Source organism: Loktanella gaetbuli (assembly GCF_020531945.1).
Lineage (GTDB): Bacteria > Pseudomonadota > Alphaproteobacteria > Rhodobacterales > Rhodobacteraceae > Loktanella > Loktanella gaetbuli.
In genome coordinates, this window is record NZ_JAJATZ010000012.1 from 1 (window position 1) to 54,743 (window position 54,743).

Annotated in this window: 47 protein-coding genes and 1 riboswitch; of the genes, 14 read left to right on the forward strand and 33 right to left on the reverse strand. The window is 61.8% G+C overall.

The annotated features are described in order from the left end of the window. Positions 1-525 precede the first annotated feature (525 nt). From ccoS to fnrL, 9 genes are all read right to left on the reverse strand, one after another. Entirely contained in the window at positions 526-666 is a 141-nt protein-coding gene (gene ccoS, locus LGQ03_RS16180; protein ID WP_056037410.1) for a cbb3-type cytochrome oxidase assembly protein CcoS, read from the reverse strand. After that, positions 663-2,780 (reverse strand): heavy metal translocating P-type ATPase, encoded by a 2,118-nt coding sequence (locus LGQ03_RS16185; RefSeq protein WP_226749243.1) that lies wholly within the window; start codon positions 2,778-2,780, stop codon positions 663-665. The genes ccoS and LGQ03_RS16185 overlap by 4 nt, the downstream gene beginning before the upstream one ends. Further along, complete coding sequence (locus LGQ03_RS16190) at positions 2,777-3,226, reverse strand: FixH family protein (RefSeq protein ID WP_226749244.1); 450 nt, start codon at positions 3,224-3,226, stop codon at positions 2,777-2,779. The genes LGQ03_RS16185 and LGQ03_RS16190 overlap by 4 nt, the downstream gene beginning before the upstream one ends. Beyond that, positions 3,223-4,632: a cytochrome c oxidase accessory protein CcoG gene (gene ccoG / locus LGQ03_RS16195; RefSeq protein WP_226749245.1), complete on the reverse strand. Its 1,410-nt coding sequence runs from the start codon at positions 4,630-4,632 to the stop codon at positions 3,223-3,225. The genes LGQ03_RS16190 and ccoG overlap by 4 nt, the downstream gene beginning before the upstream one ends. A 152-nt stretch (positions 4,633-4,784) precedes the next feature. Continuing rightward, positions 4,785-5,648 (reverse strand): cytochrome-c oxidase, cbb3-type subunit III, encoded by an 864-nt coding sequence (gene ccoP, locus LGQ03_RS16200; protein ID WP_226749246.1) that lies wholly within the window; start codon positions 5,646-5,648, stop codon positions 4,785-4,787. Then, positions 5,641-5,868, reverse strand: coding sequence for a CcoQ/FixQ family Cbb3-type cytochrome c oxidase assembly chaperone (locus LGQ03_RS16205; RefSeq protein ID WP_090159956.1), 228 nt, complete (start codon positions 5,866-5,868; stop codon positions 5,641-5,643). The genes ccoP and LGQ03_RS16205 overlap by 8 nt, the downstream gene beginning before the upstream one ends. 9 nt (positions 5,869-5,877) lie before the next feature. Continuing rightward, complete coding sequence (gene ccoO, locus LGQ03_RS16210; protein ID WP_056037392.1) at positions 5,878-6,603, reverse strand: cytochrome-c oxidase, cbb3-type subunit II; 726 nt, start codon at positions 6,601-6,603, stop codon at positions 5,878-5,880. Between the two features lie 10 nt (positions 6,604-6,613). After that, positions 6,614-8,215 carry a cytochrome-c oxidase, cbb3-type subunit I gene (gene ccoN / locus LGQ03_RS16215; protein ID WP_226749247.1) on the reverse strand — a complete coding sequence of 534 codons (1,602 nt, stop codon included), beginning with the start codon at positions 8,213-8,215 and terminating at the stop codon, positions 6,614-6,616. 111 nt (positions 8,216-8,326) lie between these two features. Continuing rightward, positions 8,327-9,061 (reverse strand): transcriptional regulator FnrL, encoded by a 735-nt coding sequence (gene fnrL / locus LGQ03_RS16220; protein ID WP_090160027.1) that lies wholly within the window; start codon positions 9,059-9,061, stop codon positions 8,327-8,329. Between the two features lie 53 nt (positions 9,062-9,114). Here fnrL and hemN point away from each other — a divergent pair, with 53 nt between their 5' ends. Beyond that, a complete protein-coding gene (gene hemN, locus LGQ03_RS16225; RefSeq protein ID WP_226749248.1) occupies positions 9,115-10,470 on the forward strand; it encodes an oxygen-independent coproporphyrinogen III oxidase in 1,356 nt (451 codons plus the stop codon). 57 nt (positions 10,471-10,527) lie between these two features. Beyond that, on the forward strand, positions 10,528-11,298 hold the full coding sequence (locus tag LGQ03_RS16230) for a DUF2189 domain-containing protein (protein WP_226749249.1): 771 nt from the start codon (positions 10,528-10,530) through the stop codon (positions 11,296-11,298). Here LGQ03_RS16230 and LGQ03_RS16235 read toward each other — a convergent pair. Both LGQ03_RS16235 and pobA read right to left on the reverse strand, forming a co-directional pair. Next, positions 11,295-11,627, reverse strand: coding sequence for an Hpt domain-containing protein (locus LGQ03_RS16235; RefSeq protein WP_226749250.1), 333 nt, complete (start codon positions 11,625-11,627; stop codon positions 11,295-11,297). The genes LGQ03_RS16230 and LGQ03_RS16235 overlap by 4 nt on opposite strands. 87 nt (positions 11,628-11,714) lie before the next feature. Then, on the reverse strand, positions 11,715-12,884 hold the full coding sequence (pobA, locus tag LGQ03_RS16240; RefSeq protein WP_226749251.1) for a 4-hydroxybenzoate 3-monooxygenase: 1,170 nt from the start codon (positions 12,882-12,884) through the stop codon (positions 11,715-11,717). 75 nt (positions 12,885-12,959) lie between these two features. On the opposite strand from pobA, the gene LGQ03_RS16245 reads away from it, so the two are divergent. Next, the gene (locus LGQ03_RS16245) at positions 12,960-13,775 is read left to right on the forward strand and encodes a helix-turn-helix domain-containing protein (protein ID WP_226749252.1); all 816 of its coding nucleotides are present in this window, start codon (positions 12,960-12,962) and stop codon (positions 13,773-13,775) included. 6 nt (positions 13,776-13,781) lie between these two features. Here the strand turns inward: LGQ03_RS16245 and LGQ03_RS16250 are convergent, their stop codons facing one another. Genes LGQ03_RS16250 through glgB form a run of 5 tightly spaced genes read right to left on the reverse strand, consistent with a single transcriptional unit; the run spans position 13,782 to position 22,506 of the window. Beyond that, positions 13,782-15,407, reverse strand: coding sequence for an alpha-D-glucose phosphate-specific phosphoglucomutase (locus LGQ03_RS16250; RefSeq protein WP_226749253.1), 1,626 nt, complete (start codon positions 15,405-15,407; stop codon positions 13,782-13,784). Positions 15,408-15,436: 29 nt separating this feature from the next. After that, positions 15,437-17,563: a glycogen debranching protein GlgX gene (gene glgX, locus LGQ03_RS16255; protein ID WP_226749254.1), complete on the reverse strand. Its 2,127-nt coding sequence runs from the start codon at positions 17,561-17,563 to the stop codon at positions 15,437-15,439. Beyond that, entirely contained in the window at positions 17,560-18,996 is a 1,437-nt protein-coding gene (gene glgA / locus LGQ03_RS16260) for a glycogen synthase GlgA (protein ID WP_226749255.1), read from the reverse strand. The genes glgX and glgA overlap by 4 nt, the downstream gene beginning before the upstream one ends. 4 nt (positions 18,997-19,000) lie before the next feature. After that, the gene (gene glgC, locus LGQ03_RS16265; protein WP_226749256.1) at positions 19,001-20,272 is read right to left on the reverse strand and encodes a glucose-1-phosphate adenylyltransferase; all 1,272 of its coding nucleotides are present in this window, start codon (positions 20,270-20,272) and stop codon (positions 19,001-19,003) included. Between the two features lie 29 nt (positions 20,273-20,301). Beyond that, positions 20,302-22,506 carry a 1,4-alpha-glucan branching protein GlgB gene (gene glgB / locus LGQ03_RS16270; protein ID WP_226749257.1) on the reverse strand — a complete coding sequence of 735 codons (2,205 nt, stop codon included), beginning with the start codon at positions 22,504-22,506 and terminating at the stop codon, positions 20,302-20,304. Between the two features lie 234 nt (positions 22,507-22,740). Between glgB and LGQ03_RS16275 the strand changes: the two genes are divergently transcribed. Beyond that, positions 22,741-23,649, forward strand: coding sequence for a lipid A-modifier LpxR family protein (locus LGQ03_RS16275; protein ID WP_226749258.1), 909 nt, complete (start codon positions 22,741-22,743; stop codon positions 23,647-23,649). 117 nt (positions 23,650-23,766) lie between these two features. Continuing rightward, a complete protein-coding gene (locus tag LGQ03_RS16280; RefSeq protein WP_226749259.1) occupies positions 23,767-24,828 on the forward strand; it encodes a Hint domain-containing protein in 1,062 nt (353 codons plus the stop codon). Positions 24,829-24,831: 3 nt separating this feature from the next. Here the strand turns inward: LGQ03_RS16280 and LGQ03_RS16285 are convergent, their stop codons facing one another. After that, positions 24,832-26,028 (reverse strand): ROK family transcriptional regulator, encoded by a 1,197-nt coding sequence (locus LGQ03_RS16285; RefSeq protein WP_226749260.1) that lies wholly within the window; start codon positions 26,026-26,028, stop codon positions 24,832-24,834. Positions 26,029-26,188: 160 nt separating this feature from the next. Between LGQ03_RS16285 and LGQ03_RS16290 the strand changes: the two genes are divergently transcribed. From LGQ03_RS16290 to LGQ03_RS16300, 3 genes are all read left to right on the forward strand, one after another. After that, complete coding sequence (locus tag LGQ03_RS16290; RefSeq protein WP_226749261.1) at positions 26,189-27,211, forward strand: sugar ABC transporter substrate-binding protein; 1,023 nt, start codon at positions 26,189-26,191, stop codon at positions 27,209-27,211. Between the two features lie 69 nt (positions 27,212-27,280). Continuing rightward, a complete protein-coding gene (locus tag LGQ03_RS16295) occupies positions 27,281-28,348 on the forward strand; it encodes an ABC transporter permease (protein WP_226749262.1) in 1,068 nt (355 codons plus the stop codon). Continuing rightward, complete coding sequence (locus LGQ03_RS16300; RefSeq protein WP_056037545.1) at positions 28,345-29,136, forward strand: ATP-binding cassette domain-containing protein; 792 nt, start codon at positions 28,345-28,347, stop codon at positions 29,134-29,136. The genes LGQ03_RS16295 and LGQ03_RS16300 overlap by 4 nt, the downstream gene beginning before the upstream one ends. A 60-nt stretch (positions 29,137-29,196) precedes the next feature. Here the strand turns inward: LGQ03_RS16300 and gcvP are convergent, their stop codons facing one another. From gcvP to LGQ03_RS16335, 7 genes are all read right to left on the reverse strand, one after another. Further along, the gene (gcvP, locus tag LGQ03_RS16305; protein ID WP_226749263.1) at positions 29,197-32,037 is read right to left on the reverse strand and encodes an aminomethyl-transferring glycine dehydrogenase; all 2,841 of its coding nucleotides are present in this window, start codon (positions 32,035-32,037) and stop codon (positions 29,197-29,199) included. Between the two features lie 9 nt (positions 32,038-32,046). Continuing rightward, on the reverse strand, positions 32,047-32,406 hold the full coding sequence (gene gcvH / locus LGQ03_RS16310; protein ID WP_226749280.1) for a glycine cleavage system protein GcvH: 360 nt from the start codon (positions 32,404-32,406) through the stop codon (positions 32,047-32,049). Positions 32,407-32,424: 18 nt separating this feature from the next. Continuing rightward, positions 32,425-33,546 (reverse strand): glycine cleavage system aminomethyltransferase GcvT, encoded by a 1,122-nt coding sequence (gcvT, locus tag LGQ03_RS16315; protein WP_226749264.1) that lies wholly within the window; start codon positions 33,544-33,546, stop codon positions 32,425-32,427. Between the two features lie 128 nt (positions 33,547-33,674). After that, positions 33,675-33,761: riboswitch (glycine riboswitch) on the reverse strand. A gap of 15 nt (positions 33,762-33,776) precedes the next feature. Continuing rightward, entirely contained in the window at positions 33,777-35,168 is a 1,392-nt protein-coding gene (locus LGQ03_RS16320) for an aspartate aminotransferase family protein (protein ID WP_226749265.1), read from the reverse strand. Between the two features lie 68 nt (positions 35,169-35,236). Next, positions 35,237-35,347: a DUF2474 family protein gene (locus LGQ03_RS16325; RefSeq protein ID WP_083484436.1), complete on the reverse strand. Its 111-nt coding sequence runs from the start codon at positions 35,345-35,347 to the stop codon at positions 35,237-35,239. Then, positions 35,347-36,360, reverse strand: coding sequence for a cytochrome d ubiquinol oxidase subunit II (gene cydB / locus LGQ03_RS16330; protein ID WP_226749266.1), 1,014 nt, complete (start codon positions 36,358-36,360; stop codon positions 35,347-35,349). The genes LGQ03_RS16325 and cydB overlap by 1 nt, the downstream gene beginning before the upstream one ends. 3 nt (positions 36,361-36,363) lie before the next feature. Next, positions 36,364-37,776 (reverse strand): cytochrome ubiquinol oxidase subunit I, encoded by a 1,413-nt coding sequence (locus LGQ03_RS16335; protein WP_226749267.1) that lies wholly within the window; start codon positions 37,774-37,776, stop codon positions 36,364-36,366. Positions 37,777-37,995: 219 nt separating this feature from the next. Between LGQ03_RS16335 and LGQ03_RS16340 the strand changes: the two genes are divergently transcribed. The 3 genes from LGQ03_RS16340 to LGQ03_RS16350 all read left to right on the forward strand — a co-directional run bounded on the left by LGQ03_RS16340 (position 37,996) and on the right by LGQ03_RS16350 (position 41,189). After that, positions 37,996-39,042 (forward strand): TRAP transporter substrate-binding protein, encoded by a 1,047-nt coding sequence (locus LGQ03_RS16340; RefSeq protein WP_090159978.1) that lies wholly within the window; start codon positions 37,996-37,998, stop codon positions 39,040-39,042. Positions 39,043-39,111: 69 nt separating this feature from the next. Beyond that, on the forward strand, positions 39,112-39,696 hold the full coding sequence (locus LGQ03_RS16345; RefSeq protein ID WP_226749268.1) for a TRAP transporter small permease: 585 nt from the start codon (positions 39,112-39,114) through the stop codon (positions 39,694-39,696). Then, positions 39,693-41,189: a TRAP transporter large permease gene (locus LGQ03_RS16350; protein WP_226749269.1), complete on the forward strand. Its 1,497-nt coding sequence runs from the start codon at positions 39,693-39,695 to the stop codon at positions 41,187-41,189. The genes LGQ03_RS16345 and LGQ03_RS16350 overlap by 4 nt, the downstream gene beginning before the upstream one ends. On the opposite strand, the gene LGQ03_RS16355 is transcribed toward LGQ03_RS16350, so the two are convergent. Next, complete coding sequence (locus tag LGQ03_RS16355; protein WP_226749270.1) at positions 41,186-42,085, reverse strand: hydrogen peroxide-inducible genes activator; 900 nt, start codon at positions 42,083-42,085, stop codon at positions 41,186-41,188. The two genes, LGQ03_RS16350 and LGQ03_RS16355, sit on opposite strands and share 4 nt — an antisense overlap. A gap of 96 nt (positions 42,086-42,181) precedes the next feature. Here LGQ03_RS16355 and katG point away from each other — a divergent pair, with 96 nt between their 5' ends. Continuing rightward, positions 42,182-44,398, forward strand: coding sequence for a catalase/peroxidase HPI (gene katG, locus LGQ03_RS16360; RefSeq protein ID WP_226749271.1), 2,217 nt, complete (start codon positions 42,182-42,184; stop codon positions 44,396-44,398). A gap of 64 nt (positions 44,399-44,462) precedes the next feature. On the opposite strand, the gene LGQ03_RS16365 is transcribed toward katG, so the two are convergent. Further along, positions 44,463-44,948 (reverse strand): ureidoglycolate lyase, encoded by a 486-nt coding sequence (locus LGQ03_RS16365; RefSeq protein ID WP_226749272.1) that lies wholly within the window; start codon positions 44,946-44,948, stop codon positions 44,463-44,465. A 113-nt stretch (positions 44,949-45,061) separates the two neighbouring features. Between LGQ03_RS16365 and LGQ03_RS16370 the strand changes: the two genes are divergently transcribed. Next, positions 45,062-45,730, forward strand: a complete 669-nt coding sequence (locus tag LGQ03_RS16370) for a hypothetical protein (RefSeq protein WP_226749273.1) — start codon at positions 45,062-45,064, stop codon at positions 45,728-45,730. Here LGQ03_RS16370 and LGQ03_RS16375 read toward each other — a convergent pair. From LGQ03_RS16375 to LGQ03_RS16385, 3 genes are read right to left on the reverse strand one after another with little or no spacing between them, the layout of a single operon-like run. Beyond that, entirely contained in the window at positions 45,722-46,954 is a 1,233-nt protein-coding gene (locus tag LGQ03_RS16375) for a vWA domain-containing protein (protein WP_226749274.1), read from the reverse strand. The two genes, LGQ03_RS16370 and LGQ03_RS16375, sit on opposite strands and share 9 nt — an antisense overlap. Then, entirely contained in the window at positions 46,951-48,054 is a 1,104-nt protein-coding gene (locus LGQ03_RS16380; RefSeq protein WP_226749275.1) for an AAA family ATPase, read from the reverse strand. Before LGQ03_RS16380 ends, LGQ03_RS16375 begins: the two co-directional genes overlap by 4 nt. Positions 48,055-48,092: 38 nt before the next feature. After that, on the reverse strand, positions 48,093-49,412 hold the full coding sequence (locus LGQ03_RS16385; RefSeq protein WP_226749276.1) for an ATP-binding protein: 1,320 nt from the start codon (positions 49,410-49,412) through the stop codon (positions 48,093-48,095). A 39-nt stretch (positions 49,413-49,451) separates the two neighbouring features. Here LGQ03_RS16385 and LGQ03_RS16390 point away from each other — a divergent pair, with 39 nt between their 5' ends. Further along, positions 49,452-50,351: an MBL fold metallo-hydrolase gene (locus LGQ03_RS16390; protein ID WP_226749277.1), complete on the forward strand. Its 900-nt coding sequence runs from the start codon at positions 49,452-49,454 to the stop codon at positions 50,349-50,351. Between the two features lie 35 nt (positions 50,352-50,386). On the opposite strand, the gene LGQ03_RS16395 is transcribed toward LGQ03_RS16390, so the two are convergent. The 4 genes from LGQ03_RS16395 to LGQ03_RS16410 form a co-directional block, all read right to left on the reverse strand. Next, entirely contained in the window at positions 50,387-50,995 is a 609-nt protein-coding gene (locus LGQ03_RS16395) for an Isoquinoline 1-oxidoreductase subunit (RefSeq protein ID WP_226749281.1), read from the reverse strand. Positions 50,996-51,001: 6 nt separating this feature from the next. Further along, positions 51,002-53,167, reverse strand: a complete 2,166-nt coding sequence (locus tag LGQ03_RS16400; RefSeq protein WP_226749278.1) for a xanthine dehydrogenase family protein molybdopterin-binding subunit — start codon at positions 53,165-53,167, stop codon at positions 51,002-51,004. Between the two features lie 2 nt (positions 53,168-53,169). Then, a complete protein-coding gene (locus tag LGQ03_RS16405; RefSeq protein WP_056037298.1) occupies positions 53,170-53,628 on the reverse strand; it encodes a (2Fe-2S)-binding protein in 459 nt (152 codons plus the stop codon). An 82-nt stretch (positions 53,629-53,710) separates the two neighbouring features. After that, a complete protein-coding gene (locus tag LGQ03_RS16410) occupies positions 53,711-54,592 on the reverse strand; it encodes an endonuclease/exonuclease/phosphatase family protein (RefSeq protein WP_226749279.1) in 882 nt (293 codons plus the stop codon). Positions 54,593-54,743 lie beyond the last annotated feature (151 nt).

Below are 54,743 nucleotides of genomic sequence, written 5' to 3' on the forward strand. Positions count from 1 at the left end.
ATGAAACAGCAGAAAATGAACGAGGCAGGCGTCTAGAAAACTAGGGGCACCTCAGGTATTGATTGTTTGCTCGTGTGTTAGTGTCGGCATCAGAACCACCTCTCAACAATACAATTTCGCACCAAGATTCTATTCGGGCACGCTATTCATTCAGCCACAAATAGTGGTGTTTGGTGTGGTGGAGCAAGCAAGATGTAGCCTGTCAGGTTGACCTCAGAGGAAAACGCGGAACGATGCCAGTTGCAGCTCGAGCTTAGCCGTCCAGAAGTTTCGCATTTGCATCAGCAGCGAAAGTCCGGAATCCGCCCATCAGGCGTGGGTTGACGGCACAGGTACCGTCCGTGCTGCAGTCATTAGAGTACTAGGGTGCCGTCACAGAGTACGTCCGGTTTCGGCTTACACTCACGCAATTCAAGGTCCACATTCTGGTCCACAGTCCTGATTTCGCGAAAGGTAATCTCTTGAATTTTCGCGATTTTATATGAGGGGTTGTTCCGGCCGGGGGCACCACGATCTGACACCGGATCAGTCGTCATCCAGCAGAATGCGTGCGGCGTTGCCCTGCGCGTCGTCGTATTGATCGGTTCGGATCGTCCACAGGAACGCGGCCAAGCCGCAGGCCCCGAGGATCAGCGAGACAGGGATCAGGATCACAAGGACATTCATTTCACGAACCGCATGCGCTGGGCGTTCAACAGAACGGTGATGGATGACACGCTCATCGCCAGTGCGGCGGCCAGCGGCGTGGCATAGCCCAAGAGCGCCACAGGCACTGCGATCCAGTTGTATAGCGCCGCAATCGCGAAATTCTGCTGCGACAGGTGGCGGGTCATGCGGGCGACCCGGATCAGCAGGGGCAGATCGGCAAAGCTTTCCTTGAGGATGACGACATCAGCCGCGTTGCGCGATGCATCAAGGGCCGTGGATGGCGCAAGCGAGGCATGTGCCGAGGCCAGTGCCGCGGTGTCGTTCAACCCGTCACCCACCATCAGAACGTGTCGGCCTTGCTGATCCAGTTGGCGCAGTCGATCCAGCTTGTCCTGCGGTCTGGCATCGGCCGTGAAACCGATTCCCAGCCGATCCGCCATGTCACGCGCCGGGGCAGGGCCATCGCCAGTCAGCATTTCACAGTTCAGGTCCATCCCCGCGATGGCAGCGGCGACCCCGTCGCGCAGCCGTTCGGTCGTTTGCAGGCAGATGGCAGGGGCCGTTCCGATCCGGAGCCCAAGTCCGCGGAACGGCGCATTCAGCCATGATCCGCGTCCCAGTGCGACAGGCACACCGTCGTGGAAAGCCAGCACGCCGTTGCCCACGTCCTCGGTCACATCATCCAGGGATGCCGCCCGGACATCGTCCAGTTCCGACAGCACGGCGCGAGACCAGGTGTGGCTGGAGACCTGTGCCAGTCCTGCGACGATGGCACGCTGATTGGCGTCCAGCCCTGTCAGGTCGACATGCGCAGGCAGGGTCAGCGTGCCGGTCTTGTCGAACACCACGTGGTCCACCTCTGCCAGACGTTCGAGGGCCGTGGCGTGTTTGACCAGAAACCCCTTGCTGTAGAGCCTGCTGATGGCGCTCGTGCTGACGGCGGGCACGGCAAGGCCCAGCGCACAGGGGCAGGTGATGATCAGCACGGCGATGGCGACATTCAGCGCGTGACGCAGGTCGCCATCGTAGGCCACCCAGCCGATGAAGGCGAACAACGCCAGCAAATGCACGGCGGGTGCATAAATCCGTGCCGCACGGTCGGCCAGACTGGTATAGCGGTTGCGTCCGTTTTCAGCGGTTTCAACCAGTGCCGCCATGCGGCGCAGGCTGGTGTCGGTGCCATCGACCGTGGCCACCAGATGGAATGGCGCGGCAAGGTTCACCTCTCCGGCTTGCAGGTGATCGCCCCTTGCGGTTTCTGCCGCTTCGCTCTCGCCGGTCAGCAACGACCGGTCCAGCAGGGCCGTTTCGCTGGATAATGTGCCATCCACGGGGACACGTTCGCCGGTCGGCACGACCAGGATATCGCCCGCCCTGATGTCCGCCACCGGGGTCGTCATGGTCAGGCCGTCGATCAGCACCTGTGCGGTATGCACCTCGAGTGCGGTCAGTTCCTTGGCAGCGGATCGCGCGGCGGTCCGGGTCTGGTGATCCAGATAACGCCCGATCAGCAAAAAGAACGTCAAGGATATCGCTGCATCGAAATAGGCGTGCCTGCCGCCATTGAGAACCTCGAACAGGGACATGCCTGCGGCCAGCAGGATGGCCAGCGAGATGGGCACATCCATGTTCAACCGACCAACCCGCAAGGCGGACATGGCATTGATGAAAAACGGTTGTCCCGCATAGGCGACAGTCGGCAGTGCGATCAGGGCCGAGATCAGGTGAAACAGGTCGCGGGTGGCATCCTGTGCACCCGACCAGACCGCGACCGACAGCAGCATGACATTCATCATGGCAAAGCCCGAGACCGCAAGCCGGATCAAGAGCGCGCGGCCCACGTTGTCCTGTGCTGCAGCCAGTGCCTGAAGATCGAGCGGATAAGCCTCGAATCCGAGTGATTTCAGCGCGTCCAGCGCACGGCCAGGATCGACGGGTCCCGTGATCGACACCCGTTTCAGCGACAGGTTCACCCGGACATCGGCGACGCCGTTCAGGGTGGCCAGTCCGCGCTCGATCTTGCCGATACAGGCGGCGCAATGGATCGTCGGCACCGAAAACATCAGCGCGGGTCCGGTGGCGGCGGCGCTGGCCGCGGGAATACCGGCGCAGGCGGGGCAGGCGGCGGTCATGACTGCACCTGCACGATGACCCGCTGCTGGAACAATGTCCCGTCAGCGGCTCGCGCCTGCAGCCGCAGGTTCCAGTTGCCGGCCCCTGCATCGACGTGCGCCCGGAACACGTCACCGTCAAAGACGAAAACGGGCGTCTGGTCGGCGGCCACCATCGTGGCACGGCCAAAGATGGCGGATTCGATCGTGGGTGCCACGGCCTGTCCGTCACGGTGGATGGCAAGGATAAGTTCGTCCCCCTCCAGTCGGGCGGCAACATCCCATCTTAGTGCCTGTTGCGCCGTGCGGTCGGCGTCGAACGACTGGCTGGCGACATAGGAATTCTTGACCTCCAGCCCCGGGAACGTCCGCACCGCGTTGAACGCCAGCGTCAGATTGACCGAGATGATGACCCCGAATGCGAGAACAAAGATGCCGAGGACATGCCATCCTTTGACTTCGGTCATTGGCTTTCCTTTCCATTGAATGTCGTGGCTTGGCTGGTGCGTTCGCCGCTGCTCAGGTCTTCGACCCAGAACCGCAGGTCCGTGACGGCGCGACCGGCGGCAGGGGCCTGCGGGTCGGCCGTGACATAGACCCGTTGCAGGACCGTTGTGTCGGCGGGAACCGTGACGGTATCGGTGTCGTCCTGACCTTGGAGGGTGATCTGCAATGTGGCGTCGCTGGTCAGGCTGAGCTGAAGTTGCGCATCCTCGCCCTGCTTGTTGCGCAGGCGCACGTCATAGATGTTGCGGATCGCGCCATCGGACTGGACGACATAGGTCGGATTGCGGACGGCAGCGACGGTCAGTTCGATATCGGACCGGATGAACAGCGCATAGACCAGTCCGATCCCCATGCTGGCCCAGACCGCCGTATACAGCAGCGTGCGCGGACGCAGGACATGCCGCCAGACCGATTTGACCGGCTGGCCCGCCCGTTCGGCCGCTTCGTCGGTCAGTGCCATATAGCCGATCAGACCGCGCGGTTTGCCGATCCGGTCCATCACGTCGTCGCAGGCATCGATGCACAGCGCGCAGGTGATGCATTCCATCTGCTGCCCGTTGCGAATGTCGATCCCGGCAGGGCAGACGTTCACGCAGGCCATGCAGTCGATGCAATCGCCCGTGTCAGCGTCACGTTTCTTGCCGCGCGGTTCGCCGCGCCAGTCGCGATAGGCCACAGTGATCGTATCGGGGTCCATCATCGCAGCCTGGATGCGGGGCCAGGGACACATGTAGTTGCAGACCTGTTCGCGCATGAACCCACCGAACACAAAGGTGGTCGCCGTCAGGATCGCGATCGTGACATAGGCCACGGGATTTGCTGTGAACTGCACCAGATCGCGGGCCAGTGTGGGCGCATCGGTGAAATAGAACACCCATGCCCCGCCCGTCGCGAGACCGATCAGCAGCCAGACCGTCCATTTCGTCAGGCGCAGACGCCATTTGTGCAGATCCCACCTGGCCCGGTGCAGGCGGACGCGCGCGTTGCGGTCGCCCTCGATCCAGCGTTCCACGAGGATGAACAGATCGGTCCAGACGGTCTGGGGGCAGGTATAGCCGCACCAGACCCGGCCCAGCGCCGATGTGAACAGAAAAAGGCCCAACCCGGCCATGATCAGCAGCCCTGCCACGAAATAGAACTCGTGAGGCCAGATCTCGATCCAGAAAAGATAGAACCGGCGGTTCGCCATATCCACCAGCACCGCCTGATCGGGCATGTTCGGGCCACGATCCCATCTGATCCAGGGGGTCAGGTAGTAGATGCCCAGCGTCACGGCCATGATCCACCATTTCAGTTGGCGGAACCTGCCGGAGACGCGGCGCGGAAAGATCGGTTCGCGCGGGGCGTATAATTGTGTTTCGGACATCGTGGGTCTCCTGTTCGCGAGACCTGTCTAGGATGTCGGTGCAGGCTGTGCCTTGATCTGTGTCAAACACCATCTGCAAATGCCCCAAGGCGGCATGTATTGCGAACAGGGCCGCCTTGGGATTGCGGGCCGGGATGTGGCCCGCGCTCTGCCTACTCTCCGCCTCCCAGCGCATGTACGTAGACAGCAACTGCGCGCACGTCTTCCTCGCTCAGGCGCTGGCCCCAGGCGGGCATGACGCCGAAACGTGCGTTGGTGACGGTTTCGGTCAGTGCCGCGCGGTCCCCACCATAAAGCCAGATCGCATCCGCAAGGTTGGGCGCACCCAGATCGCGGTTTCCGCCTGCGTCGTTGCCATGGCAAGCGGCGCAATTGTCCATGAACAGACCTTCACCTGCCTGCGCGAGCGATGCGTCGAAATCGGTGTTGCCAAGGCTGGTGACGTATTCGACCACCGCGGCAATTTCGCCGTCATCGAATATCTCGCCATAGGCGGGCATCTGCGAATAGCGCGCATCCCAGTCGGTGTCGTTGCGGATACCGTGACGGATGGAATAGGCGATCGCCTCTTGGTCGCCTCCCCACAGCCAGTCGTTGTCCAGCAGGTTGGGGAATCCGGTCGTGCCGGCCGCACCCTGTCCGTGACACTGACTGCACTGGGCCCGGAACACGGCCCCGCCGCGTGCGACCGCATAGCGGTGCAGGTCGTCCGTCGGGGGCAGGTCGGTCAGGTCAGCGGCATTCAGGGCGGCGACCAGATCGGCGTTTTCAGCCTCGTGGGCTGCGATGTCCTGCGCCACCTCGGTGCGGGTGGCGAAACCCAGAACACCTGACGTCGCACCTGAAATCATCGGCCATGCGGGATAGGCGATCGTATATCCGATCCCCCAGACGATACAGGCGTAGAACGTCCACAGCCACCATCGCGGCAGCGGGTTGTTCAGTTCCTTGATCCCGTCCCATTCGTGGCCGGTCGTCCCGACGCCGGTTTCATGGTCGATCTGTTCGTCAGACATTGAATTTGTCCTTCCATTCGTCGCCGCATTTGCAGGCTGCGCAATCATTGGTGCAGGATTTTTCCGCCGTATCGTTGCGAAAGGGGATCATGCTGGCGTCCTCGCGGGCGTGGCTGAGGCCGGGCCAAAAGGCCCAGACGGCCGCGCCTGCAAAAAAGGCAAACATGGCCAGCAGCACCCAGCTGTCCGCCAGTTCGCGCAAGAAAGAATAAGTGTCCATCGCGGCCTCCTATCGGCTGGCATCGGGGGTGAAGGTCGAAAAATCGACCAATGTGCCCAGCATTTGCAGATACGCGATCAGCGCATCCATTTCGGTCAGGGCGGACTGTCCGTCAAAGTTCGACACGACCGCACCGGGATAGCGTTCGACCAGCGCGTCCCAGTCACCGTCAGGATCGGCCTGCACGCGGAAATCCGCGCTGGCATGGGCGATCTGGTCGTCGGTATAGGGCACGCCCACGAAACGGTGGGTACGCAGCAAATCCTCGATGTATTCACCGCTGATCGCAGTTTCCGACAGGAACGCGTATTTGGGCATGACGCTTTCGGGGACGACGGATTGCGGGTCCTTCAGGTGGGCCACGTGCCAGTCATCCGAATAGCGCCCGCCGACACGGGCGAGGTCCGGTCCGGTGCGCTTCGACCCCCATTGGAACGGGTGGTCGTACATCGATTCCGCGGCCAGCGAATAATGGCCGTAGCGTTCGACCTCGTCACGCATCGGGCGGATCATCTGGCTGTGGCAGACATAGCATCCCTCGCGGATGTAGATGTCGCGGCCCGCCAGTTCGAGCGGCGCATAGGGACGCATCCCCTCGACCTCTTCGATGGTGTTTTCCAGCCAGAACAGCGGTGCGATTTCCACGATGCCGCCGACGGTGACCACAAGCAGCGAACTGACCAGCAGCAGCGTCGGGCTGCGTTCAAGGATGGCGTGTTTGTCCAGGATTCCCATGTTCTTTTCCTTATTCCGCTGGGGTTGCTTGGGGCAGGGCGGCCCGTGCCGGTGCGGCCCCGCGGATGGTCATCCACATGTTCCAGCACATGATCAGTGCCCCTGCGAGGAACATCACACCGCCCAGTCCACGCACCACATACATTGGGAATTTTGCGGAAACCGTGTCGGCAAAGCTGTTGACCAGGAACCCTTGGTCGTCGACCTCGCGCCACATCAGGCCTTCCATGATGCCAGAGATCCACATGGATGCGGCGTAGAGAACGATTCCCAGCGTCGCGAGCCAGAAGTGCCAGTTGATCGCGGACATCGAATGCATTTCCTTGCGGCCCCACAGGCGCGGTGTGAGGAAATAGATGCAGGCAAAGGTGATCATGCCGTTCCAGCCCAGCGCACCGGAATGCACGTGGCCGATGGTCCAGTCGGTGTAGTGCGACAGGCTGTTGACCGCGCGGATCGACATCATCGGACCCTCGAAGGTGGACATCCCGTAAAACCCAAGGCTCAGGACGAACATCCGCAGGATCGGGTCTGTGCGCAGCTTGTCCCAGGCCCCTTGCAGGGTCATCAGGCCGTTGATCATGCCGCCCCAGCTGGGCATCCACAAAACGATCGAGAACACCATGCCCAGCGTCGACGCCCAGTCAGGAAGCGCCGTATAGTGCAGGTGGTGCGGGCCGGCCCAGATATAGAGAAAGATCAGCGCCCAGAAGTGGATGATCGACAGCTTGTAGCTATAGATTGGGCGGTTCGCCTGCTTTGGCACAAAATAGTACATCATCCCCAGGAAACCGGCCGTCAAAAAGAACCCGACGGCGTTGTGGCCATACCACCACTGGGTCATCGCATCCTGCACACCACTGAAGATCTGCACGGATTTGCTGCCCCAGATGCTGACCGGGACGGACAGGTTGTTCACCACATGCAGCATGGCGACCGTGATGATGAAGGCGAGAAAGAACCAGTTCGCCACGTAGATGTGGCGTTCCTTGCGGCGAAAGATCGTGCCGAGGAACACGGCCAGGTATGTCAGCCAGACGAGGGTCAACCAGATGTCCACGTACCATTCGGGTTCTGCGTATTCCTTGGATTGCGTGGCCCCCAGCAGATAGCCGGTTGCGGCCAGAACGATGAACAGCTGATAGCCCCAGAAAACGAACCAATGCGCCTTGCCGCCCCACAGGCGTGCGCCGCTGGTGCGCTGCACGACGTAGAACGATGTGGCGATCAGGGCGTTGCCGCCGAACGCGAAAATCACCGCACTGGTGTGCAGCGGACGCAGGCGGCCAAAGTTCGTGAAGGGCTGGCCCCAGTCAAAATTCAGTGCCGGAAAGGCAAGCTGGAACGCGATGAATGTTCCGACCAGAAAACCGGCAATCCCCCAAAAGGCCGTCGCGATGACCCCCGCACGGATGACGCCATCGGCGTAGCGGTGGGTATCGACGGCGGGTTTTGGCTCGTCCGCCTGGCGCAAGATCCAGATGAACAGGCCCGCGGCAATGACCATGATCAGGACGGCGTGGACCTGATAGGCTAGGTCGTGCGCCCAGTTCGCGCCGATTGCGGCGATCAGCGTGATCAACGCAAGTATGATAAGTTTGACGTAGTCCATTGTGTTCCCTTGCAATCATGCGAGCACGCAAGAGCTGCTCGTTTTCGCAAGGTCGGTATGGACAAGGTGGTGGCGGGTTTCCTTGATCTGGATCAAAACCCGCAAAAAGCTTTAGTCGATCATGCCGCCGTCTGCATCGTCGCCGGTTGCATTGTGCAGGGCCGCCATGTCGACGACCGTGAACGTCTTGCGATCACCAAAAGAGATCACGCCTTCTTTTTTCAGGCTGTTGAACTGGCGGCTGACCGTTTCCAGCGTCAGGCCGAGGTAATTGGCAATCTGGTCACGGGTCATCGGCATGTTGAACTGGTCGGGCCCCGCAGCCTGTTCATCCGTATGGGTGCGCCGGACGAACATCTGGATAAAGGTCGCAATTTTTTCACGTGCGGTCTTGCGCCCCAGCAGCAACATCCAGTCCCGTGCGGCATCCAGCTCGTCCAGCGCGAGTTCCATCAGGCGATGGGCCACATGCGGTGTGTCATCGACCAGTTTTTCAAACGGCTTGCGATCAAAACAGCACAGGGTCACATCGGTGGTCGCGGTTACATCGAAATCGATCTGTCCGCGGCCGGGGCGCCCGATGAAATCAGACGGCAGGAGCAGGCCGACCATCTGTGTGCGCCCGTCCTCCAGCGTCTTGGACAATGCGGCGACGCCCTGAACAACCGAGGCGACAAAAACCAGATCGTCACCGCGCCACAGGATCGGTTGCCCGGCCTTGAACGTCTTGTAGGTTTTCATGCCCTCCAGCAGCGACAGCTCGTCGTCGTCGCAACGCGCGCAGACGGCACGATGACGGATGGGGCATTCGGCGCAGCGTACCGCGGCGGTCAGGGCGATTTGCATGAGGTTGATCTGGATCAAAGAATTTGGCTGTGACCACCCTATGACATTCAACCATGGAAAATCTAGACCTACTCACCCGTTACGGTTTGTTCGACGCCAAGGTGCCGCGCTACACCAGCTATCCGCCGGCAAATCATTTTCAAACTGATGTGGGATTGCAGGCCCAGCGGGGCTGGCTGGCCGCCGTGCCCGATGGCAGCGAAATCTCGGTCTATATCCACATTCCGTTTTGCAGGCGATTGTGCTGGTTCTGCGCCTGCCGCACCCAGGGCACCAAGACGCTGGACCCGGTTGCGGGCTATATCACGCAGCTGGTCAAGGAAATCGGGACCGTTGCTGCCGCCTTGCCGGGCGGCGTGCGCATGTCGCGGCTGCATCTGGGGGGCGGGACGCCAACGATCCTGTCGCCGCACCTGATGAAACGGCTGCTGGCGGCGGTGTTCGGAGAATTCACCCCTACCGCCGATTTCGAGTTTTCGGTCGAGATCGACCCGACCGATGCAGCACCCGATCTGCTGGCCGTGTTGTCGGATCATGGGTTGAACCGTGCAAGCATCGGGGTGCAGGATTTTGACCCGGTGGTGCAGGGGGCCATCGGGCGACAGCAATCCTTTGCCCAGACGCGCGATGTGGTCCACTGGTTGCGCGATGCCGGTGTGCCCAGCCTGAACCTGGACCTGCTGTACGGCTTGCCGCACCAGACCGCCGTGACATTTGGCGAAACGATCACCCGTGTTCTGTCGCTGGAGCCTGACAGACTTGCGATCTATGGCTATGCTCATGTGCCGTGGATGTCCAAGCGGCAGGTGATGATCCGTGCGGCTGATCTGCCGGACCCATTGATGCGCCTGTCGCTGTCAGAACAGGCCAGAACCCGGTTTGAAGAGATGGGATTCCAGTCCATCGGTATCGACCACTTTGCACGGCCAGATGATTCGCTGGCGACGGCCGATGCGGCAGGGGTGCTGCGGCGCAATTTTCAGGGCTATACCGATGATGCCAGCCCCACGCTGATCGGGTTCGGTGCCTCTGCGATTTCGCGGTTTGCGCAGGGCTATGTGCAGAATGCGGTTGCCACCTCGGCCTATCACGGGCGGATCGAGGACACGGGGTTCGCAGGCAGCAAGGGTTTCGCGTTGACGCCCAGGGACCGTTTGATCGCCACGATGATCGAGGACCTGATGTGTCGGTTCAGGATCGATCTGCAAAGGCTGCACGCCAGTTTCCCCGACAGATGGTCGCAGATCGAAACCTATATTGCCGGGCTTATGAAACGGTTTCCAGATGTGCTGGAGCGTCGTTGCAACGTCGTCACGCTGCGGCCAGAGGCACGGATGCTGGTGCGCATCATCGCCCACGACATCGACGGTTTCCGCGCCGATCTGGTCGCGCATTCCGTCGCCGTCTGACCGGGGGCACGATGACATCCCGTCTTTCGTCATCGCACCAGCAGGGGACAGACCCGCATGACGCAGAATGCCACGCCACCGCCCACCATCCGACCGGTCGTCTGGTCCGATTTCACGGCCAGTCTGGCGCTGGGCGTCCGAGACTTTCGGGCAGCCTTGTGGATCGACCTTTGCCTGGCCTGCGTCTTTGTCCTGGCCGGGCTGGGCATGGCGGCCGTTACGGTAATGACCGGACAGACGTTCTGGCTGGTGCTCGCGGTGCTGGGGTTTCCCATGGTGGGCACATTGGCTGCCGTCGGATTTTACGAGGTCAGCAGACAGCGCAGCCGCGACCTGCGCCCCGGACTGCGCCAGGTTGCCAGCCTGATCTGGGCGGCCCGGAACGGTCAGATACCGTGGCTCGCCGCGATCGTGGTGGTGATCTTCTTGTTCTGGTTTTTCATCGGGCACATGATCTTTGCCCTGTTTCTGGGACTTGCGCCGATGACGAACATTTCGACGTCACTCGCCGTTTTTCTGACGCCCTCGGGTTTGACCATGATCGCCGTCGGCACGGTGGTGGGGGCGATGTTTTCCGGGCTTGTCCTTGCGTTGAGCGTACACGCAATGCCGATGCTGCTGGACCGTGATGTGGATTTCATAACCGCGATGCTGCGGTCGCTGTCTGCCGTTCTGGAACAGCCGATGGCCTATCTGGTCTGGGGCGCGTTCATCGGTGTCGTGACCCTGCTGTCGGCGCTGCCGGTCTTTCTGGGCCTGTTCGTGACGATGCCCATTCTGGGGCACGCGTCGTGGCACCTCTACCAGCGGCTTGTATCCGACCCTTAGGCTGTCGCGAGGAACCGTTCGGTCGGGTTGCAGAATTCCATCGACACATCGAGGTAGGCGTTCAGCGCCGTGTGCATCAGCCGGTCCGAGGGTTCGGCCGTGTTCAGTTCGGTGGTCAGAAAATCACGCACCAGTGCGGCTGCCTGGCCCAATGCCGTCAGCCCCAGCGCCTCGGCAGAGCCGTGAACGTCGGACAGGATCGCCAGCGCGTCACGGTAGGCCTTGGCCTCGAACAGCACTTCGAGGGCATCGTGTCGCGCGTAGTAGTTCTGGATAAAGCGTTGCTGCATCCGACCCATGTAAACGGGGTTCACTGTCGTCTGTGTCATTGCGCAATCCTCATTCTGTCGGCGGCTGAGGATATGTCTGGTCGGTGACTGGGGCGACAGTGTGATCCGATACGGGCAATTCAGAGGTTAATAAGGCATCCCGACATAGTTCTCGGAAAACACGGTTTGCGCATTGACCGAAGTTTGCAGGTTGCGCAATTCGCTGTCCTGGATCGCCTGGTCAAAGGGTTCCTGCCCGGGAAAACGGTGCATGGTCGTCGTGAACCACCAGCTGAACCGGATCGCGTTCCACACCCGTTTGAGCGCGGTCTGGGAATAGGTCTCGATCCCGTGGTCATCGCCGTCCCGGTAGTGACTGGTCAGCGCCTCGAACAGATAGTGCACGTCGGAAACGGCCAGATTCAGACCCTTGGCCCCCGTGGGCGGCACAATATGGGCTGCGTCCCCCACCAGAAACAGACGCCCCCATTTCATCGGGTCAGCCACATAGGACCGCAGCGGCGCGATGGATTTTTCGATGGTCGGCCCAGTAATAAGCGCCTCGGCGGAATCGTGCGGCAGTCGCCTGCGGAATTCATCCCAGAACGCATCGTCGGTCCATTTGTCCAAGGGATCATCGACCGGTGCCTGAATATAGTAGCGGCTGCGCGTCGGGCTGCGCATCGAGGCCAGCGCAAAGCCACGCGGATGGTTGGCATAGATCAGTTCGTGGCTGACAGGGGGCAGATCGGCCATGACGCCCAGCCAGCCAAAGGGATAGACCCGTTCATATTCGGTCAGAACATCCTTTGGAATGGCCTGCCGCGAAGGTCCGTGAAACCCGTCGCATCCCGCAACATAGTCGCAATCGATCCGGTGTGTCGTGCCGTCCTTGACGTAGGTGACGTGGGGCGCGTCGGTATCAAGATCATGCAATTCGACCCCGTCGAGCTCATGCACCACGATTCCATCCGCCTTTTCGCGGGCATCATAGAGGTCGCGGGTCACTTCGGTCTGGCCATAGACCAGCACCTGTTTGCCGATCAGCGCGTCGAAATCGATGCGAAATCCGGTATTCTGCACGGCAAGGTAAGTGCCGGTGTGGGGTAACCCTTCAGCGTGGGCGCGGGTGGCGATCCCGGCCTTTTCCAACATGCCAACGGTGCCGGATTCCAGCACGCCGGCGCGGATGCGTGACAGCACATAGTCACGGCTGCGGCGTTCCAGCACGACCGTATCGATCCCGGCCCGGTCCAGCAGTTGCGACAACAGCAGACCGGACGGCCCGCCACCAATGATACAAACCTGCGTGCGCATGATAGACACCTCCCCTGACTGGCTGGCACAATACATTCAGACATAGGCCATATCTGGCAGAATCGGGGCTTATACTTGACCAATGCAATCAAACTGCCGGACTACGCACTGTTTGGCGAACGTGCGATTTTTCCTGACGTTCTGCATGTCGAGGCCATCGTGGACCGCGCCGCGCAGCATGGTTGGCGCATTGCCAGCCACCGGCATCCCGGTCTTTTGCAGGTGCTCTACGTCCAGCAAGGGGAGGCAACACTGCATCTGGCGCATGGATCGGAAACGCTGACGCCACCGGTCGTGATCGTGCTGCCGCCGAATGCCGTGCACGGCTTTACCTTTGCTGCCGGGACCGTCGGGGTCGTCGTGTCCATTCCTACGACGCTACTGGACGACAGCGCCTTGCAGGTGGACCGCGTCCAGCAACGTGCGGCGACCGCGCGGATCACGGGGCTGATTGCGATCCTGCAGGACCGGCACGCGGACGCGGATGGTCCCCGTGATCCCAGTTTGCGCGCCCTCGCCGCGGCACTGATCTGGGAATGCGCCGAAGCAACACCAGCAGCGGGCAACACCGCGGACCTGTTCACGCGTTTCGAGGTAGCCTTGCGCAATCACGCTACCCAAGGGTGGAGTGTCGGCGATTACGCCCGCAGTTTGGGCGCGTCGGCCTCCAGTCTCAACAGGGTCGTGCGCGCCCGCGCCCAGATGTCCGTCATGGGGGCTGTGATGGCCTACCGGCTGGAACTGGCGTGCAAACGGCTGGCCTATACGCGCCAGCCGATCACCGTCATCGCCTATGACCTGGGGTTTTCGGACCCCACACATTTTGCCCGGGCGTTCCGCAAGGGGATCGGCTGCACCCCGCGCGCCTATCGCAAGCGGTTCGAAGGTTAGCCTTGGTCAGGTCGTGACATCTGGTCCAGATTTGCCGGTGCGCGCGCGGATTCCGGCGATGTCCTCGGCCGCCAGGATGATCCAGCGCAATGCGTCCTGCGGGTCCTGATCGAAATTCGCAGGATCGGTTTCCAGCGATTCCAGATACAGCCGGATCGTGGCCCCGGATGTGCCGGTGCCTGACAACCGGATCACGAAACGCGCGCCACCGTCGAACAGGACACGGATACCCTGCTGTGCGCTGACCGATCCATCTACCGGATCGTGATAGGCATAATCGTCGGCCTCGCTGACGCGGTGACCCTGAATGGTCTGGCCGACCAGACCGTCCAACTTGCTGCGCAGATCGTCCATCATCGTGTTGGCGATGTCGCTGTCCACGGCCTCGTAATCGTGGCGGGAATAGTAGTTGCGCCCGTAGCTCTGCCAGTGGTCGCGCATGATTTCGGCAACGCTCATCTGGCGTTTCGCCAGTATGTTGAGCCACATCAGGATCGCCCATAGACCATCCTTCTCGCGCACATGGTCGGACCCGGTGCCAAACGATTCCTCGCCACACAGCGACACCCGGCCATCATCCATCAGGTTGCCAAAGAATTTCCAGCCCGTCGGGGTTTCAAAGCAGGCCAACCCCATTTTTTCTGCGACACGGTCCACGGCGGCAGAGGTCGGCATGGACCGCGCGACCCCCTTGAGACCCGCGGCATAGCCCTTGGCCAGATGCGCGTTGGCCGCCAGAACCGCCAGGCTGTCGGATGGGCTGACGTAGATGTTGGGGCCAACAACCATGTTGCGGTCGCCGTCGCCGTCGCTGGCGGCCCCGAAATCGGGCGCGTCGGGGCCGTTCATCGTGTCCATCAATTCGTGCGCCCAGGTGGGGTTGGGGTCCGGATGCATGCCGCCGAAATCGGGCAAGGGGGTGCCATGCACGACGCTGCCCGGTGCGGCCCCCAGACGGTTCTCCAGGATCTCTTGGCCATAGGGGCCGGTGATCGCGCACATGGCGTCGAACTGGATGCGGAACCCACCGGCAAACATCGCGCGGATCGCATCGAAATCGAACAGGGTTTCCATCAGCGCGGCGTAATCCGCGACGGGATCGACGACGGTGATTTTCATCCCCGCCAGTTCCGTGTCACCCACCGTGCTCAGGTCCACGTTCTGTGCCTCGACGATGTGGTATTCCTGAATGGTCCGGGTGCGTTCGAACATTGCGTTGGTGACGTATTCCGGGGCCGGGCCGCCGTTGGCCATGTTGAACTTGACGCCAAAATCCTCGTCCTCGCCGCCGGGGTTGTGGCTGGCGGACATGATGATGCCGCCATCGGTCTTGTTCAGGCGGATCAGATGGCTGGCCGCTGGGGTCGACAGCAGCGCATCGCGGCCAACGATCACATGGGTGGCACCATTGGCGGCCGCCATGCGCAGGATCACCTGTGCGGCGCGTTTATTGAAAAAACGCCCGTCGCCACCCAGCACAAAGGTTTTGCCCCTGGCACCCCCGATCCCGTCGAAAATGCTCTGGACAAAGTTTTCAAGGAAATGCGGCTGCATGAAAACGCGGGTTTTCTTGCGCAGGCCAGAGGTTCCGGGCTTTTGCCCGTCGATGGGTGTCGTTGCAACGGTGTTCATGGGGTCCTCCTGTTACACAGGAAGCTAGATCAATCCGTCGTCCGAGCAAAGACACAGACCGAATCCGCTGCAACACGGAAGGTTTGTGTGGCGATGCACTGTGTGCCGTCCTCTGGGTTGGCTGTATCCAGGATCAGTTCCCAGGGGCTGTCCGTGCTGCAATCCGGCAGGGTGATGTCGATGGCCGGACCCGCGTTGAAGGTGATGAACACCACATCATGCGATGCCGCATAGTCGGGGGTGTCAGAGGCCGTGCGCATTTCGACAGACAAGGCGCGCCAGCGTGGATCGTCCCAGTCTTCTTGTGTGGGCGGGGTGCCGTCAGGTTTGCGCCAGAACAGATCGGGCATGCCGTCCTCTCGACGTGGGCGAGAATGCAGGAACCGCGTCTGCCGCAACACCGGGTGGTCGCGACGCAAGCGGGACAGCCGCGCGACATAATCCAGCAGCTTTTGATCCAGACGGTCCCAGTTCAGCCAGCCCGTGTCGTTGTCCTGTGCAAAGGTGTTGTTGTTGCCCCACTGGCTGTTGCCGATCTCGTCCCCGCCCAGCAGGAACGGCGTGCCCTGCGACAGAAACACGGTGGCCAGCAGGTTGCGCTTGCGCTGGGCACGGGCGGACCGGATCGCGGGATCATCCGTCGGACCTTCGACACCCATGTTATCGGAATAATTGTCGTCCTTGCCGTCGCGATTGTCCTCGCCGTTGGCGGCGTTGTGCTTGACGTTGTAGGACACCAGATCATCTAGAACCATGCCGTCATGCACGGTCACAAAGTTGATCGAGGCAGTGGCTTTGCGGCCTGAATGATCGAACTGGCGGGCACTGCCGGCGACCCTTTTGGCCAGATTGGCGGTCAGGCCCGCATCGCCGCGCCAGTATTTGCGCACGCCGTCGCGGAATTTGTCGTTGAATTCCATGAAAGGGTGCGGAAACGCGCCCAGCTGATAGCCGCCAGGCCCCAGGTCCCAGGGTTCGGTCACCAGTTTCACGCGGCTCAGCACCGGGTCCTGTCGCAACGCATCCAGGAACCCGCCCTCGCGGTCGAAACCGTCCTTTTCGCGGGCAAGTGCGGTGCCGAGGTCGAACCGGAACCCGTCCACGTGCATCGTTTCGACCCAATAGCGCATGGAATCCATAATCATGCGCAGCACCATCGGGTGTTCGGTCCGCAGCGTGTTCCCGACGCCTGTATCGTTCACGTAGCCCCGACCGTCGTCGGTCAATCGGTAGTAGGATTTGTTGTCGAAACCACGGAACGACAGGGTCGGACCCATTTCGTTGCCTTCGGCGGTGTGGTTGTAAACCACGTCCATGATGACTTCGATGCCGGCCTTGTGGAACCGCCGGACCATGGTCTGAAATTCCCAGACACCTTCCTCGGTCATGTAGCGCGGTTCCGGCGCGAAAAATCCGATGCTGTTGTAGCCCCAGTAGTTGCGCAGTCCCTGCCGCACGAGAAAATGGTCGTCGACATAGGCCTGTGACGGCATCAGCTGGACGGTGGTCACGCCGATCTTATTGAGGTGATCCAGCACGGGCTGGGACGCCATGCCCAGAAACTTGCCGCGCATGGCCGACGCGACGCCCGGCATGCGGGCGGTCATGCCTTTGACATGGGCCTCGTAGAGGACGGTATCGGTTGCGGCGATTTCGGGGGGCAGGTCGCGGCCCCAGTTGAACGACGGGTCCACCACGACGCTGCGCTGCGCTGCAAAGGCGCTGTCACGCGAGTCAAAGCTGAGATCGCTACGCGGACTGCCGACACGGTAGCCCATCAGCGCGTCGGACCATTTCAGTTTGCCGAACAGGCGTTTGGCATAGGGATCGATCAGCAGTTTGTTGTAATTGAACCTGTGCCCTTCTTCGGGGGCATAGGGCCCGTGCACCCGAAACCCGTATTTCGCACCCGGTGTCAGGCCCGCGACATGAACGTGCCAGACATCGCCGTCGCGTTCCAACAGCGGCAGGCGCGCGCGTTCCTTGCGCCCGTCATCGCTGAACAGGCACAGGTCGATGCGTTCGGCATGTTCGGAAAAGACGGCGAAATTCACGCCCGCCCCGTCGAATGTCGCCCCCAGCGGAAAGGGTTTGCCCGCCGTCAGTGGGTGGTCGCGCAGTTTCGTCGGGACAGACTGGTTAAGTTGGGCATTCAAACGGTTAGGCCTTCGTACAAGTCAGCGTAGGCGGACGCAGAGGTCTGCCAACCTAGCGCCTGCGACATGCCCTTTTTTTGCAAACCTGTCCACGTTTTCTTGTCCGAGTATAAGGCAATGAGGCGCATCAGGGCCTGACCGAATGCCAGCGCGTCGATGGGATGGAATTGCAGGCCGGTCGCTGCCTTGTCCTGCAGGGCCATCGGTGTTGCATTGATGACAGTATCGGCCAGCCCACCCGTCAGGGCGACGACCGGTACGCAGCCATAGCGCAAACCATATAGCTGGGTCAGGCCACATGGTTCGAACCGCGACGGCACGAGAACCGCGTCGCCGCCTGCGAACATGCGGTGCGACAGGGCTTCGTCATAGCCGATGCGCAGGCCGATCCGGCCAGGATGCGCCTTGGCCAGCGACTTGAGGTCGTTTTCGATCTGCGGGTCGCCTGATCCCAGCACCGCCAGACAGCCACCGCCGGCGATGAAATCAGGGATGGCGGCGACCAGCAGGTCCATGCCTTTTTGGTCGGTCAGACGACTGACAACGACGGCCAGCGGGCCGTCACAGCTCGCCAGTCCGAATTCTGCCATCAAGGCCGTCCGATTGTGCTGTTTCCTGGCCAGCGACGCCTTGCCATAGGTCTTGGAAATGTGGGGGTCTGTCTGGGGATCCCAGACAGTTTCGTCGACGCCGTTCAGGATGCCGTGGAAATCGGCGGCACGGTATTGCAGCAGACCTTCCAGCCCGAACCCGAATTCATGGCGCATCAGTTCGTCGGCGTAGGTGGGGCTGACGGTGGTGATCGCGTCGGCATGGGCCAGCCCGGCCTTGAGGCTGGACAGGTTGCCCCAGTATTCCAGGCTGTCGCTGTGGAACGCTTCGATCGGCAGGCGCAACGACCCCAGGGCCGCGCCCGGTGCCTCGCCGCGAAAAGCGATGTTGTGGATCGTGACGACCGATTTGGCCTTCGTGTCCACGCAAAGATCCATGTAGGCCGGTGCAAAACCCGCCTGCCAGTCGTGGCAATGCACGATATCAGGTGTCCAACCATCGGTCGTCCCAGTCGCCGAGATCTGGGCGGCAACCCACGACAGCGCGGCGAACCGCTGCGGATTGTCGCCGAAATCGTGCGGGTTGCCATAGGGCCCGCCGTCGCGCGCAAACAGATGCGGCGCATCCAGCAACATGATCGCAGCCCCGCCGATCTGGCCCAGCAACACGCAGGCCGGACCGCCGAACAGATCGCTGTCAGCCCAGACCTCGGTCACGGCACCCAGCTGGTCGATCAATCCGGGGTAGGCTGGCAACAACGTGCGCATGTCCCAGCCCAGCGGTGCGAGTGCTGAGGGCAGGGCACCGGCCACGTCTGCCAGGCCCCCTGTCTTGATCAGGGGAACGCATTCCGACGTGACCGATAAGACCCGACCACCCATGGGATCAGGACCGCGCGAGATAGGCGTCGATCATGGCCTTGGTGACCAGCACGACGCCTTTGTCAGTGACGCGGAAACCGTTTTCACGATCCTGTTCGGAATCGATGCCGATCACCATGCCTTCGGGGATCTGCACACCGCGGTCGATCACGCAGTTGCGTAGCTCTGCCTTGCGGCCCACGTCCACATGCGGCAGCGCCACAACCCGGTTCAGCGAGGCATAGGAATGTGTTCGCACACCTGTGAACAGCAGCGATTCAGTCACTTCGGACCCGGAGATGATGCAGTTGCCAGACACCATCGACGACACCGCCGTCCCGCGACGGCCATCCTCGTTGTGGATGAACTTTGCAGGTGGCACGCTTTCCGCGTAGGTCCAGATCGGCCATTCGTTGTCATAGAGGTCCAGCGGCGGGGTGAACAGCGTCAGGTCGATGTTGGCCTGCCAGAACGCATCCACGGTGCCCACGTCGCGCCAGTAGGGTTCGGTTTCCAGACCCGACATGATGCAGCTGTCCTGAAAACGGTGCGCCATGGCTTTGCCGTTCTTGACGATATGGGGGATGATGTCGTGGCCGAAATCGTGGCTGCTGTTGTCGTCGTGCATATCCTCGAGCAGCAAGGTCCGCAGGAACTGCCAGTCAAAGATGTAGATACCCATTGACCCCAGCGCGTGGTCGGGATCGCCGGGAATGGCGGGCGGATCAGCCGGCTTTTCGAGGAAATCGGTGATCTGCATCTGATCGTTCACATGCATCACACCCAGCGCAGTCGCCTCCATCCGGGGGACGGTCAGGCAGCCGATCGTCACATCCGCCTTGGTGTCGACATGCTGTTGCAGCATGACCTCGTAATCCATCTTGTAGATGTGGTCGCCTGCCAGGATGACAATGTATTCAACGCCGTAGCTGTCGATGATGTCGATGTTCTGGGTGACGGCATCGGCCGTGCCGACGTACCATTTAGCTTCGTCCATCCGCTGCGACGCAGGCAGGATATCAAGGAATTCGTTGCGTTCCGCCCGCAGAAAGTTCCAGCCCCGCTGGCAATGCCGGATCAGGCTGTGCGCCTTATACTGGGTGGCGATCGCCATCTTGCGCATGCCGGAATTCAGCGCGTTGGACAGGGCAAAGTCGACGATCCGGGTCTTGCCGCCGAAATAGACCGCCGGTTTGGCGCGGTTGTCGGTCAGTTCCTTGAGGCGGCTGCCACGCCCGCCGGCCAGCACGAATGCCAGCGCCTTGTTCGACAGTCTTGGATTGGCCTTGGGTTTCATTGGTCTCACTCCCTGGTGGCGGATGGTATTCAGTTGTCCTGGACAAAAATGACGGTGGACAGCGGCGGGATCGTGACCTCGGCGGAATGATCCTGCCCCATCCAGGCACGGGTTTCTGCGTCAACACCTCCCATGTTGCCGCGCCCGCCGCCACCGTAAGCTTCGGCGTCGGAATTCAGCGCCTCGCGCCAGCGGCCCTTGGCGGGCAGACCGATGCGATAGCCGGTCCGTTCGATCGGGGTCATGTTCATGACGACTACGACCTTTGGATCATCCACGCCGCCAATGCGCACGAATGCAAATACCGAGGCATCGGCATCGTTCGCCTCGAGCCATTGGAAACCGGACGGGCGGACATCGTTGACGTGCAGCGCAGGGGTCGCGCGATACAGCGTGTTCAGGTCGCGCACCCACATCTGCACGCCCTTGTGGCGGCCATCATCGCATTCGTGCCAATCAAGGCTTTGGTTGTGGTTCCATTCCTTGGATTGCGCAAACTCTTGCCCCATGAACAGCAGCTTCTTGCCCGGGTGGGTCCACATGAACCCGTAGTAGGCCCGCAGGTTCGCGAATTTTTCCCACGCATTGCCGGGCATCTTGGTCAGCATGGAACCCTTGCCGTGCACCACCTCGTCGTGGCTGATGGGAAGCACGTAGTTTTCACCGAATGCGTAGTGCAGGCTGAATGTCATCTCGTGATGGTGGTGGCGGCGATGAATGGGGTCTTTTTCCATGTAACGCAGGCTGTCGTTCATCCAGCCCATGTTCCATTTGAACCCGAAACCCAGGCCGCCGTATTCGACGGGCCGCGACACACCGGGAAAGGCCGTGCTTTCCTCGGCCACGGTCATGATGCCGGGCACCTCGCCATAGGCCAGGGTGTTGGTGGTTTGCAGCAGCGCGATGGCCTCGTAATTTTCGCGCCCGCCGTCCTTGTTCGGGACCCATTCGTCATGTTTGCGGCTGTAGTCACGATAGAGCATGGAAGCGACGGCATCTACGCGCAGCCCGTCCAGATGGTATTCTTCCAGCCAGTAAAGTGCGTTTGACCGATAGTGGTTCGCGACCTCGGTGCGGCCGAAATTCGGGATCAGTGTATTCCAGTCCTGATGGAATCCCTCGCGCGGGTCGGCATGTTCATACAGGTGCGTGCCGTCGAATTCGCTCAGTCCGTGCGCATCAATCGGGAAATGCCCGGGCACCCAGTCCAGCAGGACACCCAGCCCCTTGCGGTGGGCTGCGTTGATTAATGCGCGGAATTCATCGGGTGTGCCGTGGCGGATCGTTGGCGCATACAGTCCGACGGGCTGATAGCCCCAGCTGCCGTCAAAGGGATGTTCGCTGATCGGCATCAGCTCGATGTGGGTGAACCCCATCCAGACGGCGTAGTCGACCAGATCCTCGGCCAGTTCCAGATAGGACAGCGGGCGGTTGCCAGGCGCGCGTTTCCAACTGGCGAGGTTGACCTCGTAGATCGAAATTGGCGCGTCGATGTGTTGCAGATCGGCGCGGGTCTTCATCCAGTCGGCGTCGGACCATGCGGGATCGCGGATATCACGCACCACGGACCCGGTCGCCGGTGGATGTTCGGACCCGTAGCCGAACGGATCCGCCTTGAGGGGCAGATGTTCGCCGTTCGGCCCGATGATTTCGTATTTGTAGATTTCGCCCGTGCCGATCCCCGGCACAAACAGTTCCCAGACCCCGGATGCACCGATGGGGCGCATCGGCAAACGGCGCCCGTCCCAGACATTGAAATTGCCGACAACGGAAACACGCCGCGCATTCGGGGCCCAGACAGCAAAATGCGTGCCGTCGGTGCCTTCGTGCGTCATGACGTGGGCACCCAGTGCCTTCCACAAACGCTTGTAGCTGCCTTCGCCAAGAAAATAGATATCTTCGTCGGTCAGCACCGGACCAAAGCGGTAGGGATCATCAAAGGACCACGTATAGCCGTCCGCCATCGCCTCGAGGCTGTAGGTTTCGGGCGGTTTGGCAAAGGCCGTTATGAACAGGCCGGGATGGTCGTCCAACCGGTCCAGCGCGATGCGTTTGTCTGCCGTGACGCAGGTGACCGATTCGGCACCGGGCACGAAAACCGTAAGCAGCCAGCCACCGTCACGCTGTTGCAGGCCAAGGGCATCGAAGGGAGACCGGCATTGACCCCAAACAATGTCACGGGCGGCATTGTAGTCGACAAGCGTTGTCGCGGATGGGGTTTTTGTGGCCGGCATGAAGAACCTCCGAAGTTGGTGTCAGCGCTAACAATACTGATCTGCGCCGTGATAGACAGCGACGTCTTCATCATTCGTTAAATATGTGGAGCGAAACTGAGGATGGTAAAGCACAATTCCGGGTGCGCCACTGTGTTGCTGCGCCGCCATAGGGCGGCAGAACCTGAATCCGCTGCTAGTGCGACTCGGTTCGCACTTCTATCACGTAACGATCCTCCCTGCAGAAGCGACACCATGAATTACACCCTGCACGCCTTGATCCTGTCCGCACTGACTTGTGCGACGCCAGCCTTGTCACAGGACCTTTTGCAGGACCGGCAGGGTATTGGAAACGGGCGGTTGTTCACGAACGACGTGATCGGCGACGGCAGTGACCGCTGGCGCACAGGGTCCTATGTCTACAGCCATCTGCGTGCGCCGCGGCCGCATGATGGGGCGCTGCAACCCTTTGGTGATGTGCTGGAATACCGGTTGCGGGCGGAAATCATTGCGCCTGACAGCGGCACGCGCGGCAGGCCCTACGTCGGTCTGCTGTCCGCCGGGGCGCATACGCATTTCGACCTGTCAGGGACCGATGCCAGTGTGGGGGCCGATGTGGTCCTTGTCGGGCCGCAGACAGGCATGGACGATTTTCAGGAATTCTATCACGACACCTTTGGGCTTCAGGTGCCGCTGAACGATCCGCAACTCGACGATGATGTCTTTCTGGACGTCACTGGCGAATTGCGGCGGACCTACCAATTGGGGGATCAGGCGACGATCCGGCCTTTCGTCGAGGCCAAACTGGGGACCGAGGATATTGCCCGCATCGGTGCCGATCTGATTGTCGGGCGCGTGGGTCAGGACGATCTGCTGGTGCGGGACGTCGTTACGGGACAGCTGTATCCCGGGGCCATGGGAACGGGGTCCGGAGTCGGTTTTGTGCTGGGTGGTGACATCGCCAGCGTTGCCGGCAGCAATTTCCTGCCCGAGGACGAGGGGTACCACGCCAGTGACACGCGGTCCCGTGCCCGCGCGGGCGTCAACTGGCAGCCGCACCCGGGTCTGTCGCTGTTCTATGGGGCAACCTATCTGTCGCGCGAATTCGACGAACAGCCCGAGGGGCAGGTCGTGGGGTCTGTCAGGCTCAACTTTTCCTTCTGATACCAGATTGCCACAGTGCCGCACCGCCCACTTGATCGACAAGTGCGTGGCGGCTAACCTGACCTGTATCAGGACCGCGCGATCAACGATGCGGCCGATTGAGGCAAGGTAACAGGTATGAAAACGGGCTTTCGTGGCACGTTTGTCATTCCCTGGTCGCAAATGGAACTTGACGGGCTGCATTCGCCGCCGGTTGATCATGTGCGTGTTGGTGCGATCTGGTCGTGGACCGGTGTGCCGGTGCGTGTGGACGGCCCCAGCGCCGTTCTGCCATTGGGACGATCAGAGGAACAGGCAGATTTGCGCAAGCGTGCTGCACCCACGGTGCGGCGCCTACTGGATGCAGCAGAGGTTACGCCCGCGGCAGACATTCCGATCTTGCGCGATCCGCTGTTCAAGACGTCGATGACGGTAACGGACGGCTACAAGGTCTGGGAAATCACGCTGATCCCGCGCGGGGCAGGGCGCAAGCCGCTGGTCATGTTCCTGGACGATATTCCGCCGCGCCAGACCGAGCTGTGGATCGTGCGCCACGGCGTCGATGCGCGCCTGCGCGCCGAAGTGCAGAGCGTGCCGCGCGGGGTCATCTGCTTTACCCCCGGAACCATGATCCGCACACCCCATGGCCCGCGCGATGTCGCGTCATTGTCCGAAGGCGATGTGGTGCAGACCCAGGATAATGGACCGGCGGAAATCCTTTGGCTGGCGTCACGGCGGGTCAGCGGTGCGCGGATCAGGGCGGTCCCCGATCTCGCACCCGTCAGGTTAAAGGCCGGGTCGCTGGACCGAGAGGTCCCGGACGAGGGGCTACTGGTGTCCCCCGATCACCGGATGGTACTGCGTGGCCCGCAGGCGCGTGCACTGTTCAACAGTGACGAGGTGCTCGTCGCGGCGCGGGACCTGATCAACGATCGGACGATCATGCGCGAACACGGGCACCGTGCGGTGACATACATCCACATGCTGCTGCCCCGTCACGAAATCGTTTTTGCCAATGGTGTCGCAACCGAGAGCTTTCATCCTGACAACACTCCGATGGGGGCAATGGATGATGGCGACAGGGACCGGCTGTTCGACCGCCTGCCGGACCTTGCGGTCGATACCGCGCTTTACGGGGATGCGGCCCGGCGATTACTGACCCAAAGCGAGGCGGCCATCCTCAAGGCAGACACGGCCTGACCGTCAGGCCACATCGCCCGCATGCAACGCCAGAAAGTGTTTGGCATGGATCGGTATCGCGGCCGCCCCCATTTCGCGGGCTTGCGGTCCGATGGCACCTGCAACGACCTGCGGGACGTGCAGGCCCCGCGTGTCGAGCGTTTCCAGTTCCTGCCGCGCCCGCGCCACCAGTCCTTCGCGCACGCGACCGGGCATGGACCCGTCGATCACGATGGCTTCGAAATCGATGACGGAACACACGCTGAGCGCGGCGAATGCCAGCTGCGTGCCGGTCTGTGCGATCCAGTCCTCGATGATGGGTCCGAACTGTGACCAGTCCGACTGGTCTTGCCAGATGGCCGAAGGGTCGCTGCCCGTGGCGCGAATCCGATCTTCCAGCAAATAGAGTGAGGCTGTATCGATCAGCTGCCGGGTCTCGCCGGTCGCGGTCCTGACGGGCAGCGATCCGAACGCACCGGCGTTGACAAAGGGGCCTTCGAAAACCGCATCATTCAGCACCACGCCACCGCCGATAAAGGTGCCGACAAAGAAATAGGCGTAATGCGACCAAGCGCGGCCAGCACCATACAGATGTTCCGCCTGACTGGCGGCGGTCGCGTCGTTTTCGACAAAGACATCGAGGTCGCAGATCTGACCCAGACTGTCGGCGAAATCGAAATCGCGCCAGAGATCCAGATCACGTTGCGGGGCACCGATCGTGTCATGCCAGGCCCATATTTCATAGGGTTTCGCAATACCGATCCCTGCAATGCGGTCCCAGTCGCGCGATCCCAGTTGTGTCCGGATCTGCGTCAGCGCTTCGTTCAGGAATTTCATGATCGGCCCCGGTATGGGGTAGTCATAGCGCACGCTACGGTTCAACAGAACTTCGCCCAGAATGTTGGTCAGCACGACAGTCGCACTGCGGCGTCCGATCTTGACCCCGATCGAATAGGCACCGTTCTTGGACAATTCCATCGGGATCGACGGTTTGCCCACCCGGCCGCGCATCGGTGTCCCGCGCGTCAGCATGCCGTCTTGTTCCAGTTCGCGCAGGATTACGGAAACCGTCTGTGGTGACAGGGCGGTGACGCGCGATATTTCACTGCCCGGCATGGGCCCCTGTCGTGACAGCTTGGTGAGGATCAGTCGCTCATTGTGATCGCGCAAGGCGCTTTGGTTGCGCCCGGTCGTCTGAACGCGTGAATCTTCATGAGTCATAATAATTCCCCCACCTGAAGGTATTGAGCAGTAAAATTAGTAAATCAAGTTGATTTATTCGTGTTGACGAATCGTCAACCATGCTCTTGAGTGGTGACAGTGGTGCGGATCATCCGGTTCGCATCAAAGGCAAGGTAGCCTCATTCCTTGGGAGGGGAAGATGAAAAAACTGCTTACTGGAACTGCGCTTGCACTGCTGTCGACCACCAGCGTCGCCTATGCAGCAGCGCATGCTGAAACAACCGCATGCCTGATCACCAAGACGGACACGAACCCGTTCTTCGTTAAAATGCGCGAAGGTGCGACGGCCAAAGCCGAAGAACTGGGCATCAACCTGATGACCTTTGCGGGCAAGGTCGACGGCGACAACGAAACGCAGGTCGCTGCTGTCGAAACCTGCATCGCCGACGGCGCATCCGGTATCCTGATCACGGCGTCCAACACTTCGGCCATCGTGCCCGTGCTGGAGCAGGCCAAAGAAGCCGGCATTCTGGTCATCGCACTGGACACGCCGCTGGACCCCGCCGATGCCGCACACGCGACATTCGCAACCGACAACTTCCTTGCAGGTGAACTGATCGGCCAGTGGGCTGCCGCCACGCTGGGCGACGAGGCTGCAAACGCCAAGATCGCGATGCTCGACCTCGACGTCAGCCAGCCGACCGTTGGTGTTCTGCGCGACCAGGGTTTCCTTCAGGGCTTTGGCATCGACATCATGGACCCCAACATGTGGGGCGATGAAACCGATCCGCGCATCGTCGGCAACGACGTCACGCAGGGCAACGAAGAAGGCGGTCGCCGCGCGATGGAAAACCTGCTGGCGCAGGATCCGGAGATCAACGTGGTCTACACCATCAACGAACCTGCCGCAGCTGGTGCATACGAGGCGCTGCGCGCCATCGGCCGTGAAAACGACGTGCTGATCGTGTCCGTCGATGGCGGCTGCCCCGGCGTGCAGAACGTCGCTGACGGCGTCATCGGTGCAACGGCCCAGCAGTATCCGCTGGACATGGCATCGCTGGGTATCGAGGCGATTGCCGCATTCGCAGCAGACGGCACCGTGCCGACACCGACCGAAGGCAAGGATTTCTTTGACACGGGCGTCAGCCTGGTCACTGGCGCGCCGGTTGACGGCGTCGACAGCATCGACGTTGCCGAAGGCACAGATCGTTGCTGGGGCTAAATCCCTAATCCGACATCCTGAAGCGGGCGGCCCTGTGCCGCCCGTTTTTCATCACGGGGAGAGCATGGAATGACCCAGACACAGGACTATGAGCAAAAAACCCGCGGCGGCAAGGCCGACACGCTGGCGCAATTCGAAGCGCCAAAGCGCAGTCCGCTGGGGCACCTTCAGCACATCTTGCACCAGACGCCGGCCATCGTGCCACTGGTGGTGCTGATCGTTGCAGTCATTGTTTTCGGCATCATCAATTCGAACTTCATGCGCGTCAGCACGCTGTCAACGATCTTTCAGCAGATTGGCATCGTTGGCGTGCTCGGCATCGCCCAAACGCTTGTCATCCTGACCGCAGGCATCGACCTGTCGGTTGGGGCGATGGCTGTGCTGATCACGGTGTTGATGGGACAGCTGACGTTCCGCTACGGCATGCCCGGCGAGTTGTCGGTCATGATCGCGTTGATCGCCGGCACGGTCATGGGGTCGATCAACGGCTTCCTTGTGGCCAAGATGAAAATCCCGCCCTTTATCACCACGCTGGGGACATGGCAGATTTTCCTTGCGACCAACTACATTTTTTCGCGCAACGAAACGATCCGGTCGCGTGACATCGAGGAAACCGCCCCGATCATGCAGTTCTGGGGCAATACCTTCGAAATTTTTGACGCACGGGTGACCTTTGCTGTCGTTCTGCTGATCGTGCTGGTGGCTGTCATGGCCTATGTGCTGCGGTCGACGGCCTGGGGCCGCCACGTCTATGCCGTTGGTGACGACGCTGACGCCGCCGGTCTGGCGGGTGTGAAAACCGACATGATCCTCATTCAGGTCTATGCACTGGCCGGATTGTTCTGCGCGATTGCCGCCTGGGTCATGGTGGGCCGGTTCGGGTCGATCACGCCTTCGGCCTCGACCGGTGTTCTGGGCAACATCCAGTCGATCACGGCCGTGGTGATCGGTGGCATCTCACTCTTTGGCGGTCGCGGCAGTATCGTGGGCATGTTCCTGGGCGCGCTGATCGTCGGCGTGTTCGAAATGGGCCTGCGTATGGCGGGGGCTGACGCCCAATGGACCTACCTGCTGATCGGCGTGCTGATCATCGGTGCCGTCGCAATCGACCAATGGATCAGAAAGGTATCATCATGACCGATCCCATTCTCACTGGCCGCAATCTGGTCAAACGCTACGGGCGCGTCACGGCCCTGGATCACTGCGATTTCGAACTCTACCCGGGCGAAATCCTTGCCGTGATCGGTGACAACGGTGCAGGCAAGTCGACCTTGATCAAGGCGCTGTCCGGTGCTGTGGTCCCGGACGAGGGTGAGGTGCATCTGGACGGCAAGCGCGTGAATTTCGCGACGCCGCTGGATGCCCGCGAGGCTGGTATCGAAACGGTTTACCAGACGTTGGCAATGTCACCCGCATTGTCCATCACCGACAACCTGTTCATGGGGCGGGAACTGCGCAAGCCCGGCATCATGGGCAAGGTGTTCCGTCAGCTCGATAAACCCGCAATGGCGAAATTCGCCCGCGAAAAACTGTCCGAACTGGGCCTGATGACGATCCAGAACATCAATCAGGCGGTCGAAACATTGTCCGGTGGTCAACGTCAGGGTGTCGCCGTGGCGCGGGCCGCGGCCTTTGGTAGCCGCGTCATCATCCTTGACGAACCGACGGCGGCATTGGGCGTCAAGGAAAGCCGCCGCGTGCTGGACCTGATCCAGGACGTGCGGTCGCGTGGCATTCCGATCATCCTGATCAGCCACAACATGCCCCATGTGTTCGAAGTTGCAGACCGCGTTCACGTTCACCGTCTGGGCAAGCGCCTGTGCGTCATTGATCCGAAAAATCATTCGATGTCGGACGCCGTGGCCTACATGACCGGTGCTGCCGAACCCGATGAGGCGCTGATCGGTGGCAAGGCGCACGCCTGATCCAAGCGATAGACGAACAGCAAAAGGGCCGCCCGGATTGGGCGGCCCTTTTTGTTGATGTCACTCGGCCGCTTCGGCGTAGGCCTCGAGTGGCGGACAGGTGCACAACAAATTCCGGTCGCCATAGACATTGTCGACCCGGTTCACGGGTGGCCAGTATTTGTCGACGCGGAATGCGCCGGGTGGGAAACACCCCTGTTCGCGGGTGTAGGGACGGTCCCAATCGCCGACCAGATCCTCGACCGTATGGGGCGCGTTTTTCAGTGGATTGTTGACCGGGTCCATCTCGCCGCTGGCGACCATGTCGATTTCCGCGCGGATCGCCAGCATCGCATCGCAGAACCGGTCCAGTTCTGCCTTGGTCTCGCTTTCCGTGGGTTCGATCATCAGCGTGCCTGTGACGGGCCAGCTCATCGTGGGGGCGTGGAACCCGCAGTCGACCAGACGTTTCGCGATATCGTCGACGGTGATCCCGTGTTCGGCAAAGGGCCGGGTGTCCAGAATGCACTCATGCGCCACGCGCCCGGATTTACCTCGGTAGAGCACTTCAAACGCCCCTGACAGCCGTTCGGCCATATAGTTGGCGTTCAGGATCGCGACCCGCGTGGCCTGCGTCAGACCCGCGCCGCCCATCATCAGGCAATAGGCCCAGGAAATCGGCAGCAGCGACGGCGACCCATAGGCGGCAGCGGCCACAGCGCCTTCGCCCGTGTTGGGATCGCCGGGCAGGTGTTCGATCAGGTGCTCCTTCACACCGATGGGGCCCATGCCGGGGCCTCCGCCACCGTGGGGAATGCAGAACGTCTTGTGCAGGTTCAGGTGACTGACATCGCCGCCCAGATCGCCGGGGCGGGACAGGCCGACCATGGCGTTCATGTTGGCACCGTCGATATAGACCTGACCACCATGCGCATGGGTGATGTCACAGACCTCTTTCACCGTTTCCTCGAACACGCCGTGGGTGCTGGGATAGGTGATCATGCAGCCCGCAAGGTTTTCGGCGTGCAATTCGGCCTTGGCCCGGAAATCATCCAGATCGATGTCGCCGTTGTCCGCCGATTTGACGACGACGACCTTCCAGCCGACCATCTGGGCACTGGCGGGGTTGGTGCCATGCGCGGACACGGGAATCAGGCAGACGTTGCGATGACCCTCGCCACGCGCCTTTTGCCAGCGGGCGATGGTCAGCAGGCCTGCGTATTCACCCTGTGCGCCGGAATTCGGCTGCATCGAAATGGCGGCATACCCGGTAATGTCGCACAGCTTTGCGCTGAGGTCCTCAATCATATGGGTATAACCCTGTGCCTGATCTTTGGGACAATAGGGATGCAGCAACGCGAATTCGGGCCAGGAAATCGGCATCATCTCGGCTGCGGCGTTCAGTTTCATCGTGCAGGACCCCAGCGGGATCATCGCACGGTCCAGCGCCAGATCACGGTCGGCCAGACGGCGCATGTAGCGCATCATTTCCGTTTCCGCCCGGTTCATGTGGAACACGGGATGGGTCAGATAGGAGGTCTGGCGGATCATCGCATCTGGCATCCGGTAATCCGCCGTCAGATCGGTGTCGCGATCCTGAATGCCAAAGGCACGCCAGACCTGCCGGATCGTGGCCGGACGGCAGCGTTCATCCATTGCAATGCCGACCTTGGTCTTGCCCACACGACGCAGGTTGATGCCCTCGTTGACGGCCGCTTGCATAACCCCGCGCTGCAGGGCACCGACCTCGACCGTGATGGTGTCGAAAAACGCGTCCGGCTCGACCTTGAAGCCCGCGTCCTCGAGCCCGCGGGCAAGGCGCACCGTCTTGCGGTGAATGCGCTGCGCGATGGCTTTCAGTCCCTCGGGCCCGTGAAACACGGCGTAGAAGCCCGCCATCACCGCCAGCAGCGCCTGTGCCGTGCAGACATTCGAAGTCGCCTTTTCCCGGCGGATGTGCTGTTCGCGCGTTTGTAGCGACAAACGGTAGGCGCGGTTGCCATGGGCATCGACGCTGACGCCAACAATCCGCCCCGGCATGCTGCGTGCATAGGCCTGTTTTGTGGCCATGTAGGCCGCATGCGGACCGCCGTAACCGACTGGCACGCCAAAGCGCTGGGTCGATCCGACAGCGATATCTGCCCCCATCGCGCCGGGCTCTTTCAGCAGGCACAGCGCCAGCGGGTCGGCCGTCACGATGCCAACCGCGTTTTCCGCGTGCAAGGCTGCCATTTGCGCTGTGAAATCCCGCACGTGACCGTGGGTTCCGGGATACTGGAAAATCGCACCGAACACCGCCGTCGCATCCAGCGTATCGGGGTCACGGACGATCACCTCGATCCCCAGCGGTTCGGCCCGCGTGCGGATCACGTTGATATTCTGCGGATGGCAGTTTTCATCGACGAAAAACGCAGGTGCCTTGGACTTGGCGACACGCTGCGCCATCGTCATCGCCTCGGCGCAGGCCGTGGCCTCGTCCAGCAGGGATGCGTTGGCGATTTCCAGCCCCGTCAGGTCGCTGATCATGGTCTGATAATTCAGCAGCGCCTCCAGCCGGCCCTGAGAGATTTCAGGCTGGTAGGGCGTATAGGCCGTGTACCAGGCCGGGTTTTCCAGAATATTGCGCTGGATCGCGGGCGGCGTGACCGTGCCGTAGTAGCCTTGACCGATCAGGGACGTCAGCACGGTATTCTGTTTCGCGACCTGCTGCATGTGCCACAGCAGTTCGCTTTCCGATTTGGGTTTGCCGAATTCCAACGGTTCGGCCTGCCGGATACCCGCAGGCAGGGTTTCGTCGATCAGCGCATCCAGCGAGGGCGCGCCGACGGTCTGCAACATGGCTTCCATCTCTTCGGGTGAGGGGCCGATGTGACGGCGGTTCGCAAAGTCATAGGGCAGGTAGTCCGTCGGCGTGTAGGTCATGAATTCATCCTATCCGATCAGTTTCTTGTAGGCGGCCTCGTCGAGGTATTCGTCCAGCTGGGACATGTCCTCGACCGACATCTTGAAAAACCAGCCGTCGCCGATGGGATCATCGTTCACCAGGCCGGGGTTATCGTTCAGCGTGGTATTCACCTCGACGATTTCGCCCGATAGCGGGGCCAGGATGTCGGACGCGGCCTTGACCGATTCAATCACGACAGCCTCGTCGTCCTTGACGACCACGGTGCCTTCGTCCGGCAGTTCGACAAACACGATATCGCCCAGCTGCGTGGCGGCATGTTCGGTGATGCCGACCACGACAAGGTCATCCTCGACGCGCAGCCATTCGTGTTCTTCGGTGAATTTCAACATGGGGTCTGATCCTTTTCAGCGTTTGAAATTGGCGGGGGTAAACGGCAACGCGGCCACGGTGACGGGCAGGCGTTTGCCCCGCAGTTCCGCACATAGGGCCGTGCCGGGGGCGGCAAACCCCCGGTCGATCAGGGCCATGGCAACTGGCCGCTGAACCGTCGGCCCGAATCCGCCAGAGGTGATGCGCCCGATTGGTGTTTGCGCATCTGCATCGGCAAAGATCTCCACACCCTCGCGCATGGGCGCACGCCCGTCAGGCAGCAGACCGACCCGTGCCGTGGCCGGGGCGTCTGCCAGTTCGGCACCGATGATATTCGCACCGGGATAGCCGCCTGCGCGCGCACCACCGGGGCGGCGGACCTTTTGGATCGCCCAGGTCAGGCCAGCGGCAACGGGCGTCGTAGTGTCGTCGATATCGTGGCCATACAGGCAAAGTCCGGCCTCCAGCCGCAGGCTGTCACGGGCCCCCAGACCGATGGGTGCCACATCGGGCAGGTCCAGCAACGCAACTGCAAGCGGTTCGGCCTGCGCGTCGGGCACCGAAATTTCATAGCCGTCCTCGCCGGTATAACCGGATCGTGACACCCAGCAGGTCACGCCAGCCAGTTCCATGTCGATCACGTCCATGAACCGCATGGCGCGGGCGGCGGGGTTCAGCGTGGCCAGGGCATCCTCTGCAAGCGGTCCTTGCAGCGCCAGCAGGGCGCGGTCCGTCACCTCTGTCAGTGTCACGCCGTCCGGCAGATGCGCACGGATATGGGCGATGTCGGCGGCCTTGCAGGCGGCGTTGACGACCATGAACACGCTGTCCCCACGCCGTGCCAGCATCAGGTCGTCGCGGATACCGCCTGCGTCGTTGGTCAGAAATCCATACCGCTGACGTCCATCCGCAAGGCCTGCAATATCAACGGGAATCAGCGACTCCAGCGCCTGTGCGACCGCCGCGTACGATGGTCCCGCGACCACGCATTGGCCCATATGGCTGACGTCGAACAATCCCGCCTTGGTTCGTGTGTGCAGGTGTTCGGGCAGAACGCCCGTGTATTGCACGGGCAGGTCGTAACCGGCAAAGCCGACGATCTTGCCCCCAAGGGCAACATGCAGATCAAAGAGCGGGGTCTTGCGGTTTTCGTCCAAAGCGGTCCTTTCGCCGTGGCGCGCACGGGCATCCTGGGCCGCGTACGCGACCTGATGCCCCCTCTGTCCGTTTGCCTGAGATCGCTATCCCGTCGGCGGGCACGCAAGGTGCCACTCTCCAGAGTGTTAAGACCCCTGTGGTCCTGTGGCCTGAGCGTTTCCGGGGCGGTTGCGCCTTCGGCACCGGGTGTTACCGGTTCTCCCACACGATTCGTGTGAAGGTTAGCCAGTTAGGCGGCAACCATCAAGCCATCGGCCTTGAGTTTCGCATGTGTCTCGTCCAGCGACTGTACGGCGCGGTCGATGAACTGGTCGATTTCCGCCTTGGTGATGACCAGTGGCGGTGAAATCACCATGCGGTCGCCCACGTGACGCATGACCAGATTGTTGGCGAAACAGCGTTCGCGGCAGATGTACCCTGCCGTGCCCTCGTCGGATTTGAATTTCGCGCGTGCCGCCTTGTCAGGTGTCATGCGGATTGATCCCATCAGACCCACGATGCTGGCGTCACCGACCAGCGGGTGGTCGATCAGGCCTTCCCATTTTTCGCGCAGGTAGGGCGCTGCGACATTCGCCACGTGATCGACGATCTTTTCATCCTCGAGGATGCGGATGTTTTCCAGCGCCAGTGCGGCCGACAGCGGATGTGCGGCGTAGGTATAACCGTGGTTGAATTCGCCCGCGTCGTTGATCGTGTTCGCCACGTTGTCCGACAGCAGCGATGCGCCGATGGGCGCGTAACCCGACGACATGCCCTTGGCGATGGTCATGATGTCGGGGCGCAGGTCCAGCGTCTGGCTGCCGAACCATTTGCCGGTGCGGCCAAAGCCCGTTATGACCTCATCCGCGATCAGCAGAACGTCGTAATGCGCGCAGATGCGCTGGATTTCAGGCCAGTAAGTTGCGGGCGGCACGATGACACCGCCAGATCCCTGGATCGGCTCCGCGATGAACGCCGCCACGTTGTCCTGACCCAGCTCAAGGATCTTTTCCTCTAGCTGCTTGGCACGTGCGAGCCCGAAATCTGCCGGATCGCTGTCGCCGCCCTGCATCCACCAATCGGGCTGTTCGATGTGGGCGACGTCGGGGATCGGCATGCCGCCCTGTGCGTGCATGAATTTCATGCCGCCCAGACTGCCTGATCCCATCGTGGACCCGTGATATCCATTCCAACGGCCAATCACGATACGCTTCGTCGGCTTGCCCTTGGCGGCCCAATAATGCCGCACAAGGCGCAGGTTTGTGTCATTCGCCTCTGACCCGGAATTGGCGAAATGCACATGGTTCAGGTCGCCGGGGGCAATCTGTGCCAGCTTGGCTGCCAATGTGACGGCAGGAACATGCGTGGTTTGAAAGAACGTGTTGTAGAACGACAGTTGCTCGATCTGCCGCTTGGCGGCCTCGGCCATTTCGGGGCGACCATAGCCGATGTTCACGCACCACAGGCCTGCCATGGCGTCCAGAATACGGTTGCCATCGCTATCGGTCAGCCACACGCCCTTGGCCGCCGTGATGACGCGCGCGCCTTTCTTGTTCAGCGCACTGCCATCGGTGAAAGGATGCATGTGATGTGCCGCATCCAGCGCCTGAAGCTCTTCGGTAGGCAGGTGATTCTCGAACATCGGGCGTCCTTTCACGGTCAAAGTCTGGCGTCACGATTGCGCCCGGCGCATGGTATTGGCAAGCGGATTTACACGATCGCCAGCCGGATCGCATAGGCGACGACGGTCAGGGCCGCCACCGAGGCGACCCAGATCGCGACAAACCATGCGACACGTTTCCAGGCCGGGCTCTGTGCCATCAGTGATAGCCTTCTTCGGGGTCGATCTTGCCGCGAAACACCCAGTAGGCATAGGCGGTGTAGCCCAAGATGATCGGCACGAGGATGACCGTGCCTACCAGCGCAAATAGCAGACTGCTGTCAGGGGCGGCGGCCTTTCTGATCGTCAGGGCAGGGGGGATGATGTTTGGATAAAAGCTGATTCCGATCCCGATGAACGCCAGTACGAAAATGGCTTCGGCGGCAAAGAAGGGCGTCTTGTCCCGCCCGGTCGCCAAACCGTGAAACAGCAGGTAAATCGCGACGACCAAGGCGATGGGTACCGGCGAGGTATAAAGCGTGCCTGGCCAGTTGAACCAGCGGCCAAAGTATTCAGGGTCCTGAAATGGTGTCCAGACGCTGATGCCCGCCACGAATACCAGTGTGATGATCGCAAGCGGTTTGGCCAGATCGCGCATGCGGTGACTGACGCCACCGCTGGTTTTCATCACCAGCCAGGTCGCCCCCAACAGCGCATAGCCGCAGACCACGGCCACACCGGTTGCGATCGAAAATGGCGTCAGCCAGTCCCACCAGCCACCGCCATAGGCACGGCCGTCGACCTCGATCCCCTGGACCAGCGCACCTAGGGCGATGCCCTGGCACAGGGCCGCGACAGCAGAGCCTCCGCAGAACGCAGAGTCCCAGACCCTGCGCCAGCGCACGGTTTTCCACCGGTATTCAAAGGCGACACCCCGAAACACCAGCGCCAGCAACATGATGATGATGGGCATGTAGAGCGCAGGCATGACGATGGCATAGGCCAGCGGAAACACGGCAAACAGACCGCCACCACCCAGCACCAGCCAGGTTTCGTTTCCGTCCCAGACGGGGGCGACGGAATTCATCATCACGTCCCGATCGCGGTCCGTATGGGCAAAGGGAAACAGGATGCCCAGCCCCAGATCAAAACCGTCAAGGATGACATAGACCAGAACCGCAAAGGCGATGATCCCCGCCCAGATGAACGACAGTTCAAAGATAACGTCAGGCATTGGTCATTCTCCCGGTGCGAGGTTGCCGCGGTCCACCTGCTGGACCGGGGTGATCCCGGCGGTGCGGGTCGGGCCGTTGTCTTCAAGGTTTTTGGGCGCGCCCACGTCTTTGCCCATCAGGCGCATGATGTAGAATGTGCCGGCCCCGAATACGAAGAAGTAAACCACGATAAAGGCGATCAACGATGCCGCGACGGCGGGTGCCGCGATGGGCGACAGGCTCTCGGATGTGCGCATCACGCCGTAGACGGTAAAGGGCTGGCGCCCGACCTCGGTGGTGATCCAGCCGGCCAGCACCGCGATGAAACCCGCAGGCCCCATCAGCACTGCCGTCCGGTGCAGCAGCGGGGAATCGTACAGCCGCTTGCGATAGCGCTGCACCCCGCCCCAGATGCCGACGGCCAGCATGGCAAACCCGATGCCCACCATCACCCGAAAGCTGAAGAACACGATCGCCACGGGCGGTTCATCCGCGTCCGGAATCGTATCCAGACCGTCCAAGGGCGCATTCAGGTCATGTTTCAGGATCAGCGACGACAGCTTGGGGATCTCGACGGCATAGTCGATCCGCTTTTCTTCGGGGTTAGGGATGCCGAACAGGATCAGCGGCGCACCATCGGGGTGGCTGTCATAATGGCCTTCCATCGCCATCACCTTGGCGGGTTGGTGTTCCAGCGTGTTGATGCCGTGGAAATCACCCGCCGCAATCTGAAGCGGCGTGACCAGCAGCGCCATCCACATCGCCATGGAAAACATCTTGCGTGCGGCAGCGTCCGTGCGGTCCTTCAGCAGATGCCATGCGCCCACGCCCGCCACCACAAAGGCGGTCGTCAGATACGCGGCCAGCACCATGTGCAGTAGGCGATATGGGAACGACGGGTTGAACACGATTTCCAGCCAGTTTTCCGGCACGAACTGGCCCAACTCGTTGATGCTGTAGCCGGCGGGCGTCTGCATCCAGCTGTTCACGCTCAGGATCCATGTGGCCGACATCAGCGTGCCGAACGCCACCATTGCCGTGGCAAACATATGAAGCCCGTTGCCAACGCGTTCACGCCCGAACAGCATGATGCCCAGGAAACCGGCCTCGAGGAAAAATGCCGACAGCACCTCGTAGGCCATCAGTGGCCCAAGCACGGGGCCGGTCCGGTCCGAAAATACCGCCCAGTTGGTGCCGAACTGGTAGGACATGACGATGCCCGAAACGACGCCCATGCCGAATGCGACGGCGAAAATCTTTTTCCAATAGTCGAACAGCGCCCGGTAGGTCGGGTTCCCCGTCCTGAGCCAGAGCGCGTTCAGCACCGCGAGGAAACTGGCCAGACCGATCGAAAAGGCGGGAAAGATGATGTGGAACGATACCGTGAATGCGAATTGCACCCGTGCGAGGATTTCTGCACTGAAACCTGACAGCATGATCTGTCCTTTCTGTTGGCAGCCGCAAGGCGGTCGCGGCCCATCCATGTCTGACGACGATCGGATCGTTCAATGTCAGCCATGCTTCAGGTATCGCTACACCCGCTTTTGTGCCGCTGGCAAGTTTAGCATTGCTTAAACTGGTCCGCGTCGGGATAGTTCCGGGCGATGACGCAGCGGACCCCGTGACCCTGCGTCGCACCAAAGGGAGGGAATGAAATGAAAACGACACGCAGGTCACTGATGACCGCCGCGAGCGCGCTGGCCTTTGCCGCGCTGACCGCAACATCCGCCGTGGCGCAGGAGGTCACGCTGAAAATGCACCAGATGCTGCCTCAGCAGGCCGCGATCCCGTCGCAGATGCTGGAGGTCTGGGCCAACAACGTTGAAGAACAGAGCAACGGCGCGATCAAGGTCGACCGCTATCCTGCCATGCAGCTGGGGGGTGTTCCGCCAGAGCTGGTGGATCAGGTGCAGGACGGCGTGGCTGACGTGATCTGGACCGTCGTGGGCTATACGCCGGGCCGGTTCCCCGCCACCGAGGTGTTCGAGCTGCCGTTCTTTGTCGATGACGCCCGCGCTGCGACCTATGCCTACTGGACCATGTACGAAGAAAGCATGCGGGAAACCGATTTCCCCAACATGAAGATGTTGGCGACATTCGTGCACGGACCGGGCCTGTTCCACACCAAGGACCCTGTCGAAACGCCTGCCGACCTCGAAGGCATGAAAATCCGCGGTGGTTCGCGTCTTGTGAACCAGATGCTGGAACTGGTCGGTGCCACACCTGTCGGCATGCCCGTCCCCGGCGTGTCAGAGGCCCTGTCCAAGGGTGTGATCGACGGCACCACCCTGCCGTGGGAGGTCACGACCGCTGTGCGCAGCTCGGAGCTGGTGTCAAACCACACGTCATTCGAGGGGGCGGGCCTGTATACCCTGACGTTCATCGTGGCGATGAACCAAGGTGTCTATGACGGTCTGTCAGACGAGCTGAAGGCCGTGATCGACAGCAATTCCGGTCTGGATTTTTCCATGCTGGGTGCTGACGTCATGCTGGACTTTGACGCACGCGGCATGACCATCGCAGAGGATCTGGGCAACAACTTCATCGAAATCGATGCAGCCACGGTCGAGGCAGAATGGGTCCCCGCGGTGCAGCCGATCTATGAAAGCTGGGTCGCCGACATGAACGAACGCGGCTATGACGGTCAGGCCCTGATCGACCGCGCGCGGGCATTGATGGACGAATACAAGGCAGCGAACTAAGTCAGCACGCTGACAGAGCGACGGGCGGCCGCCACACAGCGGCCGCCACTTTTATCCGGGGGGGCGGTTTTGTACGGATTTTTCTATCGACTTTCGCTGGTCATGGCGTGGATCGGCGGTCTGGTCCTGACAGGTATCGTCATCCTGATCTGCGTTTCTGTGCTGGGACGCACGTTGAACGGCATGTTGCACGGCGATGTTGCCCAGTCCGTGATGCCCGCCCTAGCCGACTGGCTGATTGCGGCAGGCGTCGGTCCCGTGAACGGAGATTTCGAGCTGACCGAGGCGCTGGTCGCCTTTGCGATCTTTGCGTTTCTGCCGCTTTGCCAGATCACGGGCGGCCATGCCTCTGTCGATATCTTTACGCAGCGCATGTCACCGGGCGTCAACCGCGCCTTGCGGGTGGTGATCGACATGGTGTTCGCCGCCGTGATGGTGTTGCTTGCGGTTCAGCTATACGCCGGGCTGCTGAGCAAGCTGTCCAGCGGGCAAACCACGTTTCTATTGGAGTTTCCGGTGTGGTGGGGCTACGCGCTGAGCCTCATCGGCGCTGTCATCGCAGCGATCGTATCGGTCTGGATCGCGGCCACCCGTGTGGCAGAGGTCGCAACCGGGCGTGACATCCTGCCCGCCGACCTGGGAGCAGACCATTGAGCGATACCCTGATCGGCATTCTGTCGTTCCCGGCCCTGCTGGGGCTGATTTTCCTGCGGGTTCCCATCGGTTTGGCGATGTTTCTGGCCGGTTTGGTCGGGCTGGTGCTGGTCACCGGCGACACGACCATTCCCCTCGCGCGGTTGAAATCCGAGACCTACACGACCTTTGCCAGCTATTCGCTGTCGATCATTCCGATGTTCTTGCTGATGGGGCATTTCGCGACCCTCGGCGGCATGTCGCAGGCCTTGTTCAAGGCCGCAGAGGGCTGGCTGGGCCACCGCAAGGGCGGCGTCGCCATGGCCGCGGTGGGGGCCTGCGCGGGTTTCGGCGCGATCTGCGGATCGTCATTGGCGACGGCGGCCACCATGTCGCGTGTCGCGTTGCCGGAAATGCGCCGCTATGGCTATGCCGGTGGCTTTTCGACAGCGACGCTGGCCGCCGGTGGCACGCTGGGCATCCTGATCCCGCCGTCCGTCGTGCTGGTGATCTATGCCATCCTGACCGAACAGAATATCGCCAAGCTGTTTCTGGCCGCCTTTATCCCCGGCATCATCGCCGCACTGGGTTACGTCGCCGTCATCTCGATCTATGTCCGTCTGTATCCAGAGGCGGCGGGCACGCGGCCACGGGTCAACTATGCTGAGCGGATGCGCGCATTGGCGGCGGTCTGGCCTGTTCTTTTGGTCTTTGGCCTTGTCGTCGGTGGCATCTATGCGGGCTGGTTCACCCCGACCGAAGGTGCTGCCGTGGGTGCCATGGGCACCGGGATCATCGCATGGGTCAATGGTGGCCTGACATGGGCGACCTTGGGCGAATCCTTTACCGTGACCGCGAAATCCACGGCGATGATCTTTTTCATCGTGCTGGGGGCTGCATTCTACAACGGGTTTCTGGCCCTGACGCAGGTGCCGCAGGAAATCGCGGGCTGGGTCGTGGGGCAGGGGTTTTCGCCTTGGGTCGTGCTGGCGTTCATCCTCGTGTTCTACCTGTTGCTGGGCTGTCTGATGGACAGCCTGTCGATGATCCTGCTGACGATCCCGATCTTTTGGCCGGTCATGCAGGGCCTCGATTTCGGGTTCGTGTCCTTGATCGAACTGCAAGGCAGCAAGCTGGCGGAACTGATCGCCAGCGGTGCCGAGGTCGCACCGGCCCTGCTGGCCGAGGCGCAGGCCAGTCTGGCGCAGGGGATCGAGCTGACCCGCGACCAGCTGCGCGAACTGGGCATCCGGGGCGCGACCGAAGGCGCGCTGGAGCGGATCAACACCGAACGTGTGGCTATCTGGTTCGGTATTCTGGTCCTGATCGTGGTCGAGGTCGGCCTGATCACACCGCCCGTGGGCATGAACCTGTTCATCATCAACGCGATGGACCGCGACACACCGATGAGCGAGACCTACCGCGCGGTGCTGTTTTTCGTCGGGTCCGACATCCTGCGGGTGATCGTGCTGGCGGCGTTCCCGATCATCACGCTGGTGCTGATTCCGTTCTAGGCGGGATCGGACCGGGCCGCGTCCCGCAAGGTCTGACCGACCTGCTTCAGGGCGGCCCCCAGTGCGGATGATTGCCGCCAGACCATGCCGACGGTGCGGCGCGGCTGCGATCCGGGGAAACGGGCGATGGACACAGGCGCCGAGGCCGTTTCGACGGCAACGGCCATGTCGGGGATCAGCGTCACGCCGATCCCCGAACCCACCATCTGCACCAGCGTAGACAGGGTCGATCCGTCCAGCATTTCCTTGGGCTGGGTATCGGGCATCTGGCAAAAGGACAGCGCCTGATCGCGGAAACAATGACCTTCTTCCAGCAACAACAGCCGCATTTCGCGCAGCGCCGCAGGCGACGGAATCGGGCTGTCCGCATCGGCGCGTGGCCGCACGAGCACGAACTCTTCCTCCAGCAGCGTCATTTCCGTCAGTGCGGGTTCCGAGATCGGCAGTGCCACGATCGCGGCATCCAGACGACCCGCGTCCAGATCGTCCAGCAGGGTTTGGGTGACGGATTCGCGCAACCGCAGATCCAGCCCCGGATGCGTCTGACCCAGTGCTGCGATGACACGCGGCAGCAGATAGGGGGCGATCGTTGGAATGATTCCCAACCGCAGCCGGGTCAGCGCCCCGCCTTGGGTCAATCGCGCCAGATCCGTCACCTCGTCCACCGCCCGCAGGATTTCGCGCGCGCGCGGCGCAAAGACCTCTCCAAAAGGGGTCAGTCGGACCTGCCGCGCAGACCGTTCGAACAGGAGGGTGCCCAGCGAATCTTCCAGTTCCTTGATCTGCATGGACAAGGCAGGTTGACTGATCGCCACCACGGCGGCGGCCCGTCCGAAATGACCCTGCGCGGCAAGTGCCTCGAAATATCGAAGCTGTTTCAGGGTAAGCGTTGACATCAGGAAAACCTATCGAAGCGATTAGAAAATACAACTTCATCTAATCGCTTTGTCAGTCTAGAACAATTCCAGATTCCGATAGCAGAGGAGCTGATCATGGACGGCAATCCCAAGGGCGATATCCGCAACTGTCCCGTAGCAGGCCACGCCCGCCCGCATGCGCGCAATAATTCACGTGGCAACCGTGATTGGTGGCCAAACCAGCTGAACCTGAAAATCCTGTCGCAGAATACGCCGCAGGTCAGCCCGATGGACCCCGATTTCAACTATGCCGAGGCATTCGAGGCGCTGGACAAGGACGCCCTGTGGAAGGACCTCGAGGCACTGATGACCGACAGTCAGGACTGGTGGCCTGCCGATTATGGCCACTATGGTCCGTTCTTTATCCGCATGGCATGGCATAGCGCCGGCACCTACCGCACCGCCGACGGTCGCGGTGGTTCGACGTCCGGCAGCCAGCGTTTCGCGCCGCTGAACAGCTGGCCCGACAACGTGAACTTGGACAAGGCGCGCCGCCTGCTGTGGCCGATCAAGCAGAAATACGGTGACGCGATCAGCTGGGCGGATCTGATGATCCTGACCGGGAACGTCGCGCTGGAAACCATGGGTTTCAAGACCTTTGGCTTTGCCGGTGGCCGCGAGGACATCTGGGAACCCGAAGAGGACATCTACTGGGGACAAGAGGACGAATGGCTTGCCCCGTCCGACAACCCGCTGAGCCGTTATTCCGGCGAGCGCGAGCTGGAAAATCCGCTGGCCGCCGTGCAGATGGGTCTGATCTACGTCAACCCCGAAGGTCCGGACGGAAACCCCGATCCGCAGGCCTCTGCCCACGACATCCGTGATACATTCGCCCGGATGGCGATGAACGACGAAGAAACCGTGGCACTGGTCGCAGGCGGTCACACCTTCGGCAAAACCCACGGCGCGGGTGATCCCACGCTGATCGGCGCAGAGCCAGAGGGTGCTGGCGTCGCATCGCAGGGCTTTGGCTGGGCAAGCGGTTTCAATTCCGGCAAGGGCGTCGACACCATTTCGTCCGGGCTCGAGGGCGCATGGACGGCGACACCGATCACCTGGGACAACAGCTATTTCGATACGCTGCTGAACCATGAATGGGAACTGACGACATCCCCCGCGGGTGCAAAACAGTGGACCCCCAAGGATGGTGCATTGGCAGGGACCGTGCCGGATGCGCATGACCCGTCCAAGACACACGCGCCGATGATGGCGACCTCTGACCTCGCGCTCAAGGTTGATCCTATCTACCGCGAGATCTCGGAGCGGTTCCACAAGAACCCCGACCAGTTCGCAGACGCCTTTGCCCGCGCCTGGTTCAAATTGTGCCACCGCGACATGGGCCCCAAGGACACATACCTTGGCCCCTGGGTGCCGCAAGAGGATCTGCTGTGGCAGGACCCGATTCCGGCACGCGATCACGATCTGATCGACGATGCGGATATCGCCGACCTCAAGGCCAAGCTGCTGGACAGCGGCCTGACGGTTTCGGAATTGGTCACGACTGCATGGGCCAGCGCATCCACGTTCCGCGGGTCCGACCGCCGGGGTGGTGCCAATGGTGCGCGCATCCGTCTGGCCCCAATGAACGTCTGGGACGTGAACGAGCCTGACACGCTGGGTGACCGGCTGGCCAAGCTGGAGGCAGTTCAAACCGCGTTCAACGACGCCCAGACCGGGAACAAGCGCGTGTCACTGGCCGATATCATCGTGCTGGGCGGTGTCGCCGCTGTGGAAAAGGCCGCCCGCGACGGTGGTCAGGACATCACGGTGCCCTTTACGCCGGGCCGGATGGACGCAAGCCAGGATCAGACGGATGTCGAATCCGTCGATGTTCTGGAACCGCAGGCAGATGGTTTCCGCAACTATCTGCAAAAGGACTTTACCGCGACGCCGGGCGAGCTGCTGGTCGACAAGGCACAACTGCTGACGTTGACAGCGCCAGAAATGACGGTGCTGGTCGGTGGTCTGCGCGTTCTGGGTGCGAACTACGGCAGCACCGATCATGGTGTGTTCACCGACCGTCCCGGTACGCTGAGCAATGACTTCTTTGTCAATTTGCTGAGCATGTCGAACGAATGGAAGGCCGTCGATGAATACGAAGGCACATTCGAAGGCCGCGACCGTGCAACTGGTCAGGTGAAATGGACCGGCACGCAGGTTGACCTGCTGTTCGGCTCTAACAGCCAGTTGCGCGCATTGTCCGAAACCTATGCCTGCGACAACGCCCGTTTCGTCAAGGCATTCGTCCGGGCCTTTGCCAAGGTGATGGATCTGGATCGTTTCGACGTCTGATCGGCACCATATTGCGCACAGGATACGCCGCCGGAGCAATCCGGCGGCGTATTGCGTTTTGGGGTCAGGCGATCACACGCCAGGGTGCAGGGTATCGTACCTCTTGCAGGTTGGTGCCTGCGCCGATCCGGTCGATCACGGCGAACAGGCCCGGCGCGTGCAACGGGGTCAGCACGCCGTGCCAGGTGCCCTTGTGAAAATTGATTGCCTGTCCGGGTCCGACCAGAAATGCCAACGGGTCGCCCGGTCGGCCACCTGCGTCCGGGGCTACAATGACCAGCCAGGGGTTCTGGTGCATCGGAACAAAGGCCTGCGACCCCTCTGGGTGGCGTTCCACCAGATCAAAGGCATAGGGCAGGCTGCGCGGTACTGCGTCAAAAATACTGATACCTGCGCGACCATCTGCGAAATCCAATGTCGCACGGTCGTGATAGCGGCCGCATAGGTCAGCGTTGATCAGCTTGTCCGGTGCACCGTTGGCATCCAGCACATCCCCGAACGGGGTAAAGGCTGCGGCGGTCAGTGGCTGGGCCAGAAGTGTCTGTGTCATGACCCATGGGTGATCATTGGTCGCGCAGCTGTCAACTGTCCCGTGCTTGCTCTGCATCCGTGCGGCGGGCAAACTGTCGCGATGACAAAGGCTTCTGACAGGTTGGACGCGGCGTGTTGATCGTCACCCATGACACGATCCGTAATCCGTCTGTGCTGAAGGTGCGGCAATTACCGCGCAAGTTCTTTGGCCGCGCGACGGTCTGGCCGCGCGGTATGGGGCCTGGATTATTTTTGCGGATCATCGTGGAATTCCAGATCCTGCGATATTTTCTGACGCTCACCCCGCTGGTCGTGGTGGCCTTGATCTGGAACGGTGCAGCCCTGCCGCTGTCGCAGGCGCCGGTGCTGATGCTGATTTTGATCTGGTGGCTGGAAACCCGCGTCTTGCGTGTGCCGGCGTCGCGTCGCGCGCGCCTGATCGATCCGGCGGCGGCAGACCGGGGGCTGGATGCGCTGCGCGCGCAGGCCCGTGCGGCCCTGACCCGGATCGCGGCCCATCGCGGGTTGAAACAGGGCGAATTGCATCTGGTGATCGAACAATCCGACCTGTGGACAGCGTCTCCGCTGACCTATGTTTCGGTGCAATGGGACAAGGGGCCAGAGGTGCTGTCGCTGACCCCGACCGAAATGCAGATCCTGCGCGACGGTCTGTTTCAGGGCGATCTGTCCGAACGCAGGTTGCAACGCATCAACCAAAGCCAGAACCAGTTCCTGCGCGACATCACCTTTGACGCGCGGGGCGTCTCGGCGCATGCGCGACTGGCGGCGGCGTTAGGCTGACAAATCGATCACCTGCCCGAAGGTTGGCATCAGATCGCCCGGTTGCGGCACCGCCCAGAACACTTTCAGACCCTTGGGCGCAGGCCCCGTCGGGCCGTCGAGGTCCGTCAGGATCACCAGTGCTGTGGCACCATCCGTTTGCGCCGCTGCGATGACAGGCTGAAAATCAGTGCCACCGCCACGCGGCAGATCGGGAAGGGGGACGGTCTGCGCCGTGGTGTCGATCCGGCTGACAGATCGCACCGCTTCGTCAAAGATGATCAGTATCACCTCGGCCCGCAGGCGACGGGTGATGCCCAGCACCTCTGCCCAGAACATCGCCAGCCGTGCATCATCGATGCTGCCAGAGGCATCGACGGCGACCGCGATACGCGGCACGTCGGTAAATGGCCTGTGGCCCGCCTGAAACCCCGGCTGCCGTGTCGTATCGGCCAAGGCTTGGGCTGTGCCCGCGATCCAGCGCCGGGTCGGGCGCATCGGGCTGGTCTGGGGGGCAACCGTGATGGCCGCCGTCAGCAGGCGGCGCAAGACAATTTCCCACGGGGTACGCGGTGCGGGGATGTCTGCGATGCGGTGACCGATCAGTCCAAGACCACGGCCAGCGGCGCGGCCCGCCTGCAAGGCCCGTGCCATGTGCTGTGCCCATGCGGCGGCCTGTTCGCGGTCCCCGCCTTGCTGGTCGTCCGCGCCGTCGCCGGGGTGGATGTCCCCTGCAAAGGCCTGTTGTCTGGCATAGGCGCGGGCGTGATCCGCGGCACGTTTGTCACCGCTGGCCCCCATGATCGTGAAATACAGCCGGTCGCTGTCCCAATCGGCCAGGGCCTGTGGCCCGCTGACCTCTTGGCCGATGCTGTCCAGAAGGCCGGTCAGCGTCACGGCGGGACGCGGCAGCGCATAGTCCGATTGCAACAGCGCCTCGTTCACCAGTGCATCGGCGCAGAGCTGCCAGAGTTGCGAATCGAAGGTGTCCCCAAGCCTACGCCCAAGATCCTTCAGCCGCGCAGAGTGGCGCAAGGCCACGTGCAGGATATGGTGCGCGGCGAGCCCCATCTGTTCGGGGCGTGATAGCGCGGCAAAATCGGGTCCATAGGTTATGGTCGTGCCAGCGGTTGCCGTCGTGTCGCCGTCGCGGTGGTCGCACCACAGCGACAAGGCGGCCAGCGCCGGATCGGCCTCGGCCAATGCAGTCAGGGCCACGGTTGCGCGGCTGGAATGGCGGATCACGTTGCGTCGCGGCGTGCGAGATAGTCCGCATAGGCCGCCGAATCGCGGAATGCCTCTTGCCAGCCCTGGGCCAGCGCGCGGTCGATCAGCAGCTCGAACCCGTAGGTCGTCAGTTCCCGGGTCGGCAGCGTGGCAAAATGTTCATCCCGCGCTGCTAGGTCCATGATCCCGGCCATGACCGAGATAACGGCAGGCATGTTGTCACGGTCCGCCAGGGCAATGAGCGCATAGGTCAGCGCCGTCAGACCGTGCAGACTGCGTGGGTAGAGGTCCGCGCGTTCGGCCGCTGTCGCCTCGATCATGGCCTGTGCCTGAACGGTGCTTGCGATGTCGCGCGCGATCAGGGTGAATTCGGCGGCCACTGCGTCGCCCACCGTGCCTGCGATCAGCGTGTCGCGCAGGGATGCGTCGTCAATGGCATGCAGCAAGGTGCTGACCCGCGCCCAACTGCGCGGTGTCGCCGCAATCATCGCCCCCCGGCGCAGGCAATCCTCGGTCGTGTCCAGCAGATCCGGGCGCGTGCGGATAAAGGCGATGACGCTGGGATGCAGGCCGCGCGGCACCGCATAGCGGGTGATCCAGTCACCGGCCTCGGCCCGCAAGGACAGATGGATCAGCCGGTCGGACAGGGCCGTGCCCATGTCATAGGCGATGGCACCATCCTCGACGGCATTGCCTGCAGCCACGATGAACGTGCTGTCCGGCAGGGCGAATTGACCAACGCGCCGTTCCTGTAGCAGGCCATAGACGGTGGGTTGCAGCGCAGGCGCGGCGGCAGTGAGTTCGTCCAGAAACAGGATCGCTGGCCGAGCGGGGTCGCTGGGCAGGTCCTGAGGCGGATACCAGACGGTGCGCTTGCTGTCGTGGTCATAGAAAGGAAGGCCGCGCAGATCGGCGGGTTCGATCGTGGTCAGTCGCAGGTCGAACAACTGGCTGCCTGTCTCTGCCGCGAGCTGGGTGACGATCTCGGTCTTGCCGATACCGGGACGACCGTGCAGCATCCAGCTTGCGGTCATTTGTCCTGCGGTTTGCGCGGCAAAGCCCGCGCGCAGGGCGTCCAGTGCCTGACCTGCTGAAATTGTCTGCGTATTGATCGACATGGCGCGTCCTCCTGGCCGACAACATAGGGCGTGGGGGCCTAGCGGGCGAGGACCAGTTCCGCGCGCAGACCGCCCAGGCTGTCCGATTCCGTCAGGCGCAGGACGCCACCGTGACTGCGGGCGATGTCCGACACGATGGCAAGGCCCAGGCCCACGCCAGTGCCAGTATCCTGATTTCGGGCAGGGTCGAGCCGGGTAAACGGGCGCACGGCCTCTTCGCGGCGATCGACTGGGATACCGGGGCCATCGTCATCGACGACAAAGCGGACCGCGCGGTCGGTCACATAAACCGAGATTTCGGCGCGGCTGCCATAGCGCAGCGCGTTGTTGCACAGATTGTCCAGCGCCCGGCGAATCGCCACCTCGCGCAGGGGGACGGGGGCATCGGGTCCCGACAGCGTGCCTAGAAACAGCTGTGCCCGCGCGCGCTGAAAATCACCGTGAATGTCGCGCACCAGTTGCTGCGGTGACACGCGGACCAGCGCATCGCCATGATCTGACCGGGCAAAATCGAGAAAAGCGTCAAGCTGGCGCTGCATGTCGTCGACATCTTGCAGCAGCGGTGCGGCGTCGTCCTCGTCCAGCAGGGACAGGCCCAGCCGCAAGCGCGTCAGCGGCGTGCGCAGATCGTGGCTGACGCCCGACAACATCATGGTGCGCGACTGGATCTGCCGTTCCAGACGATTGCGCATGTCGAGAAAGGCCATGCCCGCGGCGCGGACTTCGGTTGCGCCAGAAGGGTGGTAGTGGGTGATCCGGCCCTTGCCATAGTCGGTGGCGGCCACGGCCATCCGCTGGATCGGGCGCAGTTGGTTGCGCAGGAAAATAAAGGAGATCGCAGTCAGGATGACCCCCAGAACCACCATGATCACCAAGAGCTGATGGGGGTTGGACGCGGACACGCGCCTGCGGTTGACCTCGATCTGCATCGGGCCGTGGCGCGTGTCGATCCAGATCCGGACGAAATCCTTGTCGATCATCGAAATTGCGTCGATCTGCGGGATACGAAATCGCAGGCGGGCTGCGACCGCGTCGGCGGTGAAATCGCTCCATGTGCGGGCGCGGGTCTGGCCGGGAATTGCGGCAGGCCAGCTGACGGCCAGTTGCAACGGGTCAGCGATATCCGCGACCCTTGATCGGGCGGTATCGGCGTCCGGGGCCTGATTGGCTGTCTCGATCAGGAATTGCAGTTCGATGCTGACCGCGTCCGTCATCTGTTCGGTGACACCGTCGAAATGACGGTTGATGAACAGGATCGACACCCCCAGCTGAAGCAGCAGGATCGGCAGGATCAGGATCAGCAGCGCCCGGGTATAAAGGCCACGCGGTAGATAGGGTTTGAGCCATGCGAGGAACATGGCATTAACACTAGCGACGCGGCAGCATGGGGGAAAGCGATGAAAGAGTTCGATCCGATACCGGGCGAGGCCGTGCGCCTGGGGCCCGGCCTGCGGCGTGTTCTGGCCCCCAATCCGTCACCCATGACCTATCGCGGGACGAATACCTATCTGCTGGGTGACGCTGACCTCGTGGTGGTTGACCCCGGCCCGGATGACGCGGCGCATCTGGCGGCACTGACGGATGCCATCGGCGCAGCACAGGTCAGCCACATCCTTGTGACCCACGCGCATCTGGATCATTCGCCGCTGGCCGCACGTCTGGCCGCCCGGACGGGTGCGCCTGTGCTGGCCTATGGCCCCAGCGACGCAGGGCGCAGTGCCGTGATGCAGGATCTGATCGCGCAGGGCTATGCAGGTGGTGGCGAAGGGGTCGATACGCATTTTGCGCCCGATGTGACGGTTGGTGATGGTGCGATCATCGAAACACCGGCAGGCGCTGTTCATGTCCTGCACACGCCGGGGCACATGGGCAATCATATCTGCCTCAAGTGGGGGGATGCCGTTTTTTCCGGCGATCTGGTGATGGAATGGGCAACGTCGCTCGTGTCGCCGCCCGACGGCGATGTCAGCGATTTCATCGCGTCCTGCCGGCGGTTGCGGGCATGGGGCGGTGCGGTCCTGTATCCCGGACATGGGGCACCGGTGGACGATCCTGCGGCCCGGATCGACTGGTTGATCGCGCACCGGATGGAACGCCGCGCGGCCGTGCTGGGTGTCTTGTCCCATACACCGACCGGAATTTCGCAGATCACCGCCGCTGTCTATCGGGATGTGGACGAAGCGTTATGGCCAATCGCGGCCCGCAACGTCTTTGCGCAGTTGATTGAACTGGTCACGACTGGCGAGGCGGTCGCGCGCCCGGCCCTGTCGTTCGAGGCGGCGTTCAGCCGGATATGAAAAGCCCCGGCGCTGGGCCGGGGCTGATACCGTATTCAGGTGGTGGGGCAGACAGCGCCAGTGTCGATCCAGGCCTGCGTCAGATCACCAAAGATCGCCTGCGTGCCAGGTGCCGGTTCGCGGCCAACACCCGGTTCCCAGCCCCAACCCACAAGGCCGTCCTCGGCGTTGTGTTCGTGCAGGCCAGCCAGATCGAGGTTGCCGTTGCGGGCCGGGTCCTTGATCTGTTCGCAGATTTCGGTGGCTGATTTTCCGACCCATCCCATTTCGATGGGGGCCAGATGCCACGGCACGTGACCGGGAATTGATCCATCACCGCTGGTATAGGTGACGTTTTCCGCCCCGTGACAGGTGCTGCACCGCATGCCCGGCGCGCCCATGCCACCCACGCCGCGCACGACCGGGGGCTGGTGCGGCTGCATGTCATCGCCCTGCAAAGGCACATCGCCGACCGGGTGACAATTCAGGCAGCGCGGGTGTTCGATCACGACCATCAGCTCGTTGAACAGGGCGACCGACCGTTCCGATTCGTCGGCGATATCCGCAAATTCGTCGACGGTCCGCAGGCCGTTGACGGTTTCGGCACTGACCGGTGCCGCCCATGCAAGAGCTGCTATCAGGCCAAGGCGGGTGAGGGTTTTCATCATGGCTTACGCTCCGACGGATTTGGAAAAGGGCAGGGTGGTGACGTTCTCGCCCTTGAGCGCGCGCCATGCGTTCGCAAGTGCCGGGCCGATGGGCGGGGTGCCGGGTTCGCCCACACCCGTCGGATCGACCTCTGATGCGATGATGTCGACCATGACATTCGGCATCTCGTTGATGCGCAGCACGCGATAGGTGTCGAAATTGCTCTGCTCGACCATGCCACCTTCGGCCAGTGACAGTTCGTCATGCAGGATCGACGACAAACCGAACCCGATTCCGCCCTCGATCTGGGCGCGGATCACGTTTGGCGTCACGGCCACGCCGCAATCCACGGCGCACCAGACATTCGTCACCTTGGGAAAGCCGTCCTTGTCTTCGACTTCGACGATCTGCGCGGTATAGGTGCTGAAACTCTCGTGCAGCGCCACGCCGTAGCCCTTGCCGTTCTTGACTTTCTGGCCGTCCCAGCCGGCCATTTCGGCGACGCGTTCCAGCACGGCGCGGTCACGGGCCATGTCGGGGCGCAGCAGATCAAGGCGGCCCTGCACGGGGTCCTTGCCACCCAGTTCCAGCAGATGATCCAGGAACACTTCGGTCGCATAGGCGGTGTGAGTGTGACCCACGGACCGCCACCAGAGCACGGAAACCGGGCTTGCGGCGCGGATCCAGTCGACCTGCATGTCCGTCAGGTCATAGGGCATCTTGGTCGCGCCCTCGTACGAGGTCGGATCCAGCCCGTCCTGCATCATCGCCTCCATCGGGGTGCCTGCCATAATGGATTGGTTCACGACGGTGTTGTGCCATGCGGTGATATTGCCGTCGGCATCCAGACCACCGCGCAGGTGGTGCACGGTCATCGGGCGGTAGTAGCCGCCGTGCAGATCGTCCTCGCGGGTCCAGACCAGTTTCCAGGCCCCGTCACGGCCCGCAGCAGCGGCAATCGCGCCGACTTCTGCACCGATATGGGCGCTGGGCTGTGCGCGACGGCCAAATGACCCGCCGGCCAGCATCGTGACCATTGCCACCTTTGCGGGGTCCATCCCCAGCGCACCGGCCACCGACTGGTTGTCGAAACCGGGGAATTGCCAGCCGCCCCAGGCGGTGGCGCTGCCGTCCTTGACCTCGACCACCGCGTCGAGCGGTTCCAGCGGCGCATGGGCAAGATAGGGAAAGCGAAATTCCATCTCGACCGTCTGCGCTGCGTTTTCGAAGGCTGTGGCAACGTCGCCCGCAGATTCTGCAGTCTTGGCCGTATCGCTGCCGACCATGGCGGCGAAATCATCCATCATCTGCGCAGAGCTGCGTGTTTCAGCGGCAGAGGTGTCCCATTCGACGGACAGCATGGACCGCCCCTTGATCGCGGCTGCTGTCGATGTGGCATAGACCGCAACACCTTGCGGAATCTGGCGCACGGCAGTCACGCCGGGCACAGCGACCGCGTCGGTGTCATCATAGCTGGCGACGGTGCCACCCAGCATCGGCGGGTGGGCGACAACGACGGTTTCCATACCGTCGATGTCGATATCCATCGTGAACATCGCACTGCCGTTGGACTTTGACGGCGAATCGAGGCGGGGCAGGTCGGTGCCGATATAGACAAATTCCGACGCGGGCTTGAGCGGCGGATCCTCTGGCGGGGTCATCTCGGCGGCCTTGGCGGCCATCGGGCCAAAGGTCGAGGTTTTGTCGCCGTGGGCGATCACGCCCTTGGTAACGGTAATCTCGGATGCATCGACGCCCCATTCGGCAGCGGCAGCCTGCACCAGCATGGCACGGGCAGCGGCACCGGCCTTGCGCATCTGGGTATAGCTGTTGGCCAGACCTGTGGAACCGCCAGTGCCTTGCAGGCCGAAATAGAGGTTCTTGTATTTCTCGTTATCCAGAGGGGCCGCCTCGGCGCGCATCTGCGCCCAGTCGGCGTCCAGATCCTCGGCCACGAGGGTCGCAAGGCCGGTGTAGGCACCCTGACCGATTTCGACATGTTTGATCATGACGGTGACGGTGTCGTCGGCTGCCACCCGGATGAACGCATTAGGGGCAAAGCTGCCGCTGCCGTCAGCGGCAAAGGCATTCGCGGCACCTGATTGCGCCCGGCCTTTCATCGGCAGGGCGACCGCAATGGTCAGACCGGCGGCAGAGGCCAGAAACTGGCGGCGATTCTGATGGGTCATGTTCAGGTCTCCAACGCTTTGGCGGCATCTTTGATGCCTTGGCGGATGCGGACATAGGTGGCGCAGCGGCAGATGTTGCCGGCCATCGCGTTGTCGATGTCCTCGTCGGTGGGATTAGGAATCTCGTAAAGCAGGGCAGAGGCGCTGACGACCTGACCGGATTGGCACCAGCCACATTGCGGCACATCCAGTTTTGCCCACGCGGCCTGAACGGCCTCTGCCTCTGGGGTGTCGAGGCCCTCGATCGTGGTGATGTTGGCACCTTCGAGGGTGGATACGGGCGTGACACAGGACCGGCGCGTGGTGCCGTCGAGCATGACGGTGCAGGCACCGCATTGCGCGACGCCGCAGCCGAATTTGGTGCCGGTCAGTTTCAGCTCGTCCCGCAGAACCCACAGCAGTGGCGTATCGCCTGGCACGTCGACCGTGCGCTCTTCTCCATTAACAGTAAACGTGGTCATGCGATCTGTCCTTTCTCGCCAAGGTTTGGGTAAAGAGCTAACGCGACAGTGTTCAAAGTCCACGCAGGACCCTGCGGAAGGCCTACCGCAAAACGAAATCGCCGATGACGGGATAATGGTCCGATGGCCAGCGCCCGTCGAACTTGCGCCGCAGGACCTGGGGTTCCCCGATCAGGCTGACTGGGCCAGAGGCTGCCAGATGATCAATCGCCCCGAACAGGTTGATGCCGCGGTTCAGGTGGTAGGTCGATCCCGGCACGGGGGCAAAGGTAAAGCCCGCATCCTTGAAAATCTGCGCCGTTCGGAAACTGCGCAATGCGTTCAGATCGCCTGTCAGAACGACGCGTTCTCCTGCTGCCAGCCGCGGGGCCATGCGGTCGACGGTCAGTTCTGCCGACAACAGCCGGTTCGACCCGGAGCTGAACTCGAAATGGACGTTGTATATTGTAAGGGTCTTGCCGTCGTTGCGGTCACGTAGCTGGACCCAGCTGGCAAAGGCCGGATAGCTGCCGTTGAAGGTGCGCGAATAGATCACGTCCGGTGTGTCAGAAAAGAAGAACCACCCCTGGTCCAGCATCTCGAATCGTGCGGTGCGATAGAAGATCGGCTGGGTTGATGGAAACACCGCGGAATCACCGTTGGCACCCGCCGCATAGTCGGGGTTGTTTTGCAGCAGCCAATCACGGTGCAGATTGATGTTGTCGGTATCGCCGCGTCCAAAGCTTTCCATCTCCTGAAAGGCGACGATGTCGGCGTCGAGCGCCTTGAAGGCTTGATCTGCCGATTCCTTTCGATCTTCCCAGTCACCGACCGACCAGGTCCCGGTTGCCTGGTCCAATACGATGTAATGGACGTTGTGGGTCGCGATCCGCACGCTGCCGTGTGGTGGTGGCGTGATCTGCGATTTGGATTCGCCGCAAGCAAACAGGACTGTCAGGGCAATGAGGCAGAGAAAGGGGCGCATCTTTGGGCTCCTGTGGGATGCTGTCCAGAACGACGGTCTGCGACTTGGTGTTTTGAGAACCGTAACCACTAGATTTTGGGCAGTCTGAACTTTTTTGCGAAAAAATCGATATTTCTTGAAAAAGGTGCTTGCGGGTGTCGGCGTGTAACCG

Coding starts and splice junctions, on each gene's coding strand:
- glgA (WP_226749255.1), bottom strand. CDS start 18,996: ATGGGTGGTCGGGTCTTATCGGTCACGTCGGAATGCGTTCCCCTGATC.
- katG (WP_226749271.1), top strand. CDS start 42,182: ATGGACGGCAATCCCAAGGGCGATATCCGCAACTGTCCCGTAGCAGGC.
- LGQ03_RS16355 (WP_226749270.1), bottom strand. CDS start 42,085: ATGTCAACGCTTACCCTGAAACAGCTTCGATATTTCGAGGCACTTGCC.
- LGQ03_RS16185 (WP_226749243.1), bottom strand. CDS start 2,780: ATGACCGCCGCCTGCCCCGCCTGCGCCGGTATTCCCGCGGCCAGCGCC.
- LGQ03_RS16280 (WP_226749259.1), top strand. CDS start 23,767: ATGAAAACGGGCTTTCGTGGCACGTTTGTCATTCCCTGGTCGCAAATG.
- LGQ03_RS16285 (WP_226749260.1), bottom strand. CDS start 26,028: ATGACTCATGAAGATTCACGCGTTCAGACGACCGGGCGCAACCAAAGC.
- fnrL (WP_090160027.1), bottom strand. CDS start 9,061: ATGCAAATCGCCCTGACCGCCGCGGTACGCTGCGCCGAATGCCCCATC.
- gcvP (WP_226749263.1), bottom strand. CDS start 32,037: ATGACCTACACGCCGACGGACTACCTGCCCTATGACTTTGCGAACCGC.
- LGQ03_RS16410 (WP_226749279.1), bottom strand. CDS start 54,592: ATGCGCCCCTTTCTCTGCCTCATTGCCCTGACAGTCCTGTTTGCTTGC.
- LGQ03_RS16190 (WP_226749244.1), bottom strand. CDS start 3,226: ATGACCGAAGTCAAAGGATGGCATGTCCTCGGCATCTTTGTTCTCGCA.
- pobA (WP_226749251.1), bottom strand. CDS start 12,884: ATGCGCACGCAGGTTTGTATCATTGGTGGCGGGCCGTCCGGTCTGCTG.
- LGQ03_RS16380 (WP_226749275.1), bottom strand. CDS start 48,054: ATGTCGATCAATACGCAGACAATTTCAGCAGGTCAGGCACTGGACGCC.
- hemN (WP_226749248.1), top strand. CDS start 9,115: ATGGAAAATCTAGACCTACTCACCCGTTACGGTTTGTTCGACGCCAAG.
- LGQ03_RS16365 (WP_226749272.1), bottom strand. CDS start 44,948: ATGACACAGACACTTCTGGCCCAGCCACTGACCGCCGCAGCCTTTACC.
- LGQ03_RS16340 (WP_090159978.1), top strand. CDS start 37,996: ATGAAAACGACACGCAGGTCACTGATGACCGCCGCGAGCGCGCTGGCC.
- LGQ03_RS16230 (WP_226749249.1), top strand. CDS start 10,528: ATGACGCAGAATGCCACGCCACCGCCCACCATCCGACCGGTCGTCTGG.
- cydB (WP_226749266.1), bottom strand. CDS start 36,360: ATGCCTGACGTTATCTTTGAACTGTCGTTCATCTGGGCGGGGATCATC.
- LGQ03_RS16300 (WP_056037545.1), top strand. CDS start 28,345: ATGACCGATCCCATTCTCACTGGCCGCAATCTGGTCAAACGCTACGGG.
- LGQ03_RS16395 (WP_226749281.1), bottom strand. CDS start 50,995: ATGAAAACCCTCACCCGCCTTGGCCTGATAGCAGCTCTTGCATGGGCG.
- glgC (WP_226749256.1), bottom strand. CDS start 20,272: ATGAAACCCAAGGCCAATCCAAGACTGTCGAACAAGGCGCTGGCATTC.
- ccoO (WP_056037392.1), bottom strand. CDS start 6,603: ATGGGAATCCTGGACAAACACGCCATCCTTGAACGCAGCCCGACGCTG.
- ccoP (WP_226749246.1), bottom strand. CDS start 5,648: ATGTCTGACGAACAGATCGACCATGAAACCGGCGTCGGGACGACCGGC.
- ccoG (WP_226749245.1), bottom strand. CDS start 4,632: ATGTCCGAAACACAATTATACGCCCCGCGCGAACCGATCTTTCCGCGC.
- LGQ03_RS16235 (WP_226749250.1), bottom strand. CDS start 11,627: ATGACACAGACGACAGTGAACCCCGTTTACATGGGTCGGATGCAGCAA.
- LGQ03_RS16275 (WP_226749258.1), top strand. CDS start 22,741: ATGAATTACACCCTGCACGCCTTGATCCTGTCCGCACTGACTTGTGCG.
- LGQ03_RS16335 (WP_226749267.1), bottom strand. CDS start 37,776: ATGCTGTCAGGTTTCAGTGCAGAAATCCTCGCACGGGTGCAATTCGCA.
- LGQ03_RS16325 (WP_083484436.1), bottom strand. CDS start 35,347: ATGGCACAGAGCCCGGCCTGGAAACGTGTCGCATGGTTTGTCGCGATC.
- glgB (WP_226749257.1), bottom strand. CDS start 22,506: ATGCCGGCCACAAAAACCCCATCCGCGACAACGCTTGTCGACTACAAT.
- LGQ03_RS16205 (WP_090159956.1), bottom strand. CDS start 5,868: ATGGACACTTATTCTTTCTTGCGCGAACTGGCGGACAGCTGGGTGCTG.
- LGQ03_RS16295 (WP_226749262.1), top strand. CDS start 27,281: ATGACCCAGACACAGGACTATGAGCAAAAAACCCGCGGCGGCAAGGCC.
- ccoN (WP_226749247.1), bottom strand. CDS start 8,215: ATGGACTACGTCAAACTTATCATACTTGCGTTGATCACGCTGATCGCC.
- LGQ03_RS16320 (WP_226749265.1), bottom strand. CDS start 35,168: ATGTTCGAGAATCACCTGCCTACCGAAGAGCTTCAGGCGCTGGATGCG.
- LGQ03_RS16250 (WP_226749253.1), bottom strand. CDS start 15,407: ATGAACACCGTTGCAACGACACCCATCGACGGGCAAAAGCCCGGAACC.
- LGQ03_RS16400 (WP_226749278.1), bottom strand. CDS start 53,167: ATGACCCATCAGAATCGCCGCCAGTTTCTGGCCTCTGCCGCCGGTCTG.
- ccoS (WP_056037410.1), bottom strand. CDS start 666: ATGAATGTCCTTGTGATCCTGATCCCTGTCTCGCTGATCCTCGGGGCC.
- LGQ03_RS16405 (WP_056037298.1), bottom strand. CDS start 53,628: ATGACCACGTTTACTGTTAATGGAGAAGAGCGCACGGTCGACGTGCCA.
- LGQ03_RS16385 (WP_226749276.1), bottom strand. CDS start 49,412: ATGTTCCTCGCATGGCTCAAACCCTATCTACCGCGTGGCCTTTATACC.
- LGQ03_RS16290 (WP_226749261.1), top strand. CDS start 26,189: ATGAAAAAACTGCTTACTGGAACTGCGCTTGCACTGCTGTCGACCACC.
- LGQ03_RS16390 (WP_226749277.1), top strand. CDS start 49,452: ATGAAAGAGTTCGATCCGATACCGGGCGAGGCCGTGCGCCTGGGGCCC.